Genomic DNA, 57,671 nt, shown 5'->3' on the forward strand with positions numbered 1-57,671 from the left:
CCGGCGACAATATCCCCATCCCTCTGCGAGGAAAGACAAATGGACATTCGAAACGAGGAAGGCGGCTCCGGCGGACGTTATGCGGCCGAGGTAGAAGGGCATCAGGCGGAGATGACCTATTCGCGCACATCGCCGAAACTTATCATCATCGATCACACCGCTGTTCCCGATGCCCTGCGCGGCAAAGGTGTCGGCCAAGCATTGGCGCTGCACGCGGTGGAGGCCGCTCGCACCGGCGGCTGGAAGATCATTCCGCTCTGCCCTTTTTTCAAGGCGCAGGCGCAGCGCCACCCGGACTGGCGCGACGTCGTGAACTGATTCCCGTGGCTGGCGGCGATTTCTAAACCCCCCGACGTCTTTTCAGAGCCGCGAGGAATGCAGCAACCGTTCAGCTGATCGTGCTTTGCGAAAAGCGAACCCGATTTTTTCGGGCTGATGCGCCAGAGGGGCGATATCGCGACGTGAGACGGGAAACACCAAAAGCCATGTATGACGGACCAGCGCGCCCATCATACATGGCTTCTCTGTGGCGATTCCCGGGGCGCCGAAGCCGGCGCCCGTCATTTTCTCCTACGCCCTGGCTCGGGCGCCGCTGTCACGTTCTTCCAGCGCCGACGCCCTTGCATATTCCGCCTGCATCTCCTCAAGCGCCAGTTCCAGCGCCTCTTCCTGCATCTTCAATTCCTTGATCGAAACCTGCAGGTTGTCGGCCCGCTGACGCGCGGCCTTGGCGAAGGTCGGATAAGCAAAGTGATTCGGGTCTGATATACCGGACTTCTTTTCCTCGACGACGATCTGGCTCTCCAGATCCTTCGTCATCCGTTCGAATTCGGACATCATCATCTGCAACTGCTGCAACTGACGTCGTTTTTCGTTCACCTGAAACTCTTTCAGGCGAACGAGACTTTCTCGCGACTTCATACGCATTACTCCCGTGATGCGAGACCCCGGCTCAACTTGAAACCGCCCTGCGCGCCGCTTTGACACGGTTTGCTAAAAAATTTCCTGCGATATTAACAAAAACCTACCGCTGGTAACCTTTCGTTTACGGGCATCGTTAATGATAGGCCCGATGATTTAAGGGTCGGTAAATGCCGCGGCATGAACTTCGAACCTTTTCATTGGCGAGTCGGATGAATCACTTAGCGCTGTTTCCTAATGTTAAAATTGAGGAGCGTCTTTTTGAGATTCCTATTGGAAAACAGAGAAATGGAAAAATTATTTAATAAATTCGATACTCCTTGCCAGAGTGAATCAGAATTTGTTAACCATTTCGTGGCAGCTTCCAAATCACGTAGCTTGTTCGGTAGCGTGTAGGGGGCCAGACCACCTTTCGGCGGCGGTAAAGGGGATAATTATGCGGGTACTTCTCATCGAGGACGACAGCGCTACGGCGCAGAGCATCGAGTTGATGCTGAAATCTGAGAGTTTTAATGTTTATACCACCGATCTCGGTGAAGAAGGCGTCGATCTGGGCAAGCTGTATGATTATGATATCATCCTTCTCGATCTGAACCTGCCCGACATGTCCGGATATGAAGTGCTCCGCACTCTCCGTCTGTCGAAGGTCAAGACACCGATCCTCATTCTGTCGGGCATGGCCGGTATCGAAGACAAGGTTCGCGGCCTCGGCTTCGGCGCCGACGACTACATGACCAAGCCGTTCCACAAGGACGAACTCGTCGCCCGCATCCACGCCATCGTCCGCCGCTCCAAGGGCCATGCCCAGTCGGTGATCATGACCGGCGAACTGATCGTCAATCTCGATGCCAAGACCGTTGAAGTCGGCGGCCAGCGCGTCCACCTGACGGGCAAGGAATATCAGATGCTGGAGCTGCTTTCGCTCCGCAAGGGCACCACTCTGACCAAGGAAATGTTCCTCAACCATCTTTATGGCGGCATGGACGAGCCGGAACTGAAGATCATCGACGTCTTCATCTGCAAGCTGCGCAAGAAACTTGCCAACGCCGCCGGTGGCGCCAACTATATCGAGACCGTCTGGGGCCGTGGTTACGTCCTTCGCGAGCCGGATGGCGCCGAATATGCGGAAACCGCCTGAGCTTCCAATCTTCCGGTCCCCCTTATCGGATGACGAAATCCCGCCCTTCCGGCGGGATTTTTCGTTTTGGCTGGCAATGAGAGTGAAATGGCCTGAGACCTTGATCGACCTGAAGTCCATCGTCCCGGTGAGGAAGCGAAGTCGCAGCGTCAACCGGCGTGCGCACTTTTTGGCGGAAGACTCCGGGAATGGATGATGTCGGCGGAATGCGCCGGCCGTCAGGCGGCGATCGCTCGATTTCCGAAAACGGCGGTCAGGATCTTGCGATCGAAGGGTTTGAGCAGGAAATCCGTGGCGCCGGCCCGTTTGCCCGCCATCAGTTTCTTCAGGTCCGCTTCGATGACGCAGTAATAGATCTTGACGTCCTTGCCCCCGTCCATGGCGCGGATGGCGGCAATGAGGTCGAGGGCGCCTTCCATGCCGGAATCGACGATCAGATATTCCGGCAGTTCCGCCTGGCAGCGCTGCAGCGCCTCGCTGGCATTGGAAGCCTCGCTGACGAGAAAATCGAGTTCGGAGAGAATGCGCTTGCCGACCTTGCGGACAATGTCCGAATTATCGGTGATCATGAACCTTTGCATGACTGCTCCTTTGCCCCCGCATTCGTCGCAACAAGAGGCCTCTCACAACCCTAGAGGATAGGTCCATCACGCTAAGGAATCGTTACCGGATGGGCGCCGACACCGTTCCGGGCTCCGAAATCAAGCAGCAGGGACCAACGCCGTGAACACCAATTCCTCGGCGCTGGCGCCGTGATCGAGCGTCATTCCGCACTCCTCAGCCAGCAGCACGGTGTAATAGGGCTGTATCGAATGGGCGTCGATTGCCTCTTCGATCGTACCGGTCGATATTTCAACGAATTTCGGCGGCAAGCGCATCATCTTGCCCTTGGCCGTGAGCGTGAATTTGGCGTCGAATTCGGGATTTTCGAGCGTCACCTCGAGCACGCCGCCGCGTGGAATGGAGGAGTAGGCGACGAGGAAGAGATTGAGCAGCAGCTTGACCCGGTTCTTGGCAACGATGGCGCGCGGTCCGTTCCAGATCACCTCGGTTTTTTTCTCCGCCAGCGCAAAATCCTTGGCGGCCCGCTCTGCCTCGCCGGTGTCGATCGAAGCACCGACGGAACCGGATGCGCCAAAGGCAAGGCGCGCGAATTTCAGCCGGACGGAAGCATTGAGCGCGCTGGTGCGGATCAGGTCCATCGCATCGGAATCGGCACCGCCTTCATCCAGAAGTTCCAGACCGTTATTGATCGCACCGACGGGCGAGATGACGTCGTGGCAAACGCGGCTGCAGAGGAGCGCGGCCAGATCCGGGCCGGATAGGGTAAGGTTCGGGTTCTTGGACATCATCGTCTCCTGAAGGGCGGCAATCTCATCGCGCCCGGTAATATGCGTCAGCTAAATTGCGCGAAGTTTGCGATCGTATTGGGTGCCATAATGACACCATATTTGGTAAACCGATTGTTAAGATCATCGGCGCAAAATGCAGCAATTGACGCGAGCGGTTGTCCGCTCCCCGACCAACGACGAACGGATGACACCATGCGCCCTCGATTTCCGCACCGATTCATCGGCTTCTGCAGGTTGCTCTCGGCCCTCGTCTTTTCCTCGATGATGGTTGCCGGGCCGGCCGCCGCTCAGAACAACGGTCAGTATACGATGCAGGAAATCATCGATACCGGCCACTCCTTCTTCGGCTCCGCCAGCGGCGGTCTCGCCAAGGTGGTGGAAAGCGCCTTCCAGAAATACGGCCTGCCGAACGGTTACATTCTCGGACAGGAAGGCGGCGGCGCCTTCATCGCCGGTCTCACCTATGGCGAAGGCCAGCTGAACACCAAAAACGCCGGCGAGCACCCGCTCTACTGGCAAGGGCCCTCCCTCGGCATCGACTACGGCGGACAGGGCTCGCGCGTCATGATGCTGGTCTACGATCTGCCCTCCATCGACGGCATCTATGCCCGCTTCGGCGGCGTCAGCGGCTCGGCCTACGTGATTGCCGGCGTCGGCATGACGGTACTGAAGAACAACGACGTGCTGGTCGTGCCGATCCGCACCGGCGTCGGCGCCCGACTCGGCGTCAATGTCGGCTACCTCAAGATCACCCAGGCGCCGACCTGGAACCCCTTCTGAAGCCGCAGGAGCGTTGGAAACTCTCGCCACCCGCATCGGCGGCCTTGCCCCGATGCGCCATGCGTGCTTAATCATCACGGATGACCCGGAATATGACACCGAACGCGTAATCGGTTTTCGGATGTCACGTTCCGGCCAACGGAGACGGGATTCAGATCTTAGGCCGACTGGGCTGAAATCCTGTTTTGGTATCAACATTGAATCGATGGCCTCGCCGTGATCGAATACGCTCTCTTGTTCGGACTGGGCTTCCTGACCGCGGCCTTCCTCGTCTTTCTGATTTCGCCGGCCGTACACCGCCGCATCGTCTGGTATACAGAAAACCGGCTGAAAGCGACGATGCCGCTGAGCCCGCAAGAGGTTCGCGCCCAGAAAGATATGGTGCGCGCCCTTTATGCCGCCGAAAACGCGCGCACCACCCAGGACCTTCTGCGTGAACGCGAAAAATCCCTCTCGCTTCAACTGCGGCATGACTCCCTTGCCGTCGATGCCGGCAGGCTTGCCGCCGATATCGTGGAATTGCAGGCCCAGATCGGCGAGATGCATGTCGAGGCGGCCGAGCAGCGCTCGCACCTGCGCAAGGATGAGAACTATATCAGCCAGTTGAAGACCAATCTGCATATTGCCGAGCAATCCGCTGCCAACAAGGAGAGCGAACTGGCGGCAATGCGGACGCGGCTGAGCAAGCTCAGCGAACAAACCGACGGGCTCAGGATCGATCTGGCCGCGCGCGACACAGAGGCGGAAAGCCTGAAATTGCGCGCCAACGCGCTGCGCGACGAACGCGATACATTGCGACAGGACGTCACCCTGCTGCAGAAGCGGGCCAAGGATGCCGAGCAGAAACTGACACAGCAGCAGCACTTGGTGATCCGTCTGGAAGACAAGGCCGCGCGCGAGAGCGCATCCGCCGCCGAGAAGGAAAGCCTGCTCGCCCGCCGTCAGCAGGAAATCGCCAAGCTGAAGGAGCAGTTGAAAGCCGCCAATGCCGAGATCCGCAAGATCAACCGGCTGCTGCGCGACGCCGGCTTGGCCAAAATGGTGGCGGACCTGCCGGCGGAACCGACAGCCGAAAACACAACCGAGTCCATGCTCGATACCGCCGCGGTGGCGGCTGAGATGGGCGAGGATGCCCGCAAGCGCAGCGCCGCCCTTGCCGAGCGCCTGCAGAAGGCAAAGTCCATCCCCGGACGTGATGGTGCGATCCGCGAGGAGATCGCCTCGATCGCCGCCAATATGGTGGCGCTGACCGCACTCAACGAAGGCCCTTCCTCGCCGATCCGAACCTTGCTGCCGGATGCCGGGGCCAAGAATCCGAACGACCGCGTCAGCCTTGCCGACAGGGCGGCCGCCATCATTGCCAATCCGGTGCGTTAAAGCATGTCGCGCAAAAGTGTCCGGCGGTTTTGCGATAACGACATGCGGGAAAATTAAGATCTAAAGCGCGGCGAGCGGATCTGAAAGATCGCGACGTGCTTTAGCGGTCAGATCCGCCCCATGGCCGAGGCCATGGAAAACAGCGCGATCCCCGTCGCTGTCGCCGCATTGAGGCTGTCGAGCTCGTCCGATTGCGGGATGCGCGCGCTCTGAAAGCGGGCCAGAAGCGCCTCCGGCAAGCCCTCCCCCTCCGTGCCGACGACGAGTGCCATGCGTGCTGCAGCCGGAATGGCGCGAATGTCCGTCTTGCCGTGGGGCGAAAGCGTCCAGATGGCAAAACCCCCTTCGGCGAGCGCAAGGAGCAGGTCCAGTGCCTTGCCGCCGCGCCGGTGTGGAACGCGCAGCACCGAACCGACGGACACACGCAGGGCTTTGCGATATAGAGGGTCACAGGAAGTTTCGTCGAACAGCACGGCATCTGCCCGGAAGGCGGCGGCGTTGCGGAACATCGAGCCGGCATTGTCGTGATTGGAAATGCCGCATCCGACGAGGACCAGCGCCCGCTCCGGCAGGGCGTCAATGAGTGCTGCCCCGTCACGCTCCTCCCGCCGGCCAAGCGCCAGAACGCCTCGATGCAGATGGAAACCGACGATGCAGGCAAGCGCGTCAGCCTCGGCGACATAGACCGGCACGTCGGCCGGAAACAGGTCCAGGATCGGCAGGAGGCCTGCGACGCGGTTACGCAGCAGCAGTATCTTTTCGGCGCGAAAGCCGCGGCCTTCCGAATGCGCCTCGGCGAGCATCCTAAGCACGACGGTCCCCTCGGCGATGAAGCGGTTCTCCCGCCCGGTCAGGTCGCGCTCGCGGATATCCCGGAATTCCGCGATGCGCGGATCGTCGGCATTTGCGATGGCGATCGGGGCAGCGACCATGTCGGCCTCAATTGCCCGTGACGGTCAGGTCAGCGACGGTGCGGCCGGTCCGGAGATCGAAGATCAGCGCCTGGCCCTTGCCCTCGACGGTCTGACCGTAAAACAGGATCTGTCCCGCCGAGAACGAGGTCGACTGCACCTTGAAACCCAGCGGCAGGGAAACGGTCGCTGCAAGCGGCGCATCCGAGGGCACACCGGAGGCGGCAGTGGGAGCCGTCTCCTTCGGCTCGCGCATCGTCTTGTAGACAACCGCGCCGAAGACCGCCATAAGGCTCACGAACATGATGGCGCCGGAAACGATCTGCAGGCGGACCATCTTGCGCCGGACACTTTCCATCGCCGGATCAAGGGGCTTCTCTTCCTGGTCGTCTGGCTCGATTGCTGTCATCTGTGCGTCCCGTTCAAAAATATGTCGGAGAAAAAGCGTCTTGAGCGACCCCTTTAAACAAGCAGCCGGCATTAGAAAAGTCCTGACCGCCGATGAAACCGCCGAAGGCCGGCTCGACGCCTGGCTGACGGCGCAGGTCGGCGAGGATTTTTCCCGCAGCCGTATCAAGGCGCTGATCAAAGAGGGGCAGGTTTCTTTGCGAGGCGAGCAGGTTACCGATCCGCAGCGCAAGGTGCGCGTCGGCGACAGTTTCGAAATCACCCTGCCCGAGCCTGAAGACCCGACTCCAAAGGGCGAAGATATCCCGCTCGACATCCTTTATGAGGACGATGACCTCATCGTCATATCGAAACCGGCGGGTCTGGTCGTCCATCCCGGCTCCGGTAACTGGACAGGAACGCTGGTCAACGCGCTGATATATCATTGCGGCGATACGCTTTCCGGCGTCGGCGGTGTGCGCCGCCCCGGCATTGTCCATCGTCTCGACAAGGACACGACAGGGGTCATGGTCGTCGCCAAAAACGACATTGCCCATCGCCACCTCTCGCTCCAGTTTGCCGACCATGGCCGCACCATGCCGCTGGAGCGGGCCTATCAGGCAATCGTCTGGGGCCGCCCCCGGTCGCTGACAGGCACGGTTGACGCGCCGCTCGGCCGCGCCACCGGCGATCGCACCCGCCGCGCCGTCAAGCGCCCCGACAGCCAAGACGCCGACGAGGCGATCACCCATTACGAGGTGATCGAGCGCTTCCACGAAACCCCGGACGCGACGGCGCTCGCCTCGCTGGTCGAGTGCCGCCTCGAAACCGGCCGCACCCACCAGATCCGTGTGCATATGGCCCATATCGGCCACCCGCTGCTCGGCGACACGGTCTACGGAGCCGGCTTCAGGACCAAGGCCAATCTGCTGCCCGAAGAGATCCGCAGACTGGTCAACGGGTTCGACCGCCAGGCGCTGCATGCCTTCATGCTGCAATTCGAGCATCCCCGCAGCGGCGAACTCATGCATTTCGAGGTATCGCTGCCACAAGATATGGTGGAACTTGTGGAGGCATTGCGGAGTTAGAGGGAACTGCGGAATTCTGCCTCCCCGTCTCACACCTTCGTGAGACGCGCCTTGAACCGCCGTTTCGCCATACTTATCTGTATATAGACTTAGTGCGGGCTTGGAACAAAAGCCGCACGCTCCGGTTCGCCTTTTAACGCGGGGGCGCGTTTTCATCGGGAGCCGGAATTCACTTTAGGAGGGTGCACAATGGCCCGAAATACCTTGCCGTCCATAACCGCCGGCGAAGCCGGCCTCAATCGTTATCTCGACGAAATCCGCAAATTTCCGATGCTCGAGCCGCAGCAGGAGTATATGCTGGCGAAGCGTTATGCCGAGCACGGCGACCGCGACGCCGCTCACAAGCTCGTCACCAGCCATCTGCGCCTCGTCGCGAAGATCGCCATGGGTTATCGCGGCTACGGCCTGCCGATCGGCGAAGTTGTCTCCGAAGGCAATGTCGGCCTGATGCAGGCTGTCAAGAAATTCGATCCGGAGCGTGGCTTCCGCCTCGCCACCTATGCCATGTGGTGGATCAAGGCCTCGATACAGGAATATATCCTGCGCTCGTGGTCGCTGGTGAAGATGGGGACGACCGCAAACCAGAAGCGCCTGTTTTTCAACCTGCGCCGGCTAAAGGGCCGTATTCAGGCGATCGACGATGGCGACCTGAAGCCGGAGCACGTATCGGAAATCGCCACCAAGCTGAACGTCTCGGAGGAGGAGGTCATTTCGATGAACCGCCGTCTCTCCGGCGACGCCTCGCTGAACGCGCCGATCAAGGCGGCCGAAGGCGACAGCGGTCAATGGCAGGACTGGCTTGTGGACGAGCACGACAGCCAGGAAGACGTGCTAATCGAACAGGACGAGCTCGAAACCCGCCGGCGCATGCTGAGCAAGGCAATGAGTGTGCTGAACGAACGCGAGCGCCGCATCTTCGAGGCCCGCCGCCTCGCCGAGGAGCCGGTGACCCTGGAAGACCTGTCGGCCGAATTCGACATCAGCCGCGAACGCGTCCGCCAGATCGAGGTTCGCGCCTTCGAAAAGGTGCAGGACGCTGTCCGCAAGGAAGCCCTGGAACGCGCCAAAGCTATCCGCGTCGTCGAAGCCACGGCCTGATACGGCTGAAGTCTAATTGGCAACGCCATCTCCCCAGCGCGGGAGGTGGCGTTGTTGTGTCTGAGGTGAGGCTTAGGGAGGACGCGAGACGTGGCCAAGAGTCCCCTTCTCCTCAGCGGGGGACCGAAGGACGGGTTGAGATGCGCGGCTCAACCCCGGTCGATGCCAGCAGGCAGATGAGGGGGTGAGCGGCGAAGCCGCGAATGCGCTGAGCGCAAGCGAAGTTCAATTTGAACGGCGCGCCCTGTCGACACCCTCATCCGGCCCTTCGGATCATTTCTCCCCGCTCGGGAGAAGAGGGGAGCCAAGCCCGCTTGCCCGGAGGGATCGGATCCGGCCGCGCATACTCTTAACCAAACTGGGAAGGGTGGCGGCGACCGGATGAAGGGAGGCGCAAGCGAAGGATAATGAAATACCCCTCACCGCCCCCGCGAAACACCTCACTGGCTCGTCGACACATCTCCGAGCGCGGTCCATTCCTTGATGGCGGTATTGAAGGCATCCGTTCCCGTGCCGCCCTTCTCCATCGTCAGCAGCGCGCGGCGGCCGTTGCGGTAGGTGATCGGAATATCGATCCAGTTGCGGGTCGACATCAGGTCGAGATTGGCCTTGCGCGCGTCGGGATAATCATTGAGCGCGATCATGTGGAAATCGTCGGTGATCTTGGCCGGAACCGCAATCAGCGCGTCGCCACGATCCTGTTCCGTGCGCTTCATCGAGATGCGCTGGACGCTGTCGATGCTGCCGCCTTCGAAATTGGGCGGCACCGAGAAGACGATCTCGACAAGATGGCTTGCCGGCAGCGACGGATCGGAGTTGCGCTTGAAAGTGACGAGAGCCGAGAGATTACGCTCGGGAACGGTGATATTGCCCTGGACGGTCGCTTCCTGCCGGCCACCCTGGCCGGCCTCGCGCTGTACACTCCAGACGACCGTTCCCTCGATCGCCGTCGGCGAGCTCTGGCCGATACGCTCCTCGTAGAGGAACATCTTCTCCGACGTCCCAACCGGGGCGGCCTGCTGCGGCGATGCCGCCGGACCGTTCGGCGTCAGCGTTTCCGGCCGGGCGGTATCGCCTTGCGCGCTGGCAGGCGGCGTATCCGCAGCCGCGACATTCTGCTCGGCCACCGATTTCCCTTCGGCGGTCGGCGTTCCCGGCACGGACGCCGGGCCGCTGTCGACTTCAGTCCCATCGGAAAGCAGCCGCTGGGTGAATTTGGAATTGGCCGCCGCACCGTCATTGTTCAATGATGCCACTTGCTGGTCCGGCTGTGCCGGTGCTGGTGCCGCCGGCGTGTTCTGCGCTTCCGGCGCGGCTGGCTGGGCTGACGCCGGCGTGCTGGGCGGAGCAGGCGTTTCGGAACTCGCCGGCGTCATGGCCGCCTCGTTCCTCGTGGCCTGCGATGGCGCAGAGCTGACAAGCCCGTCGACCATTGCCACCAACGCCTCCCTGTTCATCCAGCCGGCATAGACGCCGCCGCCGATCAGGATAAGCGCGAAGATGAGGGTGATTATCGTGCCGATACCGAAGCGCCGCCGCTTCGGCTCCATGCGGAAATTCTTGCCCTGCAGCTTGGCGGCGACAATCTGATCGATATCCATCGTCGGATTGGCGTCGTCATCGTCAGCGGCGAGCGATCCGCGGCGGTCATACCCGCGCAGTGCCTTGGCTTCGCGCCATGCCTCGCTCGGCGCGCCGGCGGCGGGCGCGGCCTTGCCATCGTGCACTTCAGCAAAAATATCGACATCGTCGAAATGCGAGGAAACCGGCGTCTTCTTGTTGCTGCCAGCCTCGATCGGCGGCAGATCGTCGAAGGCGGCCGTTTCCCAGGAGAAACTCTCCTTGGCAGCCGGCATGACCGCCGCGGGTGCGATCTTTTCGAGGCTCGATATCACCTCTTCGAAGGCGCGCGCCGAGGTGTCGGCGGCGACCGGAGCAGTTTCCGAATATTGCCGAAGCTCCTCTTCCGCCCATTCGGTCTCGGCATCCTTCGGCGCCGGAGCCGGTGTTTCGGCCGCGGGTTCGGTCCAGACCGGGTCGAAATGCGCAGCCGCATCCGCCTGCAGCGGCGCCTCTTGGCTGTGTTCGACGAATTCCTGCGCACGATTGAAATCGGCGACCGGCTCGACCAGCCGATTGGACGCGTGCTCTATGCCGCGCGCGACCGGCTGAAACGATTCGACGGGCTCGTAAGCCGCCTCGGCCGGCTTGTGGCTTTCAACGGCCGCCGCTTCGGCCGCGACCTGTTCGGCTTGTGCCGGAAACGGCTCGCCGGCTCGATCTTCGTCGGCTTGCTCGTAGCCATGCTCGGCAGGCGACGGTTCGAAGCCGCCATGGTCAGACGCCACCGCTTCGCCAGCGACCTCACGCGCCTCGCCGGCATGCCATTCCTCGGCCGGCGCCTCCTCCTCATGAGAGGGATGCCAGTATGATTCAATGGGCGATTCCGTCTCGGTCGAAACCGGTGTTTCCACGAGCGCGGGCTCTGCAGGCTCAGGTTCTGCAGACTCGACGTCCTCGGCTACGACCTCTTCCGCAGCTTCCTGCGGTGCGGCGGCTTCGACGCGATCGGGGTCATCGACGGCCTCTGCCGCCGGTGGTTCCGCATCGGCTTCATCGATCGGCTCGTCGACGGCCGGCTGCGCCACGTGCGCCGGTTCGCTTTCACCGCGAGCCGCAAGTTCTTCGACGGGATCTGGCGCGGCGACGGCCGCAGCCTCATCGAGCGACACCGCCTCGGAGTGTTCACCCTCCACTTCGCGGATGGCGGCCTCGAGCTTTTCGAGCTGGCGTTGCAGCATGGCTTCCGGCGGACGCGGCTTCATGTTCTCGAGCTGCCGCTGCACTGCGCCGCGGGCACGTTCGTAGACCTTTACCCGCATCTCGGGGGTATTTTCGGCCAGGCCGTCGACGGCCCGCCGAATGACTGCAATAAAATCCGCCATCAGTACTTTCTCAAGAAGTCCGGTATTCTCCCGAACCTATCCTCCACAGTGACCGGTGACCTTAATCCTCAAACGGATCGGTCACAAGTATGGTGTCGTCCCGCTCCGGGCTGGTGGACAGGAGCGCGACAGGCGCCCCGATCAGCTCTTCGACCTGGCGAACATATTTGATCGCCTGCGCCGGAAGATCTGCCCAACTGCGGGCGCCGACGGTCGATTCCTTCCAGCCCTCCAGCGTGATATAGATCGGTTCGACCCTAGCTTGCGCTCCCTGGCTTGCGGGAAGATGATCAATCTGTTCGCCGTCGAGCATGTAGCCGACGCAGATCTTCAGTTCCTCGAGGCCGTCGAGCACATCGAGCTTGGTGAGCGCGATGCCGGTGATGCCGTTGGTGGCGACCGACTGACGGACCAGCGCGGCGTCGAACCAGCCGCAGCGACGCTTGCGCCCCGTCACGACGCCAAACTCATGACCCTTTTGGCCCAGAAACTCTCCGATTTCATCCTTCAGTTCCGTCGGGAACGGGCCCTCGCCGACACGGGTCGTATAGGCCTTCGTGATGCCGAGGATATAACCCAGTGAACCCGGCCCCATGCCGGAACCGGCGGCCGCCTGACCAGCCACGGTATTCGAGGAGGTGACGAAAGGATAGGTGCCGTGGTCGATATCAAGCAGGCTGCCCTGTGCACCTTCGAAGAGGATGCGGGCCCCCCTGCGGCGCTCCTTGTCGAGGAAAAGCCAGACGGTATCGCGGAACGGCAGTACCCGTTCGGCGACCGAGGTCAGTTCGTCCATGATGGTCTGGTGGCTGACTTCGGCGACACCGAGGCCGCGGCGAAGTGCATTGTGATGGGTGAGTATCCGATCGACCTTGCCGGGAAGGCTGTCGAGATCGGCAAGATCCATTACCCGGATCGCGCGGCGGCCGACCTTGTCTTCATAGGCCGGACCGATGCCGCGGCGCGTCGTACCGATCTTGGTGCCGCTGTTGGATGCCGCGTCCTCGCGCATCGCGTCGAGCTCCCGGTGCAGCGACAGGATGAGCGTCGCGTTGTCGGCCACGCGCAGATTGTCGGGGGTGATCCTCACGCCCTGGCCGGCGAGCTTTTCGATCTCGGCGATCAGCGCATGCGGGTCGACCACGACGCCGTTGCCGATCACCGCCATCTTGCCCGGACGCACGACGCCGGACGGCAGCAGCGACAGCTTGTAGCTCGTGCCGTCGATGACGAGCGTATGGCCGGCATTGTGTCCGCCCTGATAGCGCACGACGATATCCGCGCGTTCCGAAAGCCAGTCGACAATCTTGCCTTTGCCTTCGTCACCCCATTGCGAACCGACCACGACCACGTTCGTCATCTAACTCTTCCTGTTACCGGCGCGGAACCGCGCACCTGCTCAAACCCGCGCATCTATAAAGCTTTGTTTTTGGGAAAGCGACCCTGTTGTCGCAGACGATTGGGCTTTTTACGTGACAAATCAGCACTCGGCAGGCTATTTCCCCTGGGAAAACGCCGCTTGTTGATCACCAAAAGACGAGGAACAAACGCTCTTGCAAGCCACGGCCTATATTTGGCTCGTCATCGCCACCCTCTGCTGGGGCGGCAACTCCGTCGCCGGCAAGCTCGCGGTCGGCCATGTCAGTCCGATGATGCTGACCTTCCTGCGCTGGTTCCTTGCCGTCGCGGTGATCACCCTGATCTCGGTGCCGCAACTCAGGAAGGACTGGCCGATAGCCAGGAAAAACCTGCCGCTGCTGCTGTGCTACGGCGCCATCGGCTACAGCCTCTTCAATGCCATGCTCTACTCGGCGGTGCAGTATACGACGGCGATCAATGTAGCCATCGAACAGGCCGGCATTCCGATGCTGATCTTTCTGCTGAATTTCGTCTTCTTCCGCACCGGCATTTCGCTGGCGCAATGCTTCGGCTTCGCAATGACGCTGCTGGGCGTGGCGCTGACAGCGGCCCACGGCGACCTCGCCACACTGCTGCAGCTGCAGCTCAACTGGGGCGACGGGCTGATGCTGATCGCCATCGTCGCCTATTCGCTCTACACGATCTTCCTGCGCTGGAAACCGCGGGTCGACTGGCGAACGCTGATGGCCTTCCCGGCCATTGCCGCCATGCTGACATCGCTGCCGCTGCTCCTCTGGGAGGCAGGCCGGGGCGCGACGCAATGGCCCGATCAGGCCGGCTGGGCTATCACTCTTTACACGGCGATCTTCCCCTCGCTGCTGGCGCAGATTCTTTACATCAAGGGCGTCGAGGCAATCGGCGCCAATCGGGCCGGCCTGTTCATCAATCTCGTCCCGGTATTCGGAACCCTGCTTTCCGTAGCCCTGGTCGGTGAGACGCTGCAGTCCTTCCATATGGTCTCGCTGGCCCTGACGCTCGGCGGCATCGCCATCGCCGAAAAAGGTCGCCCGAAAGCTTCGGCTCCAACGGTGCCCGCCTCACCGGTGGATTAGCCAAGCTCCAGCGTCGTCACGCCGAAGACGTGTTTCAATGGTGTGGCTGGCGCTTGCCCGCGATACATCCGCATGGTCTCGAACACTGGCTGAAGGCCCATGCCTTCGGCAAGCGCGATCGCCTCGCGGTTTTCTGCAGGAATATCGACGAAGACTGTTGCCCCTTTCGTCTCGGGGATCAGTTCGGTAAGCAGCGCCGCGGCGCTATCGGCATCATTGGCAAAGAGCGGGCCGATCTTGTAGCCCTCGTAGCACCGGCGGATCGTGCCGTAGCCACGGATTTTGTGGCTCTTGCGTACGACGGCGGTACGCCGTCCCTTGCGGCCGGTGCACCAAGCGGCGAGGAAGGCTTCCCGCGGCTGCGGAAAGATCGCCGAATCATAACGCAGCAGCCCCTCCAGGCGCGAATCCAGCACCGGATGTGCAACGAGCGTCGAGCCCGGCAGCGGGCTGGCGACGCCGCCATAGCGAATGGTGAGATAAGCGGGTTCGAAGCCGGCCCTGCGGTAGTTCTGCTGCTGCGCGGCGACGCCGTCGAGACCGACCGTCCGGCCCTCCGCCGTGGCGATCCCCGCTTCCCAGATCGCCTTGCCGTAACCCTTGCCGCGGAAATCGGGGTGAACGATGTAGAGGCCGAGAAAGGCAAAGCTGTCGCCATATTTGACGACGGAGATCGAGCCGACAGGAACTTCGCCGATGGCGCCGACGAAAAACCCCGACGGATCAGCTTCGAGGAATGCCGACGAATCGTCGAGGCCGGGATTCCAGCCCTCCTGACGCGCCCATTCGAGCACGAGCTCCAATTCGCCGGGCCGCATCGAACGAATGGCAAACTCCGAATTCATGCGACCTTCCCAGATTGAATGTCCCGCAAGTCCATCCCGCCAGCGGCAAAGCAATTGTCAGGTCACGGCTTCCGTTTCGCGCCCGCGAATGATGGAGAAGCGGCGCCGATGGTCCTGACGCTGCGTATAATCATTTTCGATGCAATGCAGTAAGCTTCGTTTCCGCATTACCATGAAACAATGCCGTTGCAAGCTCAAGAATATTACTTGACCCCTGATTATCTTCCTGCCGGCGCGAATAAAATGTCGCGCCGAGGTCTGCTCGTTCACCTGTTGTTGAAGACAAGGAAGCGTTTCGGCCGGAAATCAGCCGCCTATCGCTGCCTTGTGCTTTTCGGCTGCGCTTGTGAGCGGGGAGAACAGCCGGTCCGTCTCGATTGCCGGCGCCGGATAGCCAAACGCATAACCCTGCAAACCGTCGCAGCCAAGCTGCGCCAGCACGGTGGCATGCGCCTCGGTCTCAATGCCCTCGGCGATCACCTCGACATCGAGCGCCTTGGCAATTTCGACGATCGAACCGACCACGCGCCGCTGCTCCTGCGAGCTGACGACCTCGGCAACCAGTTGCCGGTCGATCTTCAGCCGCTTCGGCCGCAGCTTGACGAGACCGATGAGCGAGGCGTGGCCCGATCCGAAATCGTCGATTTCGATGTCGATGCCCATCTGCTTGATATCGTCGATATGATCGAGCAGCGTCTCATCGCTGTCGTCGAGGAAAATTGTTTCGACCAGCTCGAAGACGATTGCGCCGGGCGGAATGTCGAGTTTTTTCAGTTTGCCGAGTAGTGCCGGGTCGGCAAGGCGCGACGCCGAAATGTTGACGGCGATGCGCGGAACCGCGAGGCCGCGTAACTGCCAGACCTGCCGGTCCTCGAGAACACGTTTCAAGACCGCCGCATCGATCTCCGCAGCAAGCCCATGCTCGTCGGCGATCTTCAGAAATACGCCCGGGGCGAGCACACCCTTCTCCGGATGTTTCCAGCGCGCCAACGCCTCGAAGCCAACAACCTGCCGTGTTCTGGCAGAGAGCTGCACCTGATAATAGGGAATGATCTCGCCGCGCTCCAACCCGAGCTTCAGCTCTTCGACCAATCGGCGCTTGGATCGCAGATCCTCCTGCAGTTGGCGGGAGAAGAATTCGATGCGATTTCGCACGAGTTGCTTGGCTTGATAGAGCGCCAGATCGGATTCGGCCAGCAGGTTGCGCGCCCGTCGATCGCCGCTCCATGACACGCCGATGGAAGCCCCGGATTGCAGCATCTCCTGGCCGAAGCGGATCTTCTTGCGCAGGCGCCGCTGGACATCCTCAGTGATCAGTTTCAGCTCGGCGAGATCGGTGAAATTGACCAGAACGACAACGAACTCGTCGCCGCCGACGCGGGCGACCATGCCGTTTGCCGGGATGGCGGCGGCAATGCGAAGGGCTGCGGCCTTGAGCACGGCGTCGCCGGCCGCATGGCCGTGGCTGTCGTTGATCTGCTTGAATAGGTCGATATCGAGATGCAGCACGCCAACCGTCGCGATGCTCCTGTCCGCCGGCAGCTCCGCCAGCCGCTTGTCGAGACGGCGCCGGTTGGGCAAGCCGGTGAGATAATCGTGATCGGCGACATGCTCGATACGCGCATTGCTTTCCTCGAGCGCCAGCGCCCTCGCCTCGGCCACCGTCTTCTGCCGCGCAAGCTCGGCGTTGAGCTGCACGTCTGCCGTCACATCCCACTCGGCGCCGATGAAGGAGGGCGCGCCCTCCGCATCCACGTAAAAATGCGCCCGCGAACGAAGATGCCGGATTTCGCCGCTCGGTAGCACGATTCGGAATTGCGAATCATAGGCGCCGCGCGCAGCGATTGCCTGCTCGAAATCACGTTCGGCCCGTTCGCGATCATCGGGATGGATCGCATCCGACCAGAACCATGCCGGCACCTGGCGACATGTTTCGCCGGTCTCATAGAGCCGGTGCATCTGTGCGTCCCATAAGATCCCGCCCTTGGCGATGCTATGCTCCCAGACGCCAATCCGGGATGCGTCGAGAGCGAGTTCGAGCCGGCGCAGAAGATCCTGAAACTCTTGTTCGGATCGTGTGGCTTTATTTTCTGGCAACACGGCCTCAGCCTTAGAAGCTTGCATAATGGCAATATGGTCTTCGACCGGCATTAAGGAAGCCTTGTGCTATGGATCGAACAAATGACGAGGTGAAATCTTCGTTACGGCTTTCCCCTTTTGGATCAAAGGACTTGCGATCTACCGCAGCGTCGGGATCAATGATTATGCCTCGGTGGTCTTTTCGCGATCTGGCGGAATTCCGCCGCCCCTTCCAGAACGGCGCCGTCCGCCAGCTGCGTGACCGAACGGCGGTAGATCTGCTGCCACGGCGTCGCATCCGCCGGCACCGGTGGAATGCCCTCGCCCTTGCGCCGTTCGAGCTCGACTTCATCCACCAGCACGTCGCAGCGCCCGTGGTTGAAGTCGATGCGGATCGTGTCGCCGCTGCGAAGCCAGGCGAGGCCGCCGCCGGCAGCGCTCTCCGGCGAAGCGTTGAGGATCGAGGGGCTGTCCGACGTGCCCGATTGACGGCCGTCGCCGATCGTCGGCAGGCTGCGGATACCGCGTTTCAGAAGATGGTCCGGCGGCTGCATATTCACGACCTCGGCCGAGCCTGGCCAGCCGAGCGGCCCCGCGCCGCGGATCACGAGGATGGTATTCTCGTCGATGCCGAGCGCGGGATCGTTGATGCGACGATGATAATCTTCCGACCCGTCGAACACGACCGCCTTGCCCTCGAAGACGCCTTCACGCCCCGGCTCCTGGAGATAGCGCCGTCGGAAATCCTCTGAAACCACGCTCATCTTCATGATGGCGAAGTCGAAAAGATTGCCCTTGAGAACGAGAAAGCCCGCCCGCGCCTTCAGCGGTTCATCGAACGGCCGGATGACCTCGCGGTCGCTGGCCTCCCGCCCATTCAGGTTCTCGGCCATCGTTTTGCCTGTGACCGTGCGACAGTCGCCGTCGAGTTTTCCGGCCTGCAGCAACTCCCACATAATTGCCGGCGTGCCGCCGGCGCGGTGATAACGCTCGCCGAGATAGGCACCCGCCGGTTGGACATTGGCGAGCAGCGGGATGTCGAAGCCATGCACCTGCCAGTCGTCCGGATAGAGTTCGACGCCGGCATGCTTCGCCATCGCCGCCAGATGCGGCTGCGCATTGGTCGAGCCGCCGATCGCCGAATTGGTACGGATGGCATTGAGGAAAGCGTCGCGCGTCAAGATATCCGACGGCTTCAGGTCCTCGAACACGATCTCGACGGCACGCCGTCCGGTGCGATAGGCCATCTGGCCGCGCTCGCGATAAGCAGCCGGAATGGCGCCGCATCCGGTGAGCGACAGGCCGAGCGCTTCGGCGAGCGCATTCATCGTCGAAGCGGTGCCCATCGTGTTGCAATGGCCGACGGAAGGAGCCGAATCGAGCGCCGCCTGCAGGAATTCCTCGCGATCGATCTCGCCTGCCGCATATTTCCGCCGCATCCGCCAGATCACCGTGCCGGAGCCCGCCAGTTCCCCCTCGTGCCATCCGTCGAGCATCGGCCCGCCGGAGAGCACGATGGCCGGAATATCGACCGTCGACGCCGCCATGATCGCTGAAGGCGTGGTCTTGTCGCAGCCAGTTGTCAGAACCACTCCATCGAGCGGGTAGCCGTAGAGGATCTCGACGAGACCGAGATAGGCGAGATTGCGGTCGAGCGCGGCCGTCGGACGCTTGCAATTCTCAAAGATCGGATGTGTCGGAAATTCGATCGGAATGCCGCCGGCGTCGCGAATGCCGTCGCGCACGCGCGCGGCGAGTTCGACATGCACCCGATTGCAGGGCGTAAGATCGCTGCCGCTCTGGGCAATCCCGATGATCGGCCTGCCGGAGCGCAATTCTTCCGGCGTGATGCCGTAATTCATGAAACGCTCGAGGTAGAGCGCTGCCATATCGATATGGTCGGGATTGTCGAACCAATCCTGCGAACGCAGGCGGCGTTTCTTCGTTTGGCTGTCTGTCATTACCATCCTCCCGATCGGCCATACTTCTCATCGAGGTCGAGAAGCGGGGCCTCGTCCCCACCATCTCCCCGCAAGCGCTGCGGTCCTGCCGGCGTTGAGTATCCGGATGGCCGAGGTAAGTTCCGCGCCGATCCTCTCAGCTGTTATCCGTCTTTGATAGTCCCCTCGTCCATGGTTGCAACCGTTTTGATGCACGTAACGCATTTTTGTCGACTGACCGAAAAACGATACGGGCGAGAACCGAAGTTCCCGCCCGATTTACTCGACAAAGGAAGGTTGAATTCCGTTTATTCGGCCGCGAGCCGGATGACCTCGGCCTCTTCCTCCTTGTGCTCGTCCGGCTTGTGCTGGACCAGCGGGCGGTTGCCCGTCATCCGGCGGAGCAGCACGTAGAACACCGGCGTCATGAAGATGCCGAAGAAGGTCACACCGATCATGCCCGAGAAGACCGCGACACCCATGGCGGCGCGCATTTCCGAGCCAGCGCCGGTGGAGACGACCAGCGGCACGACGCCCATGATGAAGGCCATGGAGGTCATGAGGATCGGGCGAAGACGAAGGCGGCTGGCCTCGACCGCCGCCTCGCGTGGCGTCCTGCCTTGGAACTCCAGTTCGCGGGCAAATTCGACGATGAGGATCGCGTTTTTCGCCGATAGGCCGACAAGCACCACGAGACCGATCTGGGTGAAGATGTTGTTGTCTCCACCGGTAAGCCAGACGCCCGTCAACGCGGCCAGCACACCCATCGGCACGATCATGATGATCGCAAGCGGCAGAGTCAGGCTCTCATACTGGGCGGCCAGCACCAGGAAGACGAGCAGCAGAGCCAGCGGGAAGACGACCACGCTCGAATTGCCGGCGAGGATCTGCTGATAGGTCAGATCCGTCCATTCGAAGTCGATGCCGGCAGGCAGGGTCTCACGAAGGATCTTCTCGATTGCGGCCTGCGCCTGGCCGGAGGAGAAGCCCGGCGCCGGACCGCCGTTGATATCGGCAGCGAGGAAGCCGTTGTAACGGTTCGCACGCTCCGGACCGGTGCTCGGCTCTACTTTCAAGAGGGCCGAAAGCGGGATCATCTCACCTGATGCCGAACGGACTTTCAACTGGCCGATATCTTCCGGCTGGGCGCGGAATTTTGCATCGGCCTGCACGCGGACGCTGTAGGTGCGGCCGAAGGCGTTGAAATCGTTCACATAGAGCGAACCGAGATAGATCTGCAGCGTCTGGAAGACATCGGTGACGGAAACTCCGAGCTGCTCGGCCTTGGCACGGTCGAGATCGGCATAGAGCTGCGGCACGTTGATCTGGAAGCTGGAAAACAGCCCGGCAAGTTCAGGCGTCTGATAGGCCTTGGCGAGCACCGCCTTGGTCGCCTCGTCAAGTGCCTGATTGCCGAGGCCGGCGCGGTCCTCGATCTGCAGTTTGAAGCCGCCCGTCGTGCCGAGGCCGTTGACCGGCGGCGGCGGGAACATGGCGATGAAGGCGTCCTGGATGGCGCCGAACTTCTGGTTCAGCGCCATGGCTATGGCGCCGCCTGCGAGATCGGGCGTCTTGCGCTCCTCGAAGTCCTTCAGCGTCACGAAGACGATGCCGGCATTCGAGGAATTGGTGAAGCCGTTGATCGACAGCCCCGGAAAGGCGATCGCATTGGCGACGCCCGGCTGGGCGAGCGCGATGTCGGTCATCCGTTTGATGACGTCTTCCGTTCGGTCGAGGCTCGCGGCATCCGGCAGTTGGGCAAAGCCGATCAGATACTGCTTGTCCTGCGACGGCACGAAGCCACCCGGGACGGTGGTGAACATGCTATAGGTCGCGCCGACCAGTGCCAGATAGACCACCATGACGATGCTCTTGCGCGAGACCAACCCGCCCACACCCTTGCCGTAGGCGTTCGAACCGGCGCCGAAGACACGGTTGAAGCCGCGGAAGAACCAGCCGAAGATCGCGTCCATGAACCGCGTCAGCCAGTCCTTCGGCGCATGGTGCCCCTTCAACAGAAGGGCTGCGAGCGCCGGAGACAGGGTGAGCGAGTTGAAGGCGGAAATGACGGTCGAGATCGCGATCGTCAGCGCGAATTGGCGATAGAACTGACCCGACAGGCCGGAGATGAAGGCGAGCGGCACGAAGACCGCGACGAGGACCAGCGCGATCGCTACGATCGGACCGGAAACCTCCTTCATCGCCTTGTAGGTAGCCGCCCGCGGCGACAGTCCGTGCTCGATATTGCGCTCGACATTTTCGACCACGACGATCGCGTCGTCGACGACGATGCCGATCGCCAACACCAGCCCGAATAGGCTCAGCGCGTTGATCGAGAAGCCGAAGACGTACATGACCGCGAAGGTGCCGATGATCGAGACCGGAACCGCGATCAGCGGGATGATCGAAGCGCGCCATGTCTGCAGGAACAGGATGACGACGAGGACGACGAGCGCAATGGCTTCGAGGAGCGTATCGATGACCTTCTCGATCGAGGCGCGCACGAACTTCGTCGTATCGTAGACGATCTCATATTTGACGCCTTCAGGCATGGCGAGCTGCAGCTGGTCCATGGTCGTACGCACATTGTCGGCGATCTCGATCGCGTTCGAACCGGGCGCCTGGAGAACGGCGACGGCAACGGCCGGCTTGCCATCGAGAAGCGAGCGCAGCGTATAGTCGGCGGCGCCGAGCTCGATGCGGGCGACATCGCGGAGGCGGGTGATTTCGCCGTTGGCGCCCGTCTTCACGATGATGTTGCCGAACTCTTCGGGTGTGCGCAGGCGGCCCTGCGCATTGACGTTGAGCTGAAGGTCGACGCCCGGCTGGCTGGGCGACGCGCCGATGATGCCGGCGGCGGCCTGGACGTTCTGCGAGCTTATGGCGTTGCTGATATCGCTGGCAGCGAGATCATGCTCGGCGGCCTTCTGCGGATCGATCCAGACGCGCATCGAATAGTCGCCGGCGCCGAAAACCTGCACTTGGCCGACGCCCGGAATGCGGGCGAGCCGGTCCTTGACGTTGAGGGTCGCGTAGTTGCGCAGATAGGTGATGTCGTGACCGTCGCCGTCGGAGACGAGATTGACGACCATGATGAAGTCGGGCGAGCTCTTGACCGTCGTGATGCCCAGCGCGCGGACTTCCGCCGGCAGGCGCGGCTCGGCTTGCGAAACACGGTTCTGCACAAGCTGCTGCGCCTTGTCGGGATCGGTGCCGAGCTTGAAGGTGACGGTGACGTTGAGCACGCCGTCCGACGTTGCCTGGCTCGACATGTAGAGCATGCCCTCGACGCCGTTGATCTGCTCTTCGAGCGGTGTCGCCACCGTTTCGGCGATGACGCTCGGGTTGGCGCCGGGATAGGTGGCACGCACGACAACCGATGGCGGCACGACCTCCGGATATTCGGAAATCGGCAGCGCCCTGAGGCCGATCAGGCCGGCAACGACAATGAGGACCGAAAGAACGCCGGCAAAAACCGGGCGGTCGACAAAGAATCTGGAGATGTTCATATCAAAGCCCTCTCCGGGGTGAACATGGATGCGAAGTCCCTCTCCGGCGGCTTGGGAGCCACCGGCGGGTCATATCAATTCGGGCATGGGCCCTCCCCGCTGGGGAGGGCGAGGTCTTACTGAGCGGTCGCGACCTTCTCTTCCATCTGCGGGATGACGACGGCGCCCGGACGGATGCGCTGCAGACCGTTGACGACGATCTTCTCACCGGCATTCAGGCCGCTTTCGACCACCCGCTGACCGTCAGACAGCCTGCCGAGCTGCACCTGCCGGTAGGCAACCTTGTTCTCGCCATCGACGACGAAGACGAACTTCTTGTCCTGGTCGGTGCCGACCGCACGATCACTGATAACGATCTTGTTCTCGGCCTTCGGCTGGCCCATGCGCACGCGTACGAACTGGCCCGGGATCAGACGCCCGCCCGGATTGTCGAAGACGGCGCGCACGCCGATCGTGCCGCTTGATGCATCGACCTCATTGTCGATCAGCTGCAGCTTGCCCTTGATGGGAGTGCCATCATCGGCGAGCGTGCCGACCTCGACAGGGATCTGCTCGACCGGCGGCAGGGCGACGTCGGTCTGCGGCAGCTGGGCAAGGGCACGCGTCACCATCTCCTCGCTTGCGTTGAAGCTCGCATAGATCGGATCGACCGAAACGAGCGTCGTCAGCGACGGTGAAGCCGAACCGGCCGCAACTAGGTTGCCAGTCGTCACCTCGATCTTGCCGATGCGGCCGGAGACCGGCGCCCGCACCTGCGTATAATCCAGATCGAGCTGGGCGGACTGCAATGCGGCCTGCGCCGAACGCAGTCCGGCCTGCGCCTCGGCCAGCGCGCTCTGGCGCTGATCGAGATCGCTCTGGGAGATGGTTCGGTTGTCGGAAAGCCTGCGGCCGCGATCGAGTTCGGTCTGCGCCAGGCTGACCTTGGCTTCGGCCGAAGCAACCTGGCCCTGCGCCTGCGCCACGCTTGCCTGATAGGGAGCCGGGTCGATGGTGAAGAGCAAGTCGCCCTGCTTGACCAGCGCCCCTTCGCGGAAGGCCACCGACAGGATGGCGCCGGCGACGCGGGAACGAACCTGGACACGGTCGACGGCTTCGAGGCGGCCGGAGAAACTCTCCCAGGCCGTCACGTCGCGCGCCCCGACGACGGCAACCGTCACCGGTACGGCGGGAGGCTGCGCCGGGGCGGATGCGGCCGTGGCGGTCGCGCTCATCGGCAATTCGAAAAACAATGCAGCGCCGGACACCGACGCAATAAGACCTATGCCGGCGCCCACCAGGGCCCAGCGCTTACTTCTGGACGTCATCAGTACTCTCCTTGCGGCCCCGAGCCGCCAAAATATCAGATCTTCTTCAATGCAATTGCGGTTGGACGCTTACGTCCTGAAGGAAACTTCCGAAATGGCGGCTGACGTGTTCCTGCCAATCGGACGCTTCCCCGGATTTCCCACCATAAATTGAGGGCCAGCCCGTCCCGGCGGGAAGGACATGCTGGCGCACACCGACACCTGCCTTCTTCAGGCGGGCACCGTAACCAATTGTTTCGTCATACAGCGGATCGTCCTCGGCGGTGAAGATCAGCGCCGGGGCGACGCCTGAAAGACGCGAACAGAGGCAAGGTGCTGCGTAAGGGTGGCAGCCGCCGCCGCTTAAGTAGTGACTCCAGCCCTCCGTCCAGCGCTGCCGCATGCCGATCGCATCAGCCTTGCGGATCGAGGACGTACCCATGAAGGGATCGAGTAGCGGCGAAATCAGCACCTGGCCGTCGAGCGCATCCGGCATCTGGTCGCGCGCCTTCAGCGCCACGCCGGCGGCGACATTGCCGCCCGCCTCTTCGCCGGCGACGAAGAGCAGCGACTTTCGGTCACCGAGACCGGCGGCGCGCTTGTTGGCGAGATAGGTGAAAACGGAGAAGGAAACCTCCAGCGCCTTGGGAAACAGATTGCCGGACAGGCTGCTATAGTCGACGGCGGCGACGATCGCGCCAGCCTTGGCGAGGCTGATCGCCACCGGCCGGTCGACATTTGTCTCCTGATCGAGAAACGCGCCGCCATGCAGGTAAAGCACGATCGGCGGCCCTTTGCCGTAATCGGCGCCCTGGTAGATACGTGCGGAAACGGGGCCGATGGCCACCTTATCCAGCATCATATCTTTCCATTCCACCGTCATGGCTCCGGCCTCTGTACGCATCGCGACAAACAGACAGCGCCTGTCGCTTGCATTTTTCATAAAAAAGATATTGTTATTCAGAACAGGGAATAAGAAGCAATATCGCGATTACACTGTTCCAATTCTCGAATAATGGTGCAACGCAAACTGCGGACTTGAAACCGATGGATCAGCTTTCGGCAATGCGCGTCTTCATCCGCGTGGTTGAGACGGGCAATTTCACCCGCGCCGCCGACATGCTCGCCATGCCCAAGGCGACGGTGACCAATCTTATCCAGGGCCTGGAGGCGCATTTGCGCACCAAGCTTCTGAACCGTACCACGCGCCGGGTGATGGTGACCACGGACGGCGCGCTTTATTACGAACGCGCCGCTCAGCTTATCTCCGAACTGGAGGAACTCGACGGCAGCCTCTCCAATTCGCAGAGCCTGCCGAGCGGCCGCCTGCGCGTCGAGATGAGCGGCGCCTTTGCTGACGCAATCGTGGTCCCGGCGCTGTGCGACTTTTATCAGCGTTATCCCGATATCCGTCTGGATCTCGGCGTCAGCGACCGGACGGTGGATTATCTCGTCGAAAACGTCGACTGCGCGCTGCGGGCCGGCACGCCCACCGACCAGTCGCTGATCGCCCGGCGCGTTTCAGAGATGGAACTCATCACCTGTGCCTCGCCAAGTTACATTCAGAAATTCGGCATGCCCGAACGCCCTGAGGATCTGGAGGCCGCACACTACTCGGTCAATTATTTCCGCGCTCAGAACAACCGGACGCTGCCCTTCGAATTTCGCAGGGACAACGAGACGATAGAGACCAGCCCGCGCTACATCGCCTCCGTCAACGACAGCCGCACCTATCTGACCGCGGCACTGACGGGGCTCGGCGTCGCGCAGGTGCCGACCTTCATGGCGCGCGAACCGATGCGGCGGGGCGAACTCGTCCGCGTGCTGCCGGAATGGCGCCGCGATCCAATCCCGCTCTATGTCGTCTATCCGCCGAACCGCCACCTCAGCAACAAGGTCCGCGTCTTCGTCGACTGGCTCGTGAAGCTTCTGGTCGAGGCCAGGCTGAACGACTATTGACTGGTAAAACAGATACGGCCCGGAAGGCAGGGGAACCTTCGACGGGCCGCAATATTTTGAACATCGGACCTGTCGCGCCGCAGAGCGGGCGCGGCAGGCTCTGGAGGTTCGGAAGAGAGCATCAGGGAACTCCACTCTCTCGCGAAAAAGCAGTTATAAGCACTCTCCATAAGATTGTAAGTGGAAAAACTCACAAGCGCCGTTCACATAATCGCGATGATGTCCGCGGCAAGGATGGGCCTCGGCCTGATCCAGATCCCGCGTTACCACGCTGAAAACGATCTCACTGAGGGAAGGCTGGTTCGCGTCCTCGAGGAATTTCCGCTGACGCCGACGCCGGTGTCCCTGCTCTATCCCCGCAATCGCCAGCTTTCACCGCGCGTGCGCGTCTTCATCGACTGGCTGGTAAAGGTCTTCGCTCGACAAAATCCGGAAAGCGCGCATCATTAAAACGCGCCTTGCTAATGGAAGCGCTTTTTTTGGGGGAAGGCCATGGCACTCAGCGATATCACCGTCTACCAGACGGAAGACGGCTACGTCGTCGAATTCGGCGGCGACGGCGAAGACAGCATTGCCGTGACGCTGCGCAGCACGCCCGGCCTTGCCCAGGAAAATGCTGTCTCTCGCGCCAAGGCCCTGCTTGCGACAGCGATCGAACCCGCCCATGGCGACGGCCCGCGCAGCAAAGATCCCGCCCTGCTCGAAGAAGAACTGGAAGAGGGCCTGGAAGATTCCTTCCCGGCAAGCGACCCGGTCTCGGTCACAGTCTCCTCGATCCCGATGCGCGATCCGAATGCCGGCCACTGATGCCTGCCTCTCCGCAGCGAGCGGTTTTGGGATGACGGCCGCCACGTCGAATGTTATCTGCGTCGGCCATGACCGATGGTGGAACGAAAGCCAGCGCAATCGGCGCCGATGCGCTCACCGGTGAAAGCCTCAAGGCGTTTTTCGAGCGCGACGCGATCACTGTTGCCCGCGCTCTGCTCGGCTGCCATCTCACAGTCGACGGGGCCGGCGGCCGCATCACTGAGACCGAAGCCTATTTCCCCGATGACGAGGCCTCGCACAGCTTCCGCGGCCCGACCAAGCGCAACGGCGCCATGTTCGGCGGCCCGGGCAATGTCTACATCTACCGCATCTACGGCATGTACTGGTGCCTGAACTTCGTCTGTCACGCAGGTTCAGCCGTGTTGATCCGGGCGCTCGAGCCGGAAACCGGAATCCCTTTGATGACGGAGCGGCGCGGCACCGATATGCTGACGGCGCTCTGCAGCGGTCCCGGTAAACTCTGCCAGGCGCTCGGCATCGACATCGAGATCAACGACAGGCTGCTCGACCGCCCTCCCTATGCGCTGACGCCCTCAGCTCCGGTGCCGATCGTTTCGGGAAAGCGCATCGGCATCACGAAAAATGCCGATGTGCCATGGCGCTTCGGCATTCAGGGATCACGTTATCTCAGCAAGCCGTTTCGCTGATTATTCCATGACGGCGCTATGATCGACCGCAGGCGCCGCCTTCGGCTTGCGCAGCAGAAGCACCAACGGGATGACCGCCAGCGACATCAGCATCAACAGCTTGAAATCGTCCATATAGGCGATGATCGTCGATTGCAGCGTGATGATCTCGTTGAGCGAGGCGCGCCCGGCCGCCGTCAGCGGGCTGAGCCCCTGCGCCGCCACCGCGTTGAAGGCGTGGTTGAACGGCGTCACATAGGCTGCGATCGATTCATGATTGCTCTGCGTGTTCTCGACGATCAGCGTCGAGACGATCGAGATGCCCACGGACGAGCCAATATTGCGCGACAGATTGTAGAGACCGGTGCCGTCGCCGCGCATATGGGCGGGCAGCGTGGCGAAGGCGATCGTCGTCAGCGGCACGAAGAGGAAGCCGAGGCCCGCACCCTGGATGAAGCCGACCGAGACGATCGTCCATTGCGAGACGTCGGGCGTCCAACCCGTCATGTCGTACATCGCCCAGGCGGTAAGCCCAAGCCCGAGAACCAGCAGCCAGCGTGTATCGACCTTGCCGATCAGCCGCCCGACGATGAACATGCAGAGCATGGTGCCGAGGCCGCGCGGCCCCATGACGATGCCGGCGGTGATGACGGGATAGCCCATCAGCGTCTGCAGATAGGGCGTCATCAGCGCCAGCGAAGCGAGATAGGTGATGCCGATCACGAAGATGAAAATCATGCTGACGCTGAAGTTCTGGTCGAGAAACAGCTTCGGATTGACGAAGGATTTCTCCGCCGTCAGCGTGTGCACGATCAGGAGATAGAAAGCGGCAGCGCAGATCAGCGCCTCTAGCATGATTTCGCCCGAGGAGAACCAGTCGAGCTGTTCGCCGCGGTCGAGGAAAAGCTGCAGCGCGGCGATACCGAGGCTCATCATCCCGAAGCCGAACCAGTCCAGCTTGGCGAGCAGATCCCGCTTTGTCTCGGTGACGAAGACGACGATGCCCATGAAGGCGAGCGCCCCGATCGGCACGTTGATGTAGAACACCCAGCGCCAGCTGATATTGTCGGTCAGCCAGCCGCCGATGACGGGTCCAAGGACCGGCCCGACCATGACCGAGACGCCGAAGAGGGCCATGGCCGAGCCGCGCTCCTCGACTGTATAGATGTCGAGGAGAATGCCTTGCGAAAGGGGGACCAGCGATGCGCCGAACAGGCCCTGCAACAGGCGGAAGGCGACGATCTGGTTCAGCGATTGCGCCAGACCGCAGAGCACCGAGGCGCCGACGAAGCCGGCGATGGCGACGAGCAACACGCGCTTTCGGCCGAACTTGGCGGCCAGGAACCCCGATGGCGGCGTCATGATCGCCGCTGCGACGATGTAGGAGGTCAGCACCCAGTTGATCTGGTCGGCGGAGGCTGACACGCTGCCCTGAATATAGGGCAGCGCCACGTTGGCGATCGTCGTATCCAGCGCCTGCATGATCACGGCGAGAATGACGCAGGCGGTAATCGCACCGCGATTGGCAACCGGGGTTGCCGGAGATGCGGGAGCGTTATTCATCATCCCCGACCTGAGACCGGCCCAGAAGCTTGTTGACGAAGTCGGGCAGGCCGCGGGCATGGCCGGTATCGACATCGACCACCGTGCTCATGCCGACGCGAAGCGGCGGCTTGCTCTCGGTATGCTCGATGCTGACGCGCATCGGAATCCGCTGCACGACCTTCACCCAGTTGCCGGTGGTGTTCTGCGCCGGCAGCAGCGAGAAGCTGGAGCCGGAGGCCGGGCTGATGCTCTCGACCTTGCCCTTCCACGTCACGCCGGGATAGGTATCGACGTAGATGTCCGCCGTCTGGCCTGGTTTGACATAGGTCAGCTCGGTTTCCTTCGGGCTGGCGGCGATCCACAGATGGTCGGTAGCGACGAGCGAGAAGGCCTGCTGCGACGCCTGCAGATAGGAGCCCACCTGCAAAGCGTTGACATTGGTGACGATGCCGGCGAACGGCGCCTTGACGACGCTGTGGTCAAGCTCGCGTTGCGCATTGTCGACCTGTGACTTCGCCTGCAGATAGAGCGGGTTTTGCTCGACCGGCTGGTCAGCACTGCCGCCGAGCTGGGCGAGCGTCGTTGCGGCCTCCGCCTTGGCGACCGCAACCTTCTGCCGCGCGGCCTCGAGATTGTGCTTGGCCTCGTCATAGGCGGATTGGGTCGCGCTGCCGTTGTTGACCAGGCTCTGCTGCCGGTCGAACTGATCCTGGTAATAGGGCAGATCGGCTTGCGACTGGGTAATCTCGGCGAGCGACTGCTGATAGCTCGCCTTGAGGTTCATGATCTGGTTGCGCTGCGCGCCGAGTTGCGCCTTGGCGCCGTCGAGCGCGATCCTGAAGGAATCCGATTTGAGGCTGAAGAGCACCTGCCCCGCCTTGACCGCCTCGTTCTCATGCACGTTGATCTGATCGACGATGCCCGAGACATCGGTGGTGACCCCGACCATATCGGCCTGGATATAGGCATTGTCGGTCGACATCACCTGGCCGCCATTGACGTAATAATAACCGCCGACGACGAGCGCCACCGGCAGCAGGGCGAAAAGCACGGGCCGCGTGAGACTGCGCCGGCGGCGGACCTTGTTGCCGCCGGGCGCAGCCACGGCGGCAGCCGGCGCTGAACTGGATGAAGACGCTTCGGCTACCGTTTCCTGCTGTTTGACTTGGTTTTCTTTAGATGTCTTGGCATTGGCGTCGGCAACGACGCGGAGGTTGGGTTGATCAGCCATCGTTCGTCTCATTTTCTTCAACTGGTGTTCGGCAAGCCTGCACCAGGTTCGTCTTCATTGCGGATAGGATCTGGTAAAGCTGCTCGCGCTGCTCGGCGGCGACGCCTTCGAGTGCCTCGGCTCGGGTCACATCGCCCAGCTCGCGCATTTCGGCGAGCAGCGGATGCGCCTCCTCGCGCATGTAGAGCAGCCAGATGCGCCGATCGGTCGGATGCTGACGGCGCTCGATCAGCCCGCGCTCCGCGAGCTTGTCGAGGATGCGAACCAGCGTGATCGGCTCGATTTCCAGGATTTCGGCCAGACCGCTCTGATGAATACCCTCATTGTTCGAGAGATAGGCAAGCGTCTGCCATTGCGAACGCGTCAGCCCAAGGCACTTCGCCCGTTGCTCGAACCGCTTGCGCAGCAGCCGTGCGACGTCGTGGAGAAGGAAACCGAGTGTCGGCGTAGCGTTCATGAAACCTCTATCGGCTATTTATAAGCATACTTATGATATCGGTAAATATATTGAGCATGCATGGCACGCAAGAGCGAGAGAGGCAATATCCGCAGTCGCGGCGAAAATGCCGCAGCCCGGGTCGGAGCGTGGGCCCTTTTTGCCGGGCCGTTATGCGCCGGACAGTGGCCATGGCATGACTCAGCCCTAATTTCGGGGAAGGATTGCCTCTACAGGAGGTGCGCAGGAGGGCTTGAATGGCGTTCTTCGAAAGCATGCTGACGCTGCTGCTGGTGGCGATCGTCTTCCTGCAATTCTCCAGGAAATTCCGCATCCCCTATCCGACCATGCTGGCGATTGCTGGCATCATCGTCGCCGCCTTCCCCTGGGCGCCCAATGTCGCAATTGATCCGCAGCTTGCCTTGGCGCTCTTGATCGCGCCCGTGCTTTTCGACGCGGCCTATGATCTGCCGCCGCGTACATTGAAGCGGAACTGGCTGCCGCTCGTCTCGCTCGCCGGCATCGCCGTGATCCTCACGGCCGCAGCCGTCGCCGCCGTCGGCATGACGATCGCCGGCCTGCCGCTTGCCGTAGCCATAGCACTCGGCGCCATCGTCGCGCCGCCGGATGCGGTGGCGGCGACAGCCATGCTCGACCGCTTCGATCTGCCGCGCCAGACCTATGTGATCCTGAAAGGCGAGAGCCTGCTGAACGATGCCGTGGCACTCCTGATTTTCAGCGCCGCGGTTACTGCCGTCGCAAATCCCGCCTTCTTCACCGGCGCCCTGGCAGAACTCACGCTGGCGGTGCCGGGCGGCATCATCCTCGGCTATCTCCTCGGCCGCCTCTACATGATCGTCGGCCTGAAGCTCGCCGGCACGCTGGGCGGCACCCTGCTCGAATTCGTCGCCACCTTCGGCACATGGCTCATCGCCGAGCGGCTGCATCTATCGGCCATCCTGGCGATCGTCGTCTATGCGATGGTGATTGCCCGCTACATGCCCGAGCGCCAGACGGCACGCCACCGCATTCATTCCTATTCTGTCTGGGAAGCCGCCGTCTTCCTGCTCAACGTACTCGCCTTCCTGCTGATGGGCCTCCAGGTCCGTCAGATCGTTCTCGATCTTGAACCGGGCCGCCTGAATTTCGCAATTAACCTGGCCATCGCGGTCTTCATCACCGTCATCGCCGTCCGTCTGGCCTGGGTGCTTCTCTACAACCGCGTGGTCACCATCCTCGCCGCACGCGGATATACGAGACAGGCCGCCCCCTCTTTCGCCACGAGTGTCATCGCCGGCTGGTGCGGCATGCGCGGCCTCGTCACATTGGCGACGGCGCTCGCCTTGCCGATCGACTTTCCCGATCGCGACATCATCCTGCTTAGCGCGATTGCCGTCGTCCTCGGCACCCTCGTCGTCCAGGGGCTGACGCTCGGGCCGCTGATCCGCCTTCTCAATTTTGACCCGGACACGTCATTGGACCGCGACCTCACCCGAACACGCATCGCCCTCATCGATGCGGCGCTCACCGAGCTTGAGGGCGAGGACAAAACCACCCGCATCCTGCGCGACGTCTATACCTCGGAGCGCGAAATCGCCGCGGACGGCAAACACCCGCGCGAAGTCAGCAAGCTGGATAAGCAGCGCCGCGGCGTCATCGTTGCGAAACGCCGCAAACTGGCCGCAATGCGCCACAGCGACGAGATCGACGACGATGTCTTCCACATCCTGGAGCAGGAGCTCGACTGGGCAGAGCTCGCCGTCCTGCCGCCCGGTCGCGACGAGATCGTCGAGAGTTGACAGGGTCTGCTGAAGTCTTCGTGATCGCGAGACAGGGATAATTGGCATTTGCTATTTTTCGCCCCTGCCGCTTATATCCACTTCCGCGGTGACGATTTTTCCGACGTGCATCGCATGCCGGCTTTCCTTCCCAGGGATTGGGCGCCGGGAGAAATCACGGGGGCGGCAGCCTTCGTTCTAAAGCAAGACACGAATAGCATCACTTCATTTTGGATTGGACGGTCGCCGATCGACCGTCGATATTGGAGGGACCGTTATGACGGACATGCTTCGACGGATATTGGCGTTTGGCTCCATCGCAATACTCATGCCCCTGGCCGCGATGGCGCAGGGCGCTCCGGCCGCCCCTCCTCCCGTCACTGTCGCAAAACCAGTGGTGCGCGATGTCATCGACAATGACGAATTCATCGGCCGTTTCCAGCCGGTCGACGAGGTCGCCGTCCGTTCGCGCGTCGGCGGCTATCTGCAGGAGGTCCATTTCGAAGACGGCGCATTGGTGAAGCAGGGAGACCTGCTCTTCGTCATCGACCAGCGTCCCTTCATAACCGCGCTCAACCAGGCAAAGGCCGCCCTCGAAGCGTCGCAGTCCGCCCTGGTCTTTGCCGATGCGCAATACAAACGCGCCCAGTCGCTCGCATCGAGCGGCAGCCAGTCCGCACAGACGCTCGACGATCGCCGCCGCGAATTCGATTCCGCCCAGGCGAATGTGCGAGGCGCCCAGGCCGCGGCCGACCGTGCCGCTCTCGACATGGAATATACGGAGATCAGGGCGCCGCTCAGCGGCCGCATCGACCGTCGCCTGATTTCCACCGGCAATCTCGTGCAGGCCAACCAGACTGTGCTCACCACCATCGTTTCGCTTGATCCGATCGATTTCTATTTCGACGTCGACGAACGCCGCCTGCTGAATTTTGCCGCAACCGCGCGTAAGCAGGGCGAGGATCTTCAACTGGGCGGCGGCGGCGTGGACGTTTCCGTCACGATCTCGGACCCCACGGCCAAGCCCTTCAAGGGAAAACTCGACTTCGCCGAAAACCGCGTCGACAACGAGAGCGGCACCATCCGCATCCGCGCCCGCCTCCCAAATCCTGATCTTGTCCTTCAGCCTGGTCTCTTCGGCCGCGTCCAGGTCGCAGCCTCAAACACCTATAAGGCTATCCTCGTGCCCGACGAGGCAATCGGCTCGGACCAGAATGAACGCGTCGTCTATGTCGTCGATGCGCAAGGAAAGGTTACGACAAAGCCCGTGCGGCCCGGCCCGCGGCTCTACGGCTATCGCGTGATCCGCGAGGGCCTCGACGGCACGGAGACGATCATCGTCAATGGCCTGATGCGCGCAAGGCCAGGTTCGACGATCACGCCTCAGATGACCGAACTGCCGCAGGAGCGGCAGGACACTGCGCCGGAAGCCGCCAGCGCGGAGAACGGACAATGAGATTTGCGCACTTCTTCGTGGACCGGCCGATCTTTGCGGCCGTCATCTCCATCGTCTTTCTCGTCGTCGGCGGCATTGCCTATACGCAGCTGCCGGTTTCCCAATATCCGGAGATCGCGCCCCCGACCATCGTCGTGCGCACCTCCTATCCGGGCGCCGACCCGCAGACCATCGCCGACACGGTTTCGACGCCGCTCGAACAACAGATCAACGGCGTCGAAGACATGCTTTACATGTCTTCCTATTCGAGCGCCGACGGCGCCATGTCGCTGACGATCACCTTCAAGCTCGGCACCGATCTCGACAAGGTGCAGGTGCTTGTCCAGAACCGCGTTTCCATCGCGCTGCCCCGTCTTCCCGAGGAGGTCCAGCGGCTCGGCGTGACCACGGACAAGAGTTCGCCCGATCTGATGATGGTGGTGCACCTCCTGTCGCCGTCGCACCGCTACGACCAGCTCTACGTCTCGAACTACGCCCGCAACCGCATCCGCGACGTGCTCGTCCGCCTCGACGGCGTCGGCGACGTGCAGATCTTCGGCGAGCGCCAGTATTCGATGCGAATCTGGCTCGATCCGGAAAAGCTCTCCGCCTACGGCATGACATCGGACGACGTCGTCTCCGCCCTGAGGGACCAGAACGTTCAGGTCTCGGGCGGCAAGATCGGCGCGCCGCCGGTGACAGGGAAGAACGCCTTTGAATATACGGTGCGCACTGACGGGCGCTTCTCCGACGTACGCGAATTCCGCTACGTCATCGTCAAATCGACGGGTGCGGGCCGGCTCGTGCAGTTGCAGGATGTCGCTCGCATCGAACTTGGCGCCCAGGATTACGTCACCAACAGCTATCTCAACAACGACCCCGCGGTTGCGCTTGGCATTTTCGCTAGGCCGGGAACCAACGCTCTCGACACGGCGCATCAGGTCCAGACCCTGATGAAGGACATTTCGCAGAATTTTCCGCCGGGCCTGGAATATCGCATTGTTTACGACACGACCGAATTCATCTCGGATTCGATCAATGAGGTCTACCGGACCATTGCCGAGGCGGCGATCCTGGTGGCGATCGTGGTGCTCGTCTTCCTGCAATCCTGGCGAACGGCGATCATCCCGATCGTCGCCATCCCGGTATCGCTGATCGGCACATTCGCTATTCTGCTCGCTTTCGGCTTTTCGCTCAACATGCTGACGCTCTTCGGCCTCGTGCTGGCGATCGGCATCGTGGTCGACGATGCGATTGTCGTTGTCGAAAACGTCGAGCGCAATCTGGCGCGCGGCATGACGGCCAAGCAGGCTTCCCACGTCACCATGGACGAAGTCGGCACCGCCGTCGTGGCCATCTCGCTGGTGCTGATCGCCGTGTTCGTGCCGACGGCCTTCATCCCTGGAATCACGGGCCAGTTCTACAGGCAGTTCGCGGTCACGATCTCCGTCACCACAGCAATATCCGCTTTAAACTCCCTGACGCTTTCGCCCGCCCTTGCCGGCATATTGCTGAAACCCCACGACCACGAAACCAAGCGCACGAATATCGCCACGCAGCTTGGACGAGGTCTCGCGAACGGCTTCAATCGTGGCTTCGACAGGATGAGCTCCGGCTATTCGTGGATTGTCCGGCATCTCGTCAGCAGTTGGGTGGGCTTGACCTGCGCGATGCTCGCCTTCGTCGCGCTCCTGGGCGCCACCTGGTACATGGGCAACCGCGTTCCCTCGGGCTTCATCCCGACCATGGATCAGGGTTATGCGATCATCGTCGTGCAGCTTCCCGATGGCGCTTCGCTCGCGCGAACCGATGCCGTCGTCAAGCAGGTGGGCGACATTGCCCGCACGGTGCCAGGCGTCGGCAATGCCGTGCAGTTTGCCGGATTCAGCGGGGCGACATTCACCAATGCCTCGAATGCCGGCGTCGTCTTCGTTCCGTTCAAATCCTTTGCCGAGCGCGAGGAAGGCGGGGAGAACGCCAACAAGATCATCGGCGAGCTTTACGGCAAGCTGCAAGCAATCCAGGAAGCCTTCATCATCGCCATCCCGCCACCGTCCGTACGCGGCGTCGGCAATTCCGGCGGTTTCAAGATGCAGATTTCCGATCTGGAAAATCCCGATATGACGCGCGTGCTCGGCCTCGCCCGCCAGATGATGGGTGCGGCAGCGACGACCGAGGGGCTGACGGGGGTCTTTACGACATTCTCCGATGCAAGCCCGCAATATTTCCTGTCGATCGACCGCGACAAGGCGCGCTTCCTGAACGTGCCGATTCCCAATATCTTCAACGCGCTTTCGATCAATCTCGGTGTCGCCTATGTCAACGACTTCAACGCCTTCGGCCGCGTTTACCAGGTCCGTGCCCAGGCCGACCGGCAATACCGCATGGACAAGGAGGACATCCTTGCCCTGAAGGTCCGCTCGGCCTCCGGCGCCCTGGTGCCGCTGGGAACCCTAATGGATATCCAGGATTCCAGCGGCCCGGCGCTTGTCCAGCGTTACAACATGTACGTCTCGGTGCCGCTTCAGGGCAATCCGACGCCGGGCACATCGACGGGCGATGCAATCAAGAAGATGGAAGCGCTGGCGGCCAAGATCCTGCCGCCTGGAACGACCTTCGAATGGACGGAACTCGCCTATCAGGAAACCCATACCGGCAACACCGCCATCTACATTTTCGCCCTGTCGGTGATCTTCGTCTTCCTGGCGCTGGCGGCGCAATATGAAAGCTGGGTTCTGCCGCTCGCGATCATCCTCATCGTGCCGCTTGCGGTGCTGGCGGCGCTGATCGGGGTTTCGCTGAGGGGAATGGACAACAACGTCCTGACGCAGATCGGCCTGATCGTGCTGATCGGCCTTGCGGCCAAGAACGCCATCCTGATTGTTGAATTCGCGAGACAAGCGGAAGAGGAAGGCAAGTCGCCGGTGGAGGCGGCCATCGAGGCGAGCCACCTTCGTCTGCGCCCGATTCTGATGACGGCATTCGCCTTCATCTTCGGCGTTCTCCCGCTTGCCATCGCTACCGGCCCCGGCGCCGAAATGCGCCAGTCGCTCGGCACCGCCGTCTTCTCGGGCATGCTCGGCGTCACGCTCTTCGGCCTGTTCCTCACGCCGGTCTTCTATGTCGTGCTGCGCGGCTGGCGTCGCAAACGCTCGGTCGAAAGGCCGGTCGAGGCCGTCCCGACCGAGAGGGAGACGGCCTGACCACGGTGATGGCGCAGCCCTCCCTGTGGCGTGATGTCAGGTGGAAAACAGATGCACCTGGCCCTCCCACAGACGGGCGACGGTCAGCCTGCCGCTGCGGAAGGCGCGTGTGTCGAGATTGAGCCGCCTCGCGCGGACCTCCGGCTCGTCGTTCGGCGTATGACCATGAACGACGAGCTTCGGCAGGGGGATCCTGCTTTGGAGAAAACGGTGGCGGATGAGGACCAGATCCTCCTCCGTCTGTGCCGCGAGCGGCAACATGGGATCGATGCCCGCGTGCACGAATACCACGTGAGGCGTATCCAGCATGATCGGCATCGCCCGCATGAAGTCGATGTGCGTATGCGGCAGCGATTGGCGGAGGAAGGCATCGAGCTGCGCGCCGGAGGGGAAGACCAGCGGCAGATGCTCCGGATCGAGCCCATAGGATTTGAGCAGCTCCGCCGACCCCATGCGCATCCAGTCGTCATAAGAGAGCCAGCCTTCGACATAATCGAGCATGGCGATCTCGTGATTGCCGGCAAGACAGATCCGATCGAAACCATCCGGCGGCGGCTCGATGAGATGATTGATGACCTGCGCCGACTCCGGGCCGCGGTCGATATAGTCGCCGAGTGTCACAATCAGCTTACGCCCGGGCAACCGCGCCGCATCACGCAGGATCGCCTGCTCGGCTTTCACAAGCAGATCGTACCGGCCATGAATGTCGCCGATCGCATAGGTCGGAATGTCGGCGATATCCAGCGTCAGACGCGGTCTCGGCTGGCGTGCCATTTTCGAAACCTCGCTATGGCGAGCAAGACGTTCGCTCATCATGTTTCTCAATCTTAAGCATGTCGCGCAAAACTGTGCAGCGCTTTTGCGGCAACGACGTGCGAGAAAAAATAAAAATGCAAAGCGCAAGGAGCGAACCTGAAGGATCGCGACGCGCTTTGGGAGACCTCGGTTAACCATAAGTAGCGGCGAGAACAAGGCGATCAAGTTGGTCAGAAAATTCCAGGCATCCGGCTTTTCTGGAAAAACCGCCCTGTCGATATCGGGACTGACGGCAATTGCTGTGCCGCCCGAGCATGAAGGTGCCGAACGCCCTGCTCGCCGAAGTCGTCGCGATCATCGCCGAGGCCGATGCCTCGATCGGCGAACTCTGGAGCATCTTTTTTCCGTGCTGGAAACCCTTCCCATCCAGGATCTGAAGGCATCGCTGTTTGCGCGCGCTGCTCTCGATCGTCATTGGCGCAATGCCCGCATTCACGCGCTGTCGCTGCCACGCGATGCATTGCTGCGCGGCGCAGGCGACATGCGTCGAAGTTTGGCAACGCGTGAATCGCTGCTGGCCTGAAATTATCTGAAGCCGAAAGATTTCAGCTGGCTGCGGAAATCGGCACTTCTTCCCGCGTGTCTTCGATACGGCCGCCGGCCGCGACGAATTGCTCGAGGGTCATATTGTCGAGAATGGCGGCGATCGCGTCCCGAACATCGGTCATCGAGCGCCGCACCTGACAGGTTTCCGGGTCGGCGCAATCGTCACACGCCTCATACGCCGTGCGGCTGGCGCAGCGGATCGGCGCCAGCGGCCCATCAAGCGTGCGGATGACATGGCCGATGCGGATCTCGGAGGCCGGCCGCGAGAGGGAATAACCGCCGCCAGGCCCCTTTTTCGAACGCAGGATGCCGACATTGCGCAGTTCCAAGAGGATCGTATCGAGGAACTTCTTCGGGATATTGTTACGGGCCGCAACGTCGTTGATGAAGGCAGTCTCGCCCGGCGGCAGCCGCGCCAGATCGACCAGCGCCTTCAGGCCGTATTTTCCCTTTTTCGTCAGCATTGTCTTTGCCCTGTCGAAAACGCAACAATTATCCTGCCGACAGCAGGCAATAGCGTCGAAAGCGTGAAGATACAATAAAATAGGTATTATTTATAGCTTATATTGGCAACATCTGCAGTGCCGGCAACGGTGGCGGCATTCTCAACATGGCTCGATTGCGCCACTCGCTCGTGATCGCCCGCGCTGTACCGTCAGATCGTCTTGAGCATACCGCCGTCGACGAAATAGGTCGATCCGATGCAGTAACTCGCCCGTTCCGAACTCAGAAAGACGAAGACGTTCGCCAGCTCTTCCGGCGTGCCGAACCGTTTGGAAGCAGCATGCTCATTGGCGACACTCTGCAGATACCCTTCCCAGTTCCCGCCGCTTTCGGCGGTCAGCGCCTTGGCGGTCTTGATCCAGTCAGGCGTCAGGATCAGGCCGGCATTGACGCAGTTGACGCGGATATTATCCGGGATGAGCTCGGTCGAGAGCGTCTTCGAAAACATCATCAGCGCCGATTTGCTGACATTGTAGATCGGTTCGTACCAGAGCGGCTGGACGGCGCAGATCGAGGCATTGTGCAGGATCACCCCGCCGCCTCGCTTCTTCATCTGCGGTGCGATGCCGCGCGCAAGCCTCACGGCGGCCATCACGTGCAGGTCCCAATAGGCCTGCCATTTCTCATCAGGCGCCTCCATGACGGTCTCGTTCGATCCGGTGCCGGCATTATTGATGAGGATATCGGCGCCACCCTTTTCGGCAGCCGCGGCAATGATCGCCTCCGTTCCCGCAGCCGTCGCGACGTCGGCGGCGACGGCGGTGGCGCTGACGCCGAATTTCTCGGCAATGCGGGCGCCCTCCGCCTCCAGCCGTTCGCCGCCACGCGCAGCCAGCACGAGGTCCACGCCCTCAGCCGCCAGCCCTTCGGCGATCGCCAGTCCGATGCCGACCGACGCACCCGTTATGACGGCGATCTTACCCTTCAATCCCAGATCCATGTCTTCCTCCGAAGCGCCGGCGATCCCGGCTCGTGGAAGCAAGTGTTCCGCCAATGAATCCGGGCGTCAAGCACCCAAACGCCTCTTGCGGCGGTCTCCGTTCTGTCGCAGCCTGCATCCGCACCGGGAGGAGTTTTCATGCGACGTTATTCAGCCTGTATAGAGTGGCTGTTTGCCGAGGACGGCGACAACTTTCCCGACCGCATCCGTCGCGCCCATGCTGGCGGCCTGACGGCGGTCGAATTCTGGCGCTGGACCGACAAGGATCTGGACGCGATCGAGGCGGCGTTGAAGGAAACCGGCCTTGCCGTCACCAGCCTCGTCGCCGAGCCGATGATCGCGCTGACCGATGCCGCCAACCGGAAGGCCTGGCTGAAAGGCCTTGCCGATTCCGTCACAGTCGCCAAACGCCTCGGCGCGCCGGTGCTGATCGCCCAGGCAGGCGACGATCTCGCCGGCTTCAGCCGTGAAGAACAGCGCCGGGCCCTCAGCGAAACCTTGAAACCAGGTGCCGATATCCTGAAAGGCAGCGGCGTGCGGCTCGGCGTAGAACCTCTCAACATCCGTATCGATCATATCGGCTACTTCCTCGATTCAACCCGCGAAGGCCTCGACGTCGTCGATGACGTCGCCCGCCCCGAGATCGGCATCGTCTACGACATCTACCATTCCGCCGTGATGGGCGAACGCACCGAAGACGTGCTGGACGGCCGCCTCGACCGTGTTTTCCACGTCCATGTCGCCGATCATCCCGGCCGCAACGAACCGGGTTCCGGCGGGATAGACCTCGCTCATCGCCTCGACTGGATCTTCGCCAACGGCTATGCCGGCGCCGTCGGTCTGGAATACCGGCCGACCAAGCCCGGCGCGGACGCAGTCAAGGCTGCCATTGCTGCGCTCGGTGGTTAAACCCCGGGGACATCGACGCTCGCCGCCGCCTTGCAGGGTCCGGCCGAGCGGCGCTCGATAATGCGCGAGGCGATCATGATGCGCCTCGCCGGCATGCCCGGCAGGCGTGGATTCTCGATCCGCTCAAGCAATAGCCGCAGCCCCACGGCCCCGCATTCCTGCCCCTCCATCCTCACCGTCGTCAGCGCCGGCGAGATCAGTGACGCCGGCGAGTAGTCGCCGAAACCGACAACCGAAATATCGTCCGGAATGCGGTACCCCTGCCCAAGCAGTTCGGAGACCACGGTCAGCGCTAACCCGTCATGGGCGCAGAAAAAAGCCGTCGGGCGAATGCCTTTGTCCACGAGCGCCCGGAACGCCGTGCCGAAGCCATTCTCTTCGTCGAATTGCATAACATGGAGCGCAACATCAGGATAACGTTCGGCGATTTCGCGAGCGCCGTAATGGCGCTCCTGACGTCCCCGCAGGCCCGGCATGCCATAGACGTACACGATGGACCGGTGGCCGAGTCCGACTAGATACTCCACCACCGCCTGCCCTGCCTCATGGTCGGTGCCGCCGACATGGTCGACCTGCTCGAGCGCATCGACCCAGCCGAAACGCACGATCGGAACGCCGGTGGCGCTCGCCGCTGCCACGGCCTCACGGGCATGCGGACCAACGAGCATCAGGCCATCACAGCTGCGCGCCAACTCTTCCAACTGGCCGACATCATGGGTCCAGCGCACGCGCAGCGTCATGCCAAGCCGATGAGCCTCTCGCTGCACACCGTTCTGCACCTGCATATAGAGCTCGCTGTTGACGGCATCGAGATCGTGAAAGACCACCGCAACCTCGCCGGCAGCACCATGCCCGGCGGGCTTGGTGTAGCCTAGGCGCTGCGCCGTGTCGCGGATCAGCGCGCGCGTTTCCTCGCTGACACCGCTCTTGCCGGCGAGCGACCGCGAGACCGCAAATTTCGACAGCCCGACCTCTCGCGCGATCGTCTGCAAAGTAACCCGGCCCCTGCTTCCCACGTGGCACCTCGCCCTTCGATTGATAGGCGCTGGTTATACCAACTGCGCCTGTATGCCAAATTTTCTCACTAACGTGAACATAACGCTTTACCTAACAATATCCAAATGTAATCTTTCCCTCATCCCGGCCCCACAGCAAAAATAATGATAATGGCACGGGTTTTTGGAGGAGATCCCTATGATCAAGCTGAAACGACGTGCGTTTCTGGCCGGGACGTCGGCCGCCCTGATAATGCCGGCCCTGCCGGTTTTCGCCGCTGACTTCAAGGAAGCGGATGTCCTGAAAGCGAAAGTGTCGAGCGGCGCCCTGCCGGGTCTCCAGGAGAGGCTTCCCGAAAATCCGCTCGTCGTCAAACCGGTTGAAAGCATCGGCAAATACGGCGGCGACTGGAATATGGCGCTAGTCGGCGGCGGGTCGCTGTCGATGCTGTTCCGCTACCAGGCCTATGAGCCGCTGCTACGCTATACGCGCGATTGGTCTGGCGTGACGCTGAATGTCGCCGAGTCCTTTGAGGGCGATGCCGACTCCAAGGTCTATACGATCCGCCTGCGCAAGGGCATGAAATGGTCGGATGGCCATCCCTACACCACCGCCGACATCAAGTTCTGGTACGATACTGTTTTCACCGACAAGCGCGTCGCCTTTGTCGGTCAGGATCATTGGAAATCCGGCGGTAAGCCGGCCAAGCTGGAGATCGTGGACGAGCAGACCTTCAAGGTCATCTTCGACAAGCCGAACGGCCTGTTCCCGCTGCAGGTCGCCTGGGCAAACAACGATCAGACGACGCGCACGCCGAAGCATTATCTCGAGCAATTCCACATCGATTACAATCCGAAGGCCGATGAACTCGCCAAGCAACGCGGCTTCGAAAGTTGGATCGCGTCGTTCCAGGCGGCCGCCGGCTTCCAGGACGACAACGCCTTCTTCCTCAACTCCTCGAAGAAGCCCTGCGTGCATGCCTGGGTGTTCACGATCGCGCCAGGCGAAAACACCGAACGGGCTGTTGCCGAGCGCAATCCATACTATTGGAAGGTTGATAGCGAGGGCAACCAGCTGCCCTATATGGACCGCATCGTTTACCAGATGGTCGCCGACCCGCAGGTTCTGCTGCTGAAGGCCATGCAGGGCGAGGTCGACCTGATGGACCAGTACATTGCCACGCCGAACAACAAATCGGTTCTCTACGATGCGCGTGAGCAGGGCGGCTATGATTTCTACACGCTGACTTCGACCGAAGCCAATGTCATGAATTTCATCTTCAACCTGAACCACAATGACGAGACCAAGCGGAAGCTCTTCCGGAACAAGGATTTCCGTGCCGCACTCTCGACCGCACTCGACCGGCAGTCGCTGATCGATGCGGTGCTCGTCGGCCAGGGGGCGCCTGCCCAGCCGTCGATCAAGAAGGAAGATCCGCTTTACAACGAGCAACTCGCCACGCAGTTCACGGCCTATGACGTCGACAAGGCGAATGCCATGCTCGATCAGATCGTGCCGAAGCGCGACGACCAGAACTTCCGCCTCGACGAAAAGGGCCGCCGCCTGACGATCATCTTCGAGATCGACCAGGCGCGCGCCGTCTTCCTCGATCTCTTCCAGCTGGTGATCCCGATGTTCCAGGCGGTCGGCATCGATGCGCAGATGCGCACGATGGACCGTTCGCTCTGGGAGACGCGCGTCCGCCAGGGCCGTGATTTCGATGCGACCGCCCATCAGTTCGGCGCAAATGGCGGCGTCGCCGCCATGCTCGACCCGCGCTACTACGTGCCGACCGATGCCAACGCCATGTACGCCCCGGCCTGGCAACTCTGGTATCGCGACCGCACCAATGCCAATGCCGAGGAACCGCCGGAAAGCACGAAGAACCAGCTTGCGCTCTACGACAAGCTGAAGACGACTTCCGACCCATCGGGCCAGCGCGAGGTCATGAAGCAGATCCTTCAAGGCGCCGCCGACAATTTCTATGTCTTCGGCATCTCGCTGCCGCCCGACGGCTACGGCATCGTCAAAAACAACATGAAGAACATCACGAAAACCATGCCGAACTCCTTCGGCTGGCCGACGCCCGCTCCGACCATGCCGGAGCAGTTCTACAAGGTCTAGAGCAGTTCCAGGAAAATGCGAAGCGGTTTTCCTGGAACTGCGTTAAGACAAAAACTCAGAGCGATTACACGACTGGTAAGATTGAACCGCTCTGATGACCTTTTTCCATGATGCCTTCTCAGGCGCCGGCCCCTCCGGTTGGCGCTGAGGCGCTCTCTTTTGCCAATGATTGGATGAAGACGATGCTCGACGCCAGGAGACAGAACACCCACACGCTGAGGACGCCGGACTGGTTTAAGACCGCGACCCGCTGGACCCAGCTGACCTTCGTGGAAGACGACCCGGAGAAATACGACCCGGCCTTCTGGATCGACGTCTTCAAACGCACGAAATCGAACGCGGTCTGCCTCAGTGCCGGCGGCTATATCGCCTATTATCCGAGCGAAGTGCCTTACCACTATGTCAGCAAATATCTCGGCGACAAGGATATCTTCGGCGCGCTCGTCGATGCCGCCCGCAAGCTCGACATGCACGTCATGGCCCGCGTCGACCCGCATGCGGTCCATGACGATGCGGCCAAAGCCAATCCGGAATGGGTGATGATCAATGCCGACGGCACGCCGCGCCGCCACTGGGCCTATCCCGATGTCTGGGTCACCAATGCTTATGGCGACTACAACACCGTCTTCATGCCTGAGGTGGTCAAGGAGATCGTCCGCAAATACGATATCGACGCGGTCTTCGCCAATCGCTGGCAGGGCCACGGCGTCGATTACAGCGAAGACAGCGCCCGCCGCTTCAAGGACATGTTCGGCTATGCCCTTCCTGCAAGACCCGATGCCGAGGATCCCGCCTGGCAGGCCTGGGTGCAGTGGCGCCGCCGCGTGCTCACCGACATGATCGCGCAGTGGGACGATGCCGTCAAAGCGATCCGCCCGCATGCGAGCTTCATTCCGAACATGGGTGGCGCTTCGCTGATGGAATTCGATCTCTCGGTCATCGCCAAACACTGCCCCTTCCTCGTCGTCGACCATCAGGGCCGCAAGGGCCTTGAGCTCGGCTGGTCGGCAGGCCGCAATGGCAAGCGCATCCGAGCCACCTTCCCCGACCGCCCGGTCGTGCTGATCACCTCGATCGGCCCCGAGGAGGAATATCGCTGGAAGGATGCCGTCACCTCGGGCGAGGAGATGCAGCTCTGGATCAATGACGGCACCGCCCACGGCCTCTACGCCTGGTTCACCAAGTTCAACGGCGTCGTGCCTGACAAACGCTGGGTCGAGCCGGTGGCCGACGCATTCGCCCTGCAGGCAGCCATCGAGCCGGTGCTGGAAAGCATGAAGCCGACCGCCGAAATCGCCGTCATCGATCCCTCGACGACGCTGCGCCACTGGGCGCCGGAAGAACGGCATTCCGCCGAGAAGCACGACCTCGGTTTCTACCATGCCCTCGTCGAGGCCCGCCTGCCCTTCGAGCTGCTTTCGGACCAGGTGTTGACCGACGAGAGCCTCGATCGGTTCAAGCTCATCATCCTTGCCAACGCTTCCTGCCTTTCGGATGCGCAGAACGCGGCGATCCGCGCCTATGTCGATCGCGGTGGCAGCATGATTGCCTCTTACGAGACGTCGCTGCGCGACGAATTCGGCAAGAAGCGCCCCGACTTCGGCCTCGCCGACGTGCTGGGTGCCAGCTACGTCTCCGGCCCGCGCGGCATCGTCAAGAACACCTATGTCGCACTTTCCGGCGATCACCCGATCAACCGGGGCTTCGACGGCGCCGAGCGCATCATGGGCGGCACTCGCCTGATCCACGCCGTACCGTCGGCCGATGCGAAGGCGCCCTTCCTCTACGTTCCCGACTTTCCCGATCTGCCGATGGAAGAGGTCTATCCGCGAGAAGAACCAAAAGGTGCTGCCGTCATCGCCCGCGAGACTGGCAAGGGTGGCCGCACAGTCTATATTCCCTGGAATATCGGTGAGATCTTCTGGGAGGTCTATGCCGTCGATCATGCGCGGCTCCTCGCCAACGCCGTCCATTGGGCACTCGGCAAGACACCACGCGTCACCATCGAGGGCAAGGGCGTCATCGATCTGGCGCTACGCGAAAACGGTGAGGGCATGGCAGTCAGCCTCTTCAACCTCACCAACCCGATGATGATGAAAGGCCCGATCCGCGACAATTACCCTCTGGCAGCGCAGACCATTTCGGTGGAGATTCCGGAGGGCCGATCGGTGGCGAAGGCATGGCTCGTCGTTGCCGACCGCGCCGCAAGCTTCAGCCTTGCGAACGGCCGTGCGCAGGTGGAGGTGCCCGGTATCGACCGGCTGGAAGTCCTGCATCTCACCTGGAAATGAAGTGACAGGCGACGGAGGAGCGCTTTCGGCCTGAAGGGCCGACGGCGCGTGAAGATCCGGGGGAGGCGCGTCACAGCGTTCCCGACGGGAGGAGAAACGTTTCGATGCTTGGCTATATCTTCAAGCGCGTACTCTACATGATCCCGACCTTGTTCGGCATGTCGCTGATCTCGTTCCTGATCATCCAGCTGCCGCCAGGTGATTACCTGACCTCGATGATCGCCACCATGAGCGACAGCGGCCAAACCGTCGATCCCGCTCAGATCGAGCGGCTGAAGGAAATCTACGGCTTCGATGACCCCTTCTATGTCCAATACCTCAAATGGATCTGGGGCATCGTCAGCCGCGGCGACTTCGGCTACTCCTTCGAGTGGAGTCAGCCAGTCTCCGGGCTGATCTGGGCGCGTATGGGCTCGACGCTGGTTATCTCGCTCTTGAGCCTGCTCTTCGTCTGGATCGTGGCTTTGCCGATCGGCGTCTATTCCGCCGTCCGCCGCCACTCCGTCGGCGACCATGTCTTCACCTTTCTCGGCTTCATCGGCCTTGCGGTGCCGAACTTCATCCTGGCGCTGACGTTGATGTACATCGCCTATAAATTTCTTGGCCAGAGCGTCGGCGGGCTGGTCTCGCCGGCATATGCCGAAGCGCCCTGGAGCTTTGCCAAGGTCGGCGATTTCCTCGCCCATCTCTGGATCCCGATCATCATCATTGGCGCGTCTGGAACGGCAGCGATGATCCGGATCCTGCGCGCCAACCTGACCGACGAACTGCACAAGCCCTATGTCGTTACGGCCCGCGCCAAGGGACTGCCGGAATACAAGGTGATCCTCAAGTATCCGGTCAGAATCGCGCTCAATCCCTTCGTCTCGGCGATCGGCTGGGTGCTGCCGCATCTCGTTTCGGGCGTGACGATCACTGCCATCGTGCTGAACCTGCCGACCGCTGGTCCCCTGCTTTTCCGCGCGCTGATCTCGCAGGACATGTACCTCGCCGGCAGCTTCGTTCTGCTTTTGAGCGCGCTGACCCTTGTCGGCATGCTGCTGTCGGATCTGCTGCTGGCCCTGCTCGATCCACGCATCCGGTTCAATTGAGGGCGAACGCGATGAGCACGCACGAGACCTTCGGAAATCATGCTGGTCCGCTTCACACTGTTGCCGATGGCCCCTCGATCAGCCCATTGAAACAGGGCAAGACCGTCTCGACCGCAGCGATCGGTCCCTGGCGGCTGGTCGCTGGCAAGCTGATCCGCCAGAAGGTGGCGATGGTGGCCGGCGTCATTATCCTCTGCCTCTATCTGGTCGGTCTGTTAGCCGAATTCCTGGCGCCCGCTTTGCCGATGACCTCGCGGCCGCAATACACCTATGCCCCGCCGCAGGGCTTCAGCTTCTTCGTCGAAAAGCCGGACGGCAGCTCTGAGTTCAATATCCATGTGAAGGGCTACAAGGTCGAGATCGACAAGGTGGCGCTACGCCGCACCTTCGTCGTCGACGACACCAAGGTCGTCCCGATCGGCTTCTTCGTCAAAGGCGCGGCCTACGATCTCTGGGGCGTGATCCCGATGAACCGGCACCTGATCGGCCCGCTCAACCAAAACGACCCGATGTACCTGCTCGGCGCCGACCGGCTCGGCCGCGATGTCTTCTCTCGGCTCGTCTACGGCACCCGCGTATCCATGTCGATCGGCCTCGTCGGCGTCGCCATGTCGCTGATCCTCGGCGTCGTGCTCGGCTCGATCTCCGGTTTCTACGGCGGCTGGGTCGATACGCTGATCCAGCGCGTCATCGAGGTCGTCAGTGCAATGCCGACCATCCCGCTGTGGCTCGGCCTGGCGGCGGCGATCCCGCTGACATGGTCGCCGGTCAATGTCTATTTCGTCATAACGATCATCGTCTCGCTGCTCGGCTGGACCAGCCTGGCGCGTGAAGTGCGCGGCCGGTTCCTGGCGCTGCGCAGTGAGGATTTCGTCGTTGCCGCCAGGCTCGACGGATCCAGCGAGACCAGGCTGATCTTTCGGCATATCCTGCCGTCACTGACAAGCCATATCCTTGCGGTCGTCACACTGGCCGTACCGACCATGATCGTCGCCGAGACCTCTCTTTCCTTCCTCGGCATCGGCCTTAAGCCGCCGGTCGTCAGTTGGGGCGTGCTGCTGCAGGACGCCCAGAACATCCGCACCGTCGCCACCGCGCCGTGGCTCTTGATCTGGCCGTCGCTCGCAGTCGTCATCGCCGTCCTGTCCTTCAATTTCTTCGGCGACGGCCTGCGCGATGCCGCCGACCCCTACGACAATTGAGGAGGAAACCATGGCCGACCTTTCAAAAGACGTCGTTCTCTCCGTCGAAAACCTCTCGATCGATTTCAGGCTGCGCACCCACATCCTGCACGCCGTCGAAAATGTCAGTTTCGAGCTGAAACGCGGGCAAACGCTGTGCCTCGTCGGTGAAAGCGGCTCCGGCAAGAGCGTCACCGCCCGTTCGCTGCTGCAGATCGTCGACAGCCCCGGCAGTATTGTTTCCGGCCGCATCCTGCTCAGGGACGGCGACGGGGCCACCGGAAGTCACGGAATCACCGATATTGCCGTCTTGAAGCCGTCCGATCGGGCGATGCGGGCCATCCGCGGTCGCCGCATCGGCCTGATCTTCCAGGAGCCGATGAGTTCGCTGTCGCCGGTTCACACCATCGGTTCGCAGATCATTGAGGCGGTGCGCCTGCACAGTGATCTCGATCATCGCGCCGCCCGCGAAAGGACCGTCGAACTGCTGCGACAGGTCGAGATCCCGAACCCGGACAAGATGGCTGACCGCTACACCTTCGAATTCTCCGGCGGCATGCGCCAACGCGCCATGATCGCCATGGCGCTTGCCGGCAATCCCGACATTCTCATCGCCGACGAGCCGACGACAGCCCTCGACGTCACCACCCAGGCCGAAATCCTCGATCTGATCAAGCGCCTGCAGGTCGAACGCGGCATGGCCATGCTGCTCATCACCCATGACATGGGGATCGTCGCCGAAGTGGCCGACGATGTCGCCGTCATGCGCTTCGGCCGCATCGTCGAGCGCGGACCCGTCGATGCAATCTACCATGCCGCCGAACATCCCTATACCCGCCAACTGCTTGCCTCGACAGTCAAGCTCACGCATCATGTCGATGGCAAGCTGCCCGCCATAGCACTGTCGCCGGCGGCACCGCAGCCGATCCTGTCCGTCCGCCACCTCAGCAAGATCTATGGTTGGCACGGCAAGGCCAACACGTTGCGCGCCGTCGACGACGCCAGCTTCGATCTCTATCCCGGCGAAAACCTCGGTATTGTCGGCGAAAGCGGCTCCGGCAAGACGACACTCGGCCGGCTCATCCTGCGCACCGTCGAGCCGACCTCGGGCAGCATCAGCTATTGCGGCAAGGACGGCGGCGAGATCGACGTCACCAAACTCACCAAGCGCGAACTCCGCACATTCCATCGCGAAGTCCGCTTGGTTTTTCAGGATCCCTTCGCCTCGCTCAATCCGCGCATGACTGTCAAGGAGGTGATCGGCGATCCGCTTGTTGTCAACGGGCTGGCAAGGGGCAAGGCGCTGGCGGACCGTGTCGCCGAACTGATGCGCCTTGTCGGCCTCGACCCGATGGGGATGGAGCGTTATCCACATGCCTTCTCCGGCGGCCAGCGCCAGCGCATCGGCATCGCTCGCGCGCTTGCGCTCGACCCACGCATCATCATCGCCGATGAGGCGACGTCCGCTCTCGATGTCTCGATCCGCAGCCAGATTCTCGACCTGCTGCTCGATATCCGTCAACGGCTGAACCTAAGCTTCATCTTCATTTCGCACGACATTTCGGTGGTGCGTTATTTCTGCGATCGTGTCGCCGTCATGCATCGCGGCAAGATCGTCGAACTCGGCGAGGCCGAACAGATCTGCACCGCTCCTGAGGGGGCCTATACGAAGAGCCTCATCTCCGCCGTTCCCAATCCCGACCCTCGCGACAAGCGCATGCTGCACCGGCATCGTTTCGTCGCGTCTGCCGATATCTAAGGACGATCCCGTGCAGAAATTTTCCGCCAACCTTTCCTTCCTCTACCAAGACCTGCCCTTTCTCGACCGCTTCGCCGCTGCTGCAAAGGACGGCTTCGGTGCCCTCGAATATCTGGGCCCCTATGCCGAACCCAGGGAGAAGGTTGCCGAGGCGCTGAAGGCAAGCGGCCTGAAACAGGCGCTCTTCAACGTGCCGTCCGGCGACTGGGCCGGCGGCGAGCGCGGCATCGCCTGCCTGCCGGAGCGTGCAGAGGAGTTCCGCGATGGACTCGAGCAGGCGCTCGACTATGCCGCAGCGCTCGATTGCCGGCAGGTGAATGTCATCTCCGGCCTGGTGCCAAAAGGTGCGGACCTTCAAACGCTGGAAACGGTGCTGGTCGGCAATCTGAAATATGCTGCGAAACGTTGTGCCGACGCCGGCGTCACCCTGCTGATCGAGCCGATCAACCTGCGGGATATTCCGGGTTTCTTTCTGTCGACCACCACCCATGCGGAGCGCATCCTCGACAGGGTCGGTTCCGACAACCTCTATATCCAGTATGATTTCTACCACATGCAGGTCATGCAGGGCGATCTGATCCCCACCTTCACCCGACTTAAGGAGAAAATCGCCCATGTGCAGATCGCCGACCATCCTGGGCGCAACGAGCCCGGCACCGGCGAGATCAACTACAATTTCATCCTCTCCGAACTCGACCGCCTCGGCTACGACGGCTGGGTCGGCTGCGAGTACAAGCCGAAATCCGGCACCAAGGATGGCCTCGGCTGGATGAGATCCTATCTGAAGTCAGCGAGGGCAGCATGAGCATCGGATTTATCGGACTGGGCGTCATGGGCCGCCCGATGGCGGAGCATCTGATCGATGCCGGCCACACGCTGCATCTGAACCGGGTGAAAGAGACCTCGCAGCATCTTGTCGACAAGGGCGCCATAGCCGCCGCGAGCGCCAGGGTGGTGGCGCATGCTTCGGACATCGTCATCCTGATGCTGCCGGATACATCAGATGTCGAGGCGGTCCTCTTCGGCGAACACGGCGTTGCCTCCGGCCTTTCTCAGAGCAAGCTCGTTATCGACATGAGCTCGATCTCCCCGGTCGCCACCAAAACTTTCGCCAAACGCATCGAGGCCCTCGGCTGCGATTATCTCGATGCTCCCGTTTCCGGCGGAGAGGTGGGTGCCAAGGCTGCCTCTTTGACGATTATGGTCGGTGGCAAGGAGCAAGCATTCGAACGTGCCCGGTCGATTTTCGAAAAGTTGGGCAAGAACATCACCCATGTCGGAGGTAACGGCGACGGGCAGACGGCCAAGGTCGCCAACCAGATCATCGTCGGCCTGACGATAGAGGCAGTTGCCGAAGCGCTGCTCTTTGCCAGGAAGGCCGGCGCCGACCCGGCCAAGGTGCGCTCGGCGCTGATGGGTGGCTTTGCCGCTTCCCGCATCCTCGAAATGCATGGGGAGCGCATGATCAATCAGACCTTCGAGCCCGGCTTCCGTATCCGCCTGCACCGCAAGGACATGACGCTTGCCGTCGATGCCGCCCGCGCACTCGATCTGTCGCTGCCGAACACTGCCGCCACGCAACAACTGATGAACGCCGCGGTCGCCAATGGCGACGGCGAACGCGATCATTCCGCCCTCATCCGCACCCTGGAACTCCTCGCCGGAGGACCGCGCTAGATCAACGCTTTTTAGTATAGCCGGCCATCTTCGACTGCCTACTGCCGGAGCCTTCTTTCCGGACGGCGAAGCCATGTCCGGACATCGATAGAGAAGGACAGGACAATGCTGAACAAAGATATCCAACTGCCCTACGGCGCCGTCTACTTCCGCAAATCCAATCCGCCCCGTGAAGATTGGGAGCGCGACTACGCCACGGCCGGGCAAGACGGCCTCAACATCTTCCGCCACTGGTTCATGTGGAGCGCAATCGAAACCGCCCCCGGCGTCTACGACTGGGAAGAATATGACCGTCAGATGGACCTTGCGGCGGCACACGGCATCAAGACCGTTATCGCCGAGTTGATTCATGCCGTGCCCGACTGGGCGGTGCGCAAATACGCTCATGCATTGCAGGTCAATGCCGACGGCACCAAACTCGGTTCCTATATGGGTGTGTCGTCGGCGACCGGCGGCTTCTCCAACAATGGTGGCGGCGCCGGCGCCCTGACGCTGAACTGCCCGGAAGTGAGGGAAGCAGCGGGCAGATTCCTGACCGCGCTCGCCACCCGCTACAAGGATCATCCGGCGATCTATGGTTACGACGTCTGGAACGAGTGCAACTATTCCGCGGACGTCGATTACAGCCCCTATGCAAAGGCTGTTTTTCGCAAATGGCTCGAAAAGAAATACGGCAGCCTGAAGGTCCTGGCCAAGGCCTGGTACCGCTACAGCTATGCCGAATGGGATGACATCGAGCCGCCGGCGCACATGGCACCCTATCCTGAATGTATCGACTGGCTGCAGTTCAAACGCGACAACTTCTACGATCAGATGCAATGGCGCATCGACACGATCCGCGCCGTCGACCAGAAGAACACCGTCCTTGCCCACGGCATATCCGGCGCAATTCCCAACATGGCTGCCAACGGCTGCGACGACTGGCTTGCAGCCTCCAAGGTCGAGGTCTACGGCTTTACCTGGATCCAGGCGCGCAAGGGGTCGGAAGCCTGGAAGAACTGGTACGGCGTCGACATCAACCGCGCCGCCGCGCGCGGCAAACCCTTTTGGCACGCCGAGCGCCAGGGCGGCCCGCTCTGGCTGCAGCCGCAGGTGATCGGCCGTGACAAGGAGGATGGCCGCGTCGCCGAGCCCGAGGATATTCGCCTCTGGAGCATGACCTCACTTGCCGGCGGCGCCCGCGGCGTGATCAATCTGCGCTGGCGCCCGCTGCTCGACGGTCCGCTCTTCGGCGCTTTCGGCTCCTACGGCATGGACGGCTCGCGCACGCCGCGCTCCGACATGGCAAGCGCCATGGCGAGATGGGCCAATGACAAGGCGCAGGCTCCCCTCTGGGAGGCAAAGCCCGTGCGCGGAGAGGTCGGCATCCTCGTCGTGCGCGAAACGCAGGAGTTCGATTACCTCCTGAACCACGACCGCACGGAAAAGCCCTATCCCGAAGCGATGTGGGGCGCTTATCGCGCCTTCCTCGAAACCGGTACGCAACCGGATTGGGTGCATATCGACGACCTCGCGGACTATGATTTCCTCTATTTCCCTTATCCGATCATGTTCACATCAGAGCAGGCGAAACGCCTGAAAGCTTGGGTCGAAAACGGCGGCACGCTGATTGCCGAGGCATGCCCCGGCTATTTCGGCGATCGCGGCCATGTCGGCACCGTGCAGCCGAACATGGGCCTCGATGAGGTCTTCGGCGCACGCGAGGAGGAAGTCGAATTCATGCCCGATATCGGCGACCGCACCCATTTCGATCTCGACGGCGCGGCGGTCGACGGTGGCGGCTTCCTACAGTCTTATCGGCTGACCGGAGGAACGGGACGTGGCCACTTCACCGACGGTCGTCTTGCCGTCGTGGAAAATGCCTATGGCAAGGGTCGCACGCTGCTGATCGGCACCAATCCTTCCGTTGCCTATTACCGCACACAGGGGAAGGCGAACGGCGCTTTCTTCGCCGAGCTATTGAGATGGAGTGGGAAGAAGCGCCACGTGACGCTGTCGAATGCCGCACTCTTCGCCCGTATCCACGAGGGTGAAAAAGGTAGCTTCCTCTGGCTCGTCAATCCGACGAGAATCACGCAGAAGACCGAGTTGACGCTCGCCCGAGGTGCCCTTCCGCGAGGCCGGGCCGTCTGGCCCGTCGGTCATATCGGCAATGGTGGCATCGAGGTGCCGGCACGCGATGTGCTGATCCTTCCGCTCGATGGTTAGAACCGGACCATTTTAGGCACGCTCGGCCTACAAACCTGAATCCTGTTCTAAATTAATAGTCAGAGCATGATGTCGTCGGAAACCGCTTACCGTTTTCGGCATCATTCTCTGAGATTTCAGGATGCGGATGAACTGGCTCCCTCGGCAAAGGCTTCAAGCTCGGGGTCCAAGTCGACCTCGACGATATTGTTGAAGACGGCGGTGGCCAGCATGATGCCGGCAAAGGCGACGAGATCGACGAGCACCTTGGTCTCGTAGCTTAGTTTCAGCTTCGCCCAAAGTTCGGTCGGAACGGCATTAGAATCGGCGACAATCGCCTTGCCGAAATCGTCGAGGAGTGCCTCTTCGTCGGAAAACTCCAGCGCGTCGGGGTTGAAGCCCTTGTTGATCAGTGCCCTGCGGAAGAAGGTGACGGCAATCCTCGATCTGGCTGCCTTCGAGATCGCATGCGAGAAAATCCAGATCGCCCGGTCGCTGATCGCAGGATCGAGTTCGGCGCGCAGCGTGAACCACTCGGCATAGATGCGATGAGCCGCCGGCGAATGCAGCAGTGTCCGCTTCATGTTGGTCATGCGCCCGCGCAGCCTGACTTCCTCGTCATGCGCCGCACGAACCTCTGGTGAAGCGGTGTCGTAGTCGATCTGCGGGAGGTGGCTCATCGGGTCCGTTCTTTCCTTGTGCACAGAAGCTACAGAGTGCAGAAAATATGTGCGGCGGTACCGCGGCAATCCACTTGGCCGCCGCCGGGCTCCCGCCTAGACTGGCGAAATCGAAAGTGGAGGCAAGGCGTGAGCGACGACCCCGAGCATCATCATGTCAATTGGCGGGAACATGGCGTCAAGGTCATTCCCGGCAATTCGCTCGATCCTCATACCGCGCAGACCCCGGGCATGAGCCGCGCGACCGCGATCAACAATGCACGCGCCGGCGCCGAGAAGATCTGGGCTGGCACGGTGACAATCCATGCCAATGCCAAGACAGGCGCCCATCATCATGGCGATCTCGAAAGCATCATCTACGTGGTCAAGGGCAAGGCACGCATGCGCTGGGGCGAGCATCTGGAATATACCGCCGAGGCCGGGCCCGGCGATTTCATCTATGTCCCGCCCTATGTGCCGCATCAGGAAATCAATGCCAGCCGTGAGGAGACACTGGAGTGCGTACTCGTCCGCTCAGGCCAGGAGCCCGTCGTCGTCAATCTCGATATCGAGCCGGTCGAAAAGCCGGAGGACGTTCCCTGGATCGACCCTATCCATCGCTGAAACCGACGTCCGTCAGGCGTGGACCGCACCGGCATCGCTTATGACAGGGGTTTCGATGATTCGGCCGGTATCGGCGGCATAAAGGTGGATCGCGTTGTGGTCGATCGCGATGCCAATCGGCTCGCCCGATTTCACCGTCACCGCCTCGGTCAGCGCCACGGCAAAGGGCAGCCCGTCGAAATCGGCATGAACGACGCGGCTGGCGCCGAGTTCTTCGATGAAATCGGCTGTCGCGACCAATGCGCCGGGCGCATCCGGAGCCACCAGCCGGGCGGCTTCGGCGCGCATGCCGAGCACGACGCGTTTGCCCTTCAGCGGTGCGGCGCGCTCGCGAGGCAGCGCGATCTTGCGACTCTGGTCGTAGATGAAAACGCACTCGTCGTTGATCGTGCCTTCGAGCAGGTTCATCGCCGGTGTGCCGACGAAGCCGGCGACGAAACGCGAGACCGGATGATGATAGACCTCTTCCGGTGTGCCGACCTGCTCGACCCTGCCGCCGTTCATCACCACCAGCCGGTCGGCGAGCGTCATCGCCTCGGTCTGGTCGTGCGTAACGAAGATCGAGGTGGCGCCGAGACGGCGGTGCAGGCGGCGGATTTCGGCGCGCATGGCGATGCGCAGCTTGGCATCGAGATTCGACAGCGGCTCGTCGAACAGGAACACCTTCGGTTCGCGGATCATCGCGCGGCCCATGGCGACGCGCTGGCGCTGGCCGCCGGAAAGGGCGGCCGGCCGGCGATCGAGGAAGGGGTCGAGGCTCAGCGCCTTGGCGACCTCTGCGATCCGGCGGCTGCGCTCGGCCTTCGCCACACCCGCGACCTTCAAGGCGTAACCGATATTCTCGGCGACCGTCATGTGCGGATAGAGCGCGTAGTTCTGGAACACCATGGCGCAGCCGCGCTCGCGCGGCTCCATCTGGTTGACGACGCGCCCGTCGATGGAGATTTCGCCGCCGCTGATTTCCTCGAGGCCAGCGATCATGCGCAGAAGCGTGGACTTGCCGCAGCCGGACGGGCCGAGAATGACGATGAATTCGCCGGACTGGATCTCCAGGTCGACGCCGTGAACGACGGCATGCTTGCCGTAGCTCTTCTTCACATCACGGATTGAGATCGGTGCCACAGGACTGCTCCTTCACTTCTCGGTGGAGATAAGGCCGCGCACGAACCAACGCTGCATCAGGATGACGAGCAGCAGCGGCGGCGACATGATGATAAGTGTCCCGGCCATGGCGACGTTCCAATCGGGCAGGCCGAATTCGGACGGGATGAGGGTCTTCAACTGCGTCACTGCAATACCGAAATTCGGATCGGTGGTGACGAGCAGCGGCCAGAGATACTGGTTCCAGGCCCAAACGAACATGATGGTGAAGAGCGCGATCATGTTCGATCGCGACAGCGGCAGCAATATGTCGATAAAAAAGCGGACGGCGCCGGCGCCATCCATCTTCGTTGCCTCGGCAAGCTCGTCCGGAACGGTCAAATAGAACTGGCGGTAAAGGAAGGTGCCGGTCGCTGTAGCGACGAGCGGCGCCACGAGGCCGGTATAGGAATTCAGCAGCCCCCATTCGAGCTTGATCTGGATGCCGGACACCCAGGCGACGAGCGCGGTAATTCCGGTGACATCGAGGATCGTCTGGAAGGGCTGCAATGCGTTGGCCGCAATCGAATAGGTCGGCACGATGCGAACTTCCAGGGGCAGCATCAGCGTGATGAAGATGATCCAGAAAATCACATGCCGGCCGCGGAAACGGAAGTAGACGATCGAAAAGGCGGCCATGGCGGAAAGGATGACCTTGCCGGCGCCGACCGCTGTGGCGAAGATGATGCTGTGGATCAGCTTGTTGCCGAGGTCGGCGCGGATCCAGGCGGCCTGCGCGTTTTCCCAGAAATGCGAACCCGGGGTCAGCGGCAGCGGCACGCGGTTGACCGTCTCCAGATCAAGCGTCGATGCGATGATGACGATGACGAAAGGCAGAAGCGCGATCACCATGCCGAGCGCCAGAACCGTGTAGCAGATGAAGTTGAATATCGGCGTGCGTTCGATCATGTCCGCGACCTCACTTGTAGTGCACGCGCCGCTCGATGAAGCGGAACTGGAAGATGGTGAGAAGAACGACGAGCACCATCAGGATGATCGACTGGGCGGCCGCACCCGAATAATCGAGCCCCCTGAAACCGTCGAAATAGATTTTGTAGA

General features: G+C 61.7%; 47 protein-coding genes and 2 pseudogenes (1 of these 49 only partly in view). 25 read left to right on the forward strand and 24 right to left on the reverse strand.

Going from position 1 to position 57,671, the window contains the following annotated elements:
- The first annotated feature begins 39 nt into the window (after positions 1 to 39).
- A complete protein-coding gene (locus tag J2J99_RS17415) occupies positions 40 to 318 on the forward strand; it encodes a GNAT family N-acetyltransferase (protein ID WP_168297301.1) in 279 nt (92 codons plus the stop codon).
- 252 nt (positions 319 to 570) lie between these two features.
- On the opposite strand, the gene J2J99_RS17420 is transcribed toward J2J99_RS17415, so the two are convergent.
- Positions 571 to 921, reverse strand: a complete 351-nt coding sequence (locus J2J99_RS17420) for a hypothetical protein (protein WP_009991379.1) — start codon at positions 919 to 921, stop codon at positions 571 to 573.
- A 436-nt stretch (positions 922 to 1,357) separates the two neighbouring features.
- Here J2J99_RS17420 and ctrA point away from each other — a divergent pair, with 436 nt between their 5' ends.
- Positions 1,358 to 2,059 carry a response regulator transcription factor CtrA gene (ctrA, locus tag J2J99_RS17425; RefSeq protein ID WP_003542362.1) on the forward strand — a complete coding sequence of 234 codons (702 nt, stop codon included), beginning with the start codon at positions 1,358 to 1,360 and terminating at the stop codon, positions 2,057 to 2,059.
- Between the two features lie 218 nt (positions 2,060 to 2,277).
- Here the strand turns inward: ctrA and J2J99_RS17430 are convergent, their stop codons facing one another.
- Together J2J99_RS17430 and chpT are read right to left on the reverse strand one after the other, a co-directional pair.
- Positions 2,278 to 2,640: a response regulator gene (locus tag J2J99_RS17430; RefSeq protein ID WP_004675721.1), complete on the reverse strand. Its 363-nt coding sequence runs from the start codon at positions 2,638 to 2,640 to the stop codon at positions 2,278 to 2,280.
- Positions 2,641 to 2,760: 120 nt separating this feature from the next.
- Positions 2,761 to 3,408 (reverse strand): histidine phosphotransferase ChpT, encoded by a 648-nt coding sequence (gene chpT / locus J2J99_RS17435; protein ID WP_168297363.1) that lies wholly within the window; start codon positions 3,406 to 3,408, stop codon positions 2,761 to 2,763.
- A 195-nt stretch (positions 3,409 to 3,603) separates the two neighbouring features.
- Between chpT and J2J99_RS17440 the strand changes: the two genes are divergently transcribed.
- Together J2J99_RS17440 and J2J99_RS17445 are read left to right on the forward strand one after the other, a co-directional pair.
- Complete coding sequence (locus J2J99_RS17440) at positions 3,604 to 4,191, forward strand: DUF1134 domain-containing protein (RefSeq protein WP_168297300.1); 588 nt, start codon at positions 3,604 to 3,606, stop codon at positions 4,189 to 4,191.
- A gap of 216 nt (positions 4,192 to 4,407) precedes the next feature.
- Positions 4,408 to 5,568: a coiled-coil domain-containing protein gene (locus J2J99_RS17445; RefSeq protein WP_168297299.1), complete on the forward strand. Its 1,161-nt coding sequence runs from the start codon at positions 4,408 to 4,410 to the stop codon at positions 5,566 to 5,568.
- Between the two features lie 107 nt (positions 5,569 to 5,675).
- On the opposite strand, the gene J2J99_RS17450 is transcribed toward J2J99_RS17445, so the two are convergent.
- Entirely contained in the window at positions 5,676 to 6,500 is an 825-nt protein-coding gene (locus J2J99_RS17450; RefSeq protein ID WP_168297298.1) for a TrmH family RNA methyltransferase, read from the reverse strand.
- A 7-nt stretch (positions 6,501 to 6,507) separates the two neighbouring features.
- The gene (locus J2J99_RS17455) at positions 6,508 to 6,888 is read right to left on the reverse strand and encodes a hypothetical protein (protein ID WP_168297297.1); all 381 of its coding nucleotides are present in this window, start codon (positions 6,886 to 6,888) and stop codon (positions 6,508 to 6,510) included.
- Positions 6,889 to 6,928: 40 nt separating this feature from the next.
- Between J2J99_RS17455 and J2J99_RS17460 the strand changes: the two genes are divergently transcribed.
- Both J2J99_RS17460 and rpoH read left to right on the forward strand, forming a co-directional pair.
- On the forward strand, positions 6,929 to 7,954 hold the full coding sequence (locus J2J99_RS17460; protein ID WP_168297296.1) for an RluA family pseudouridine synthase: 1,026 nt from the start codon (positions 6,929 to 6,931) through the stop codon (positions 7,952 to 7,954).
- 189 nt (positions 7,955 to 8,143) lie between these two features.
- A complete protein-coding gene (rpoH, locus tag J2J99_RS17465; protein ID WP_168297295.1) occupies positions 8,144 to 9,052 on the forward strand; it encodes an RNA polymerase sigma factor RpoH in 909 nt (302 codons plus the stop codon).
- A gap of 440 nt (positions 9,053 to 9,492) precedes the next feature.
- Here the strand turns inward: rpoH and J2J99_RS17470 are convergent, their stop codons facing one another.
- Together J2J99_RS17470 and J2J99_RS17475 are read right to left on the reverse strand one after the other, a co-directional pair.
- Entirely contained in the window at positions 9,493 to 11,997 is a 2,505-nt protein-coding gene (locus tag J2J99_RS17470; RefSeq protein ID WP_168297294.1) for a hypothetical protein, read from the reverse strand.
- Positions 11,998 to 12,058: 61 nt separating this feature from the next.
- Positions 12,059 to 13,357 (reverse strand): adenylosuccinate synthase, encoded by a 1,299-nt coding sequence (locus tag J2J99_RS17475; protein WP_168297293.1) that lies wholly within the window; start codon positions 13,355 to 13,357, stop codon positions 12,059 to 12,061.
- Positions 13,358 to 13,550: 193 nt separating this feature from the next.
- Between J2J99_RS17475 and J2J99_RS17480 the strand changes: the two genes are divergently transcribed.
- The gene (locus tag J2J99_RS17480; protein ID WP_168297292.1) at positions 13,551 to 14,468 is read left to right on the forward strand and encodes a DMT family transporter; all 918 of its coding nucleotides are present in this window, start codon (positions 13,551 to 13,553) and stop codon (positions 14,466 to 14,468) included.
- On the opposite strand, the gene J2J99_RS17485 is transcribed toward J2J99_RS17480, so the two are convergent.
- The 6 genes from J2J99_RS17485 to J2J99_RS17510 all read right to left on the reverse strand — a co-directional run bounded on the left by J2J99_RS17485 (position 14,465) and on the right by J2J99_RS17510 (position 25,010).
- On the reverse strand, positions 14,465 to 15,313 hold the full coding sequence (locus tag J2J99_RS17485; RefSeq protein ID WP_168297291.1) for a GNAT family N-acetyltransferase: 849 nt from the start codon (positions 15,311 to 15,313) through the stop codon (positions 14,465 to 14,467). The genes J2J99_RS17480 and J2J99_RS17485 overlap by 4 nt on opposite strands.
- Before the next feature lie 306 nt (positions 15,314 to 15,619).
- Positions 15,620 to 17,437, reverse strand: a complete 1,818-nt coding sequence (locus tag J2J99_RS17490; protein ID WP_168297290.1) for a putative bifunctional diguanylate cyclase/phosphodiesterase — start codon at positions 17,435 to 17,437, stop codon at positions 15,620 to 15,622.
- A 131-nt stretch (positions 17,438 to 17,568) separates the two neighbouring features.
- On the reverse strand, positions 17,569 to 19,353 hold the full coding sequence (locus tag J2J99_RS17495; protein WP_168297289.1) for an IlvD/Edd family dehydratase: 1,785 nt from the start codon (positions 19,351 to 19,353) through the stop codon (positions 17,569 to 17,571).
- Positions 19,354 to 19,640: 287 nt separating this feature from the next.
- On the reverse strand, positions 19,641 to 22,841 hold the full coding sequence (locus tag J2J99_RS17500; RefSeq protein ID WP_168297288.1) for an efflux RND transporter permease subunit: 3,201 nt from the start codon (positions 22,839 to 22,841) through the stop codon (positions 19,641 to 19,643).
- A gap of 116 nt (positions 22,842 to 22,957) precedes the next feature.
- The gene (locus tag J2J99_RS17505; RefSeq protein ID WP_168297287.1) at positions 22,958 to 24,148 is read right to left on the reverse strand and encodes an efflux RND transporter periplasmic adaptor subunit; all 1,191 of its coding nucleotides are present in this window, start codon (positions 24,146 to 24,148) and stop codon (positions 22,958 to 22,960) included.
- Between the two features lie 46 nt (positions 24,149 to 24,194).
- The gene (locus J2J99_RS17510) at positions 24,195 to 25,010 is read right to left on the reverse strand and encodes an alpha/beta hydrolase fold domain-containing protein (protein ID WP_168297286.1); all 816 of its coding nucleotides are present in this window, start codon (positions 25,008 to 25,010) and stop codon (positions 24,195 to 24,197) included.
- 164 nt (positions 25,011 to 25,174) lie between these two features.
- Between J2J99_RS17510 and J2J99_RS17515 the strand changes: the two genes are divergently transcribed.
- The 4 genes and pseudogenes from J2J99_RS17515 to J2J99_RS17530 all read left to right on the forward strand — a co-directional run bounded on the left by J2J99_RS17515 (position 25,175) and on the right by J2J99_RS17530 (position 27,561).
- Entirely contained in the window at positions 25,175 to 26,086 is a 912-nt protein-coding gene (locus J2J99_RS17515; RefSeq protein WP_168297285.1) for a LysR family transcriptional regulator, read from the forward strand.
- 219 nt (positions 26,087 to 26,305) lie between these two features.
- Positions 26,306 to 26,536: pseudogene (locus J2J99_RS17520) on the forward strand (LysR substrate-binding domain-containing protein); the annotation flags it as partial.
- A gap of 42 nt (positions 26,537 to 26,578) precedes the next feature.
- A complete protein-coding gene (locus tag J2J99_RS17525; RefSeq protein WP_168297284.1) occupies positions 26,579 to 26,893 on the forward strand; it encodes a hypothetical protein in 315 nt (104 codons plus the stop codon).
- A 50-nt stretch (positions 26,894 to 26,943) separates the two neighbouring features.
- Positions 26,944 to 27,561 carry a DNA-3-methyladenine glycosylase gene (locus J2J99_RS17530; RefSeq protein WP_168297283.1) on the forward strand — a complete coding sequence of 206 codons (618 nt, stop codon included), beginning with the start codon at positions 26,944 to 26,946 and terminating at the stop codon, positions 27,559 to 27,561.
- Here J2J99_RS17530 and J2J99_RS17535 read toward each other — a convergent pair whose 3' ends face one another.
- The 3 genes from J2J99_RS17535 to J2J99_RS17545 are packed head-to-tail and all read right to left on the reverse strand — an operon-like array spanning position 27,562 to position 30,773.
- Positions 27,562 to 29,103 (reverse strand): DHA2 family efflux MFS transporter permease subunit, encoded by a 1,542-nt coding sequence (locus J2J99_RS17535; protein ID WP_168297362.1) that lies wholly within the window; start codon positions 29,101 to 29,103, stop codon positions 27,562 to 27,564.
- On the reverse strand, positions 29,096 to 30,316 hold the full coding sequence (locus tag J2J99_RS17540) for an HlyD family secretion protein (RefSeq protein ID WP_168297282.1): 1,221 nt from the start codon (positions 30,314 to 30,316) through the stop codon (positions 29,096 to 29,098). The genes J2J99_RS17535 and J2J99_RS17540 overlap by 8 nt, the downstream gene beginning before the upstream one ends.
- Positions 30,309 to 30,773 (reverse strand): MarR family winged helix-turn-helix transcriptional regulator, encoded by a 465-nt coding sequence (locus J2J99_RS17545; RefSeq protein WP_168297281.1) that lies wholly within the window; start codon positions 30,771 to 30,773, stop codon positions 30,309 to 30,311. The genes J2J99_RS17540 and J2J99_RS17545 overlap by 8 nt, the downstream gene beginning before the upstream one ends.
- A gap of 236 nt (positions 30,774 to 31,009) precedes the next feature.
- Between J2J99_RS17545 and J2J99_RS17550 the strand changes: the two genes are divergently transcribed.
- The 3 genes from J2J99_RS17550 to J2J99_RS17560 all read left to right on the forward strand — a co-directional run bounded on the left by J2J99_RS17550 (position 31,010) and on the right by J2J99_RS17560 (position 37,168).
- Complete coding sequence (locus J2J99_RS17550; protein WP_168297280.1) at positions 31,010 to 32,551, forward strand: cation:proton antiporter; 1,542 nt, start codon at positions 31,010 to 31,012, stop codon at positions 32,549 to 32,551.
- A 256-nt stretch (positions 32,552 to 32,807) separates the two neighbouring features.
- A complete protein-coding gene (locus J2J99_RS17555; RefSeq protein WP_168297279.1) occupies positions 32,808 to 33,986 on the forward strand; it encodes an efflux RND transporter periplasmic adaptor subunit in 1,179 nt (392 codons plus the stop codon).
- The gene (locus tag J2J99_RS17560; protein ID WP_168297278.1) at positions 33,983 to 37,168 is read left to right on the forward strand and encodes an efflux RND transporter permease subunit; all 3,186 of its coding nucleotides are present in this window, start codon (positions 33,983 to 33,985) and stop codon (positions 37,166 to 37,168) included. The genes J2J99_RS17555 and J2J99_RS17560 overlap by 4 nt, the downstream gene beginning before the upstream one ends.
- 36 nt (positions 37,169 to 37,204) lie before the next feature.
- Here J2J99_RS17560 and J2J99_RS17565 read toward each other — a convergent pair whose 3' ends face one another.
- Positions 37,205 to 37,981 carry a metallophosphoesterase family protein gene (locus tag J2J99_RS17565; RefSeq protein ID WP_205918893.1) on the reverse strand — a complete coding sequence of 259 codons (777 nt, stop codon included), beginning with the start codon at positions 37,979 to 37,981 and terminating at the stop codon, positions 37,205 to 37,207.
- A gap of 139 nt (positions 37,982 to 38,120) precedes the next feature.
- Between J2J99_RS17565 and J2J99_RS34725 the strand changes: the two are divergent.
- Positions 38,121 to 38,411, forward strand: a pseudogene (locus J2J99_RS34725) (hypothetical protein); the annotation flags it as partial.
- A 118-nt stretch (positions 38,412 to 38,529) separates the two neighbouring features.
- On the opposite strand, the gene J2J99_RS17575 reads toward J2J99_RS34725, so the two are convergent.
- The gene (locus tag J2J99_RS17575; RefSeq protein ID WP_168297277.1) at positions 38,530 to 38,994 is read right to left on the reverse strand and encodes an RrF2 family transcriptional regulator; all 465 of its coding nucleotides are present in this window, start codon (positions 38,992 to 38,994) and stop codon (positions 38,530 to 38,532) included.
- Positions 38,995 to 39,185: 191 nt separating this feature from the next.
- A complete protein-coding gene (locus J2J99_RS17580) occupies positions 39,186 to 39,974 on the reverse strand; it encodes an SDR family NAD(P)-dependent oxidoreductase (protein ID WP_168297276.1) in 789 nt (262 codons plus the stop codon).
- A gap of 138 nt (positions 39,975 to 40,112) precedes the next feature.
- Here J2J99_RS17580 and J2J99_RS17585 point away from each other — a divergent pair, with 138 nt between their 5' ends.
- On the forward strand, positions 40,113 to 40,883 hold the full coding sequence (locus J2J99_RS17585; protein WP_168297275.1) for a TIM barrel protein: 771 nt from the start codon (positions 40,113 to 40,115) through the stop codon (positions 40,881 to 40,883).
- On the opposite strand, the gene J2J99_RS17590 is transcribed toward J2J99_RS17585, so the two are convergent.
- Positions 40,880 to 41,899: a LacI family DNA-binding transcriptional regulator gene (locus J2J99_RS17590; RefSeq protein ID WP_168297274.1), complete on the reverse strand. Its 1,020-nt coding sequence runs from the start codon at positions 41,897 to 41,899 to the stop codon at positions 40,880 to 40,882. The two genes, J2J99_RS17585 and J2J99_RS17590, sit on opposite strands and share 4 nt — an antisense overlap.
- Positions 41,900 to 42,077: 178 nt before the next feature.
- On the opposite strand from J2J99_RS17590, the gene J2J99_RS17595 reads away from it, so the two are divergent.
- From J2J99_RS17595 to J2J99_RS17630, 8 genes are all read left to right on the forward strand, one after another.
- Complete coding sequence (locus tag J2J99_RS17595) at positions 42,078 to 44,003, forward strand: ABC transporter substrate-binding protein (protein ID WP_168297273.1); 1,926 nt, start codon at positions 42,078 to 42,080, stop codon at positions 44,001 to 44,003.
- Positions 44,004 to 44,185: 182 nt separating this feature from the next.
- On the forward strand, positions 44,186 to 46,294 hold the full coding sequence (locus J2J99_RS17600; RefSeq protein WP_168297360.1) for a family 10 glycosylhydrolase: 2,109 nt from the start codon (positions 44,186 to 44,188) through the stop codon (positions 46,292 to 46,294).
- Positions 46,295 to 46,398: 104 nt separating this feature from the next.
- Entirely contained in the window at positions 46,399 to 47,385 is a 987-nt protein-coding gene (locus tag J2J99_RS17605) for an ABC transporter permease (protein WP_168297272.1), read from the forward strand.
- A gap of 11 nt (positions 47,386 to 47,396) precedes the next feature.
- Positions 47,397 to 48,587 carry an ABC transporter permease gene (locus tag J2J99_RS17610; protein WP_168297271.1) on the forward strand — a complete coding sequence of 397 codons (1,191 nt, stop codon included), beginning with the start codon at positions 47,397 to 47,399 and terminating at the stop codon, positions 48,585 to 48,587.
- Between the two features lie 10 nt (positions 48,588 to 48,597).
- Positions 48,598 to 50,325 (forward strand): ABC transporter ATP-binding protein, encoded by a 1,728-nt coding sequence (locus J2J99_RS17615; protein WP_168297270.1) that lies wholly within the window; start codon positions 48,598 to 48,600, stop codon positions 50,323 to 50,325.
- A 10-nt stretch (positions 50,326 to 50,335) separates the two neighbouring features.
- Positions 50,336 to 51,130, forward strand: coding sequence for a 2-oxo-tetronate isomerase (otnI, locus tag J2J99_RS17620; protein WP_168297269.1), 795 nt, complete (start codon positions 50,336 to 50,338; stop codon positions 51,128 to 51,130).
- On the forward strand, positions 51,127 to 52,002 hold the full coding sequence (locus J2J99_RS17625) for a 2-hydroxy-3-oxopropionate reductase (protein WP_168297268.1): 876 nt from the start codon (positions 51,127 to 51,129) through the stop codon (positions 52,000 to 52,002). The genes otnI and J2J99_RS17625 overlap by 4 nt, the downstream gene beginning before the upstream one ends.
- 105 nt (positions 52,003 to 52,107) lie before the next feature.
- Positions 52,108 to 54,210 carry a beta-galactosidase gene (locus J2J99_RS17630; RefSeq protein WP_168297267.1) on the forward strand — a complete coding sequence of 701 codons (2,103 nt, stop codon included), beginning with the start codon at positions 52,108 to 52,110 and terminating at the stop codon, positions 54,208 to 54,210.
- Between the two features lie 116 nt (positions 54,211 to 54,326).
- Here the strand turns inward: J2J99_RS17630 and J2J99_RS17635 are convergent, their stop codons facing one another.
- Positions 54,327 to 54,869, reverse strand: a complete 543-nt coding sequence (locus tag J2J99_RS17635; protein WP_168297266.1) for a carboxymuconolactone decarboxylase family protein — start codon at positions 54,867 to 54,869, stop codon at positions 54,327 to 54,329.
- Positions 54,870 to 54,998: 129 nt separating this feature from the next.
- On the opposite strand from J2J99_RS17635, the gene J2J99_RS17640 reads away from it, so the two are divergent.
- Positions 54,999 to 55,472 (forward strand): cupin domain-containing protein, encoded by a 474-nt coding sequence (locus J2J99_RS17640; protein WP_168297265.1) that lies wholly within the window; start codon positions 54,999 to 55,001, stop codon positions 55,470 to 55,472.
- A 12-nt stretch (positions 55,473 to 55,484) separates the two neighbouring features.
- Here J2J99_RS17640 and J2J99_RS17645 read toward each other — a convergent pair whose 3' ends face one another.
- The 3 genes in view from J2J99_RS17645 to J2J99_RS17655 are tightly spaced (at most 12 nt apart) and all read right to left on the reverse strand, a layout consistent with a single transcriptional unit that may run on beyond the window.
- The gene (locus J2J99_RS17645) at positions 55,485 to 56,594 is read right to left on the reverse strand and encodes a sn-glycerol-3-phosphate import ATP-binding protein UgpC (protein ID WP_168297264.1); all 1,110 of its coding nucleotides are present in this window, start codon (positions 56,592 to 56,594) and stop codon (positions 55,485 to 55,487) included.
- A 12-nt stretch (positions 56,595 to 56,606) separates the two neighbouring features.
- Positions 56,607 to 57,521, reverse strand: a complete 915-nt coding sequence (locus J2J99_RS17650; RefSeq protein ID WP_168297263.1) for an ABC transporter permease subunit — start codon at positions 57,519 to 57,521, stop codon at positions 56,607 to 56,609.
- Between the two features lie 10 nt (positions 57,522 to 57,531).
- Positions 57,532 to 57,671, reverse strand: the end of a protein-coding gene (locus J2J99_RS17655; protein ID WP_168297262.1) for a carbohydrate ABC transporter permease. 745 nt of this gene lie beyond the right edge of the window; only the last 140 of its 885 coding nucleotides appear in the window; its start codon lies beyond the right edge, outside the window — the gene reads right to left on this strand; its stop codon occupies positions 57,532 to 57,534.

This window comes from Rhizobium binae (assembly GCF_017357225.1).
Lineage (GTDB): Bacteria > Pseudomonadota > Alphaproteobacteria > Rhizobiales > Rhizobiaceae > Rhizobium > Rhizobium binae.

Excerpts from the sequence above, each read along its gene's own strand:
- J2J99_RS17600 (WP_168297360.1), top strand. The coding sequence starts at position 44,186 with ATGCTCGACGCCAGGAGACAGAACACCCACACGCTGAGGACGCCGGAC.
- J2J99_RS17650 (WP_168297263.1), bottom strand. The coding sequence starts at position 57,521 with ATGATCGAACGCACGCCGATATTCAACTTCATCTGCTACACGGTTCTG.
- J2J99_RS17510 (WP_168297286.1), bottom strand. The coding sequence starts at position 25,010 with ATGACGGTGGAATGGAAAGATATGATGCTGGATAAGGTGGCCATCGGC.
- J2J99_RS17485 (WP_168297291.1), bottom strand. The coding sequence starts at position 15,313 with ATGAATTCGGAGTTTGCCATTCGTTCGATGCGGCCCGGCGAATTGGAG.
- J2J99_RS17490 (WP_168297290.1), bottom strand. The coding sequence starts at position 17,437 with ATGCAAGCTTCTAAGGCTGAGGCCGTGTTGCCAGAAAATAAAGCCACA.
- J2J99_RS17560 (WP_168297278.1), top strand. The coding sequence starts at position 33,983 with ATGAGATTTGCGCACTTCTTCGTGGACCGGCCGATCTTTGCGGCCGTC.
- ctrA (WP_003542362.1), top strand. The coding sequence starts at position 1,358 with ATGCGGGTACTTCTCATCGAGGACGACAGCGCTACGGCGCAGAGCATC.
- J2J99_RS17525 (WP_168297284.1), top strand. The coding sequence starts at position 26,579 with ATGGCACTCAGCGATATCACCGTCTACCAGACGGAAGACGGCTACGTC.
- J2J99_RS17540 (WP_168297282.1), bottom strand. The coding sequence starts at position 30,316 with ATGGCTGATCAACCCAACCTCCGCGTCGTTGCCGACGCCAATGCCAAG.
- J2J99_RS17415 (WP_168297301.1), top strand. The coding sequence starts at position 40 with ATGGACATTCGAAACGAGGAAGGCGGCTCCGGCGGACGTTATGCGGCC.
- J2J99_RS17610 (WP_168297271.1), top strand. The coding sequence starts at position 47,397 with ATGAGCACGCACGAGACCTTCGGAAATCATGCTGGTCCGCTTCACACT.
- J2J99_RS17420 (WP_009991379.1), bottom strand. The coding sequence starts at position 921 with ATGAAGTCGCGAGAAAGTCTCGTTCGCCTGAAAGAGTTTCAGGTGAAC.
- J2J99_RS17615 (WP_168297270.1), top strand. The coding sequence starts at position 48,598 with ATGGCCGACCTTTCAAAAGACGTCGTTCTCTCCGTCGAAAACCTCTCG.
- J2J99_RS17530 (WP_168297283.1), top strand. The coding sequence starts at position 26,944 with ATGTTATCTGCGTCGGCCATGACCGATGGTGGAACGAAAGCCAGCGCA.
- J2J99_RS17625 (WP_168297268.1), top strand. The coding sequence starts at position 51,127 with ATGAGCATCGGATTTATCGGACTGGGCGTCATGGGCCGCCCGATGGCG.
- J2J99_RS17505 (WP_168297287.1), bottom strand. The coding sequence starts at position 24,148 with ATGACGTCCAGAAGTAAGCGCTGGGCCCTGGTGGGCGCCGGCATAGGT.
- J2J99_RS17470 (WP_168297294.1), bottom strand. The coding sequence starts at position 11,997 with ATGGCGGATTTTATTGCAGTCATTCGGCGGGCCGTCGACGGCCTGGCC.
- J2J99_RS17575 (WP_168297277.1), bottom strand. The coding sequence starts at position 38,994 with ATGCTGACGAAAAAGGGAAAATACGGCCTGAAGGCGCTGGTCGATCTG.
- J2J99_RS17630 (WP_168297267.1), top strand. The coding sequence starts at position 52,108 with ATGCTGAACAAAGATATCCAACTGCCCTACGGCGCCGTCTACTTCCGC.
- J2J99_RS17550 (WP_168297280.1), top strand. The coding sequence starts at position 31,010 with ATGGCGTTCTTCGAAAGCATGCTGACGCTGCTGCTGGTGGCGATCGTC.
- J2J99_RS17605 (WP_168297272.1), top strand. The coding sequence starts at position 46,399 with ATGCTTGGCTATATCTTCAAGCGCGTACTCTACATGATCCCGACCTTG.
- chpT (WP_168297363.1), bottom strand. The coding sequence starts at position 3,408 with ATGTCCAAGAACCCGAACCTTACCCTATCCGGCCCGGATCTGGCCGCG.
- J2J99_RS17515 (WP_168297285.1), top strand. The coding sequence starts at position 25,175 with ATGGATCAGCTTTCGGCAATGCGCGTCTTCATCCGCGTGGTTGAGACG.
- rpoH (WP_168297295.1), top strand. The coding sequence starts at position 8,144 with ATGGCCCGAAATACCTTGCCGTCCATAACCGCCGGCGAAGCCGGCCTC.
- J2J99_RS17580 (WP_168297276.1), bottom strand. The coding sequence starts at position 39,974 with ATGGATCTGGGATTGAAGGGTAAGATCGCCGTCATAACGGGTGCGTCG.
- J2J99_RS17535 (WP_168297362.1), bottom strand. The coding sequence starts at position 29,103 with ATGAATAACGCTCCCGCATCTCCGGCAACCCCGGTTGCCAATCGCGGT.
- J2J99_RS17595 (WP_168297273.1), top strand. The coding sequence starts at position 42,078 with ATGATCAAGCTGAAACGACGTGCGTTTCTGGCCGGGACGTCGGCCGCC.
- J2J99_RS17430 (WP_004675721.1), bottom strand. The coding sequence starts at position 2,640 with ATGCAAAGGTTCATGATCACCGATAATTCGGACATTGTCCGCAAGGTC.
- J2J99_RS17450 (WP_168297298.1), bottom strand. The coding sequence starts at position 6,500 with ATGGTCGCTGCCCCGATCGCCATCGCAAATGCCGACGATCCGCGCATC.
- J2J99_RS17565 (WP_205918893.1), bottom strand. The coding sequence starts at position 37,981 with ATGAGCGAACGTCTTGCTCGCCATAGCGAGGTTTCGAAAATGGCACGC.
- J2J99_RS17555 (WP_168297279.1), top strand. The coding sequence starts at position 32,808 with ATGACGGACATGCTTCGACGGATATTGGCGTTTGGCTCCATCGCAATA.
- J2J99_RS17475 (WP_168297293.1), bottom strand. The coding sequence starts at position 13,357 with ATGACGAACGTGGTCGTGGTCGGTTCGCAATGGGGTGACGAAGGCAAA.
- J2J99_RS17440 (WP_168297300.1), top strand. The coding sequence starts at position 3,604 with ATGCGCCCTCGATTTCCGCACCGATTCATCGGCTTCTGCAGGTTGCTC.
- J2J99_RS17585 (WP_168297275.1), top strand. The coding sequence starts at position 40,113 with ATGCGACGTTATTCAGCCTGTATAGAGTGGCTGTTTGCCGAGGACGGC.
- J2J99_RS17495 (WP_168297289.1), bottom strand. The coding sequence starts at position 19,353 with ATGACAGACAGCCAAACGAAGAAACGCCGCCTGCGTTCGCAGGATTGG.
- J2J99_RS17635 (WP_168297266.1), bottom strand. The coding sequence starts at position 54,869 with ATGAGCCACCTCCCGCAGATCGACTACGACACCGCTTCACCAGAGGTT.
- J2J99_RS17500 (WP_168297288.1), bottom strand. The coding sequence starts at position 22,841 with ATGAACATCTCCAGATTCTTTGTCGACCGCCCGGTTTTTGCCGGCGTT.
- J2J99_RS17455 (WP_168297297.1), bottom strand. The coding sequence starts at position 6,888 with ATGACAGCAATCGAGCCAGACGACCAGGAAGAGAAGCCCCTTGATCCG.
- J2J99_RS17545 (WP_168297281.1), bottom strand. The coding sequence starts at position 30,773 with ATGAACGCTACGCCGACACTCGGTTTCCTTCTCCACGACGTCGCACGG.